The organism is Streptomyces sp. NPDC041784, assembly GCF_055591025.1.
The window spans coordinates 111774-167689 of the sequence record NZ_JBVJAB010000006.1; the positions used below are offsets into that span (position 1 = coordinate 111774).

The 55916-nt window shown below is 71.4% G+C and carries 53 protein-coding genes, 1 tRNA gene and 1 pseudogene (2 of these 55 cut by a window edge); 21 read left to right on the plus strand and 34 right to left on the minus strand.

Features of this window, described 5'->3' with window-relative positions; all coding sequences use genetic code 11:
• On the minus strand, nucleotides 1-44 hold the 5' end (the start) of the coding sequence (gene pdhA, locus ACZ6D7_RS14910) for a pyruvate dehydrogenase (acetyl-transferring) E1 component subunit alpha (protein WP_469489799.1). 1138 nt of this gene lie to the left of the window's left edge; 44 of the gene's 1182 nt are visible here — the first part of the coding sequence; it begins with the start codon at nucleotides 42-44; its stop codon lies beyond the left edge, outside the window.
• Between the two features lie 840 nt (nucleotides 45-884).
• On the opposite strand from pdhA (ACZ6D7_RS14910), the gene ACZ6D7_RS14915 reads away from it, so the two are divergent.
• Nucleotides 885-1028 carry a hypothetical protein gene (locus tag ACZ6D7_RS14915; RefSeq protein WP_469489801.1) on the plus strand — a complete coding sequence of 48 codons (144 nt, stop codon included), beginning with the start codon at nucleotides 885-887 and terminating at the stop codon, nucleotides 1026-1028.
• Between the two features lie 143 nt (nucleotides 1029-1171).
• Here the strand turns inward: ACZ6D7_RS14915 and ACZ6D7_RS14920 are convergent, their stop codons facing one another.
• On the minus strand, nucleotides 1172-2770 hold the full coding sequence (locus tag ACZ6D7_RS14920) for a protein kinase domain-containing protein (protein WP_469489808.1): 1599 nt from the start codon (nucleotides 2768-2770) through the stop codon (nucleotides 1172-1174).
• Between the two features lie 364 nt (nucleotides 2771-3134).
• On the opposite strand from ACZ6D7_RS14920, the gene ACZ6D7_RS14925 reads away from it, so the two are divergent.
• Entirely contained in the window at nucleotides 3135-4775 is a 1641-nt protein-coding gene (locus tag ACZ6D7_RS14925) for a protein kinase domain-containing protein (protein ID WP_469489811.1), read from the plus strand.
• 74 nt (nucleotides 4776-4849) lie between these two features.
• Here ACZ6D7_RS14925 and ACZ6D7_RS14930 read toward each other — a convergent pair whose 3' ends face one another.
• Nucleotides 4850-5395 carry a bacterial proteasome activator family protein gene (locus ACZ6D7_RS14930; protein ID WP_469489813.1) on the minus strand — a complete coding sequence of 182 codons (546 nt, stop codon included), beginning with the start codon at nucleotides 5393-5395 and terminating at the stop codon, nucleotides 4850-4852.
• 562 nt (nucleotides 5396-5957) lie between these two features.
• Between ACZ6D7_RS14930 and ACZ6D7_RS14935 the strand changes: the two genes are divergently transcribed.
• Nucleotides 5958-6278, plus strand: coding sequence for a hypothetical protein (locus ACZ6D7_RS14935; protein ID WP_469489818.1), 321 nt, complete (start codon nucleotides 5958-5960; stop codon nucleotides 6276-6278).
• A gap of 62 nt (nucleotides 6279-6340) precedes the next feature.
• Here the strand turns inward: ACZ6D7_RS14935 and ACZ6D7_RS14940 are convergent, their stop codons facing one another.
• Nucleotides 6341-7321, minus strand: a complete 981-nt coding sequence (locus ACZ6D7_RS14940; RefSeq protein WP_469489821.1) for an NAD(P)H-quinone oxidoreductase — start codon at nucleotides 7319-7321, stop codon at nucleotides 6341-6343.
• A gap of 127 nt (nucleotides 7322-7448) precedes the next feature.
• On the opposite strand from ACZ6D7_RS14940, the gene ACZ6D7_RS14945 reads away from it, so the two are divergent.
• Nucleotides 7449-8507, plus strand: a complete 1059-nt coding sequence (locus ACZ6D7_RS14945; protein WP_469489824.1) for an ATP-binding cassette domain-containing protein — start codon at nucleotides 7449-7451, stop codon at nucleotides 8505-8507.
• Nucleotides 8504-9352 (plus strand): ABC transporter permease, encoded by an 849-nt coding sequence (locus ACZ6D7_RS14950; protein ID WP_469489829.1) that lies wholly within the window; start codon nucleotides 8504-8506, stop codon nucleotides 9350-9352. The genes ACZ6D7_RS14945 and ACZ6D7_RS14950 overlap by 4 nt, the downstream gene beginning before the upstream one ends.
• Nucleotides 9353-9501: 149 nt before the next feature.
• Here the strand turns inward: ACZ6D7_RS14950 and ACZ6D7_RS14955 are convergent.
• A pseudogene (locus ACZ6D7_RS14955) lies at nucleotides 9502-10191 on the minus strand (potassium channel family protein); the annotation flags it as partial.
• Between the two features lie 100 nt (nucleotides 10192-10291).
• Here ACZ6D7_RS14955 and ACZ6D7_RS14960 point away from each other — a divergent pair.
• The gene (locus tag ACZ6D7_RS14960; protein WP_469489834.1) at nucleotides 10292-11434 is read left to right on the plus strand and encodes a potassium channel family protein; all 1143 of its coding nucleotides are present in this window, start codon (nucleotides 10292-10294) and stop codon (nucleotides 11432-11434) included.
• Nucleotides 11435-11450: 16 nt separating this feature from the next.
• On the opposite strand, the gene ACZ6D7_RS14965 is transcribed toward ACZ6D7_RS14960, so the two are convergent.
• From ACZ6D7_RS14965 to pdhA (ACZ6D7_RS14985), 5 genes are all read right to left on the minus strand, one after another.
• Nucleotides 11451-12857, minus strand: a complete 1407-nt coding sequence (locus ACZ6D7_RS14965; RefSeq protein WP_469489837.1) for a molybdopterin molybdotransferase MoeA — start codon at nucleotides 12855-12857, stop codon at nucleotides 11451-11453.
• Complete coding sequence (locus ACZ6D7_RS14970; protein WP_469489842.1) at nucleotides 12854-13810, minus strand: NTP transferase domain-containing protein; 957 nt, start codon at nucleotides 13808-13810, stop codon at nucleotides 12854-12856. Before ACZ6D7_RS14970 ends, ACZ6D7_RS14965 begins: the two co-directional genes overlap by 4 nt.
• A 117-nt stretch (nucleotides 13811-13927) precedes the next feature.
• Nucleotides 13928-15268, minus strand: a complete 1341-nt coding sequence (locus ACZ6D7_RS14975) for a dihydrolipoamide acetyltransferase family protein (protein ID WP_469489845.1) — start codon at nucleotides 15266-15268, stop codon at nucleotides 13928-13930.
• Nucleotides 15268-16272: an alpha-ketoacid dehydrogenase subunit beta gene (locus ACZ6D7_RS14980; protein WP_469489848.1), complete on the minus strand. Its 1005-nt coding sequence runs from the start codon at nucleotides 16270-16272 to the stop codon at nucleotides 15268-15270. The genes ACZ6D7_RS14975 and ACZ6D7_RS14980 overlap by 1 nt, the downstream gene beginning before the upstream one ends.
• Nucleotides 16272-17405, minus strand: a complete 1134-nt coding sequence (gene pdhA, locus ACZ6D7_RS14985) for a pyruvate dehydrogenase (acetyl-transferring) E1 component subunit alpha (RefSeq protein ID WP_469489851.1) — start codon at nucleotides 17403-17405, stop codon at nucleotides 16272-16274. The genes ACZ6D7_RS14980 and pdhA (ACZ6D7_RS14985) overlap by 1 nt, the downstream gene beginning before the upstream one ends.
• Before the next feature lie 189 nt (nucleotides 17406-17594).
• Between pdhA (ACZ6D7_RS14985) and ACZ6D7_RS14990 the strand changes: the two genes are divergently transcribed.
• Entirely contained in the window at nucleotides 17595-18080 is a 486-nt protein-coding gene (locus ACZ6D7_RS14990) for an Lrp/AsnC family transcriptional regulator (RefSeq protein ID WP_469490754.1), read from the plus strand.
• Between the two features lie 69 nt (nucleotides 18081-18149).
• Here ACZ6D7_RS14990 and ACZ6D7_RS14995 read toward each other — a convergent pair whose 3' ends face one another.
• Nucleotides 18150-18740, minus strand: a complete 591-nt coding sequence (locus ACZ6D7_RS14995) for a TetR/AcrR family transcriptional regulator (RefSeq protein WP_469489854.1) — start codon at nucleotides 18738-18740, stop codon at nucleotides 18150-18152.
• Nucleotides 18737-20251 (minus strand): 3-hydroxyacyl-CoA dehydrogenase, encoded by a 1515-nt coding sequence (locus ACZ6D7_RS15000; RefSeq protein ID WP_469489857.1) that lies wholly within the window; start codon nucleotides 20249-20251, stop codon nucleotides 18737-18739. Before ACZ6D7_RS15000 ends, ACZ6D7_RS14995 begins: the two co-directional genes overlap by 4 nt.
• 159 nt (nucleotides 20252-20410) lie before the next feature.
• Between ACZ6D7_RS15000 and paaN the strand changes: the two genes are divergently transcribed.
• Complete coding sequence (gene paaN, locus ACZ6D7_RS15005; RefSeq protein ID WP_469489860.1) at nucleotides 20411-22120, plus strand: phenylacetic acid degradation protein PaaN; 1710 nt, start codon at nucleotides 20411-20413, stop codon at nucleotides 22118-22120.
• Between the two features lie 3 nt (nucleotides 22121-22123).
• Here the strand turns inward: paaN and ACZ6D7_RS15010 are convergent, their stop codons facing one another.
• From ACZ6D7_RS15010 to ACZ6D7_RS15020, 3 genes are read right to left on the minus strand one after another with little or no spacing between them, the layout of a single operon-like run.
• Nucleotides 22124-22909, minus strand: a complete 786-nt coding sequence (locus ACZ6D7_RS15010) for a TrmH family RNA methyltransferase (RefSeq protein WP_469489863.1) — start codon at nucleotides 22907-22909, stop codon at nucleotides 22124-22126.
• Nucleotides 22906-24120: an HTTM domain-containing protein gene (locus ACZ6D7_RS15015; RefSeq protein WP_469489866.1), complete on the minus strand. Its 1215-nt coding sequence runs from the start codon at nucleotides 24118-24120 to the stop codon at nucleotides 22906-22908. The genes ACZ6D7_RS15010 and ACZ6D7_RS15015 overlap by 4 nt, the downstream gene beginning before the upstream one ends.
• Nucleotides 24117-24911, minus strand: a complete 795-nt coding sequence (locus ACZ6D7_RS15020) for a DUF5819 family protein (protein WP_469489870.1) — start codon at nucleotides 24909-24911, stop codon at nucleotides 24117-24119. Before ACZ6D7_RS15020 ends, ACZ6D7_RS15015 begins: the two co-directional genes overlap by 4 nt.
• Before the next feature lie 318 nt (nucleotides 24912-25229).
• Between ACZ6D7_RS15020 and ACZ6D7_RS15025 the strand changes: the two genes are divergently transcribed.
• Nucleotides 25230-26366, plus strand: a complete 1137-nt coding sequence (locus tag ACZ6D7_RS15025; protein ID WP_469489875.1) for an acyl-CoA dehydrogenase family protein — start codon at nucleotides 25230-25232, stop codon at nucleotides 26364-26366.
• A 55-nt stretch (nucleotides 26367-26421) separates the two neighbouring features.
• Here the strand turns inward: ACZ6D7_RS15025 and ACZ6D7_RS15030 are convergent, their stop codons facing one another.
• The 6 genes from ACZ6D7_RS15030 to ACZ6D7_RS15055 all read right to left on the minus strand — a co-directional run bounded on the left by ACZ6D7_RS15030 (nucleotide 26422) and on the right by ACZ6D7_RS15055 (nucleotide 31316).
• Complete coding sequence (locus ACZ6D7_RS15030; protein ID WP_469490758.1) at nucleotides 26422-26751, minus strand: rhodanese-like domain-containing protein; 330 nt, start codon at nucleotides 26749-26751, stop codon at nucleotides 26422-26424.
• A gap of 115 nt (nucleotides 26752-26866) precedes the next feature.
• Nucleotides 26867-27664, minus strand: a complete 798-nt coding sequence (locus ACZ6D7_RS15035) for a J domain-containing protein (protein WP_469489878.1) — start codon at nucleotides 27662-27664, stop codon at nucleotides 26867-26869.
• A gap of 51 nt (nucleotides 27665-27715) precedes the next feature.
• Nucleotides 27716-28159 (minus strand): hypothetical protein, encoded by a 444-nt coding sequence (locus ACZ6D7_RS15040; protein ID WP_469489881.1) that lies wholly within the window; start codon nucleotides 28157-28159, stop codon nucleotides 27716-27718.
• A 121-nt stretch (nucleotides 28160-28280) separates the two neighbouring features.
• Nucleotides 28281-28751: a hypothetical protein gene (locus tag ACZ6D7_RS15045; protein WP_469489885.1), complete on the minus strand. Its 471-nt coding sequence runs from the start codon at nucleotides 28749-28751 to the stop codon at nucleotides 28281-28283.
• A gap of 16 nt (nucleotides 28752-28767) precedes the next feature.
• Nucleotides 28768-30186 carry a DUF2252 domain-containing protein gene (locus tag ACZ6D7_RS15050; RefSeq protein WP_469489888.1) on the minus strand — a complete coding sequence of 473 codons (1419 nt, stop codon included), beginning with the start codon at nucleotides 30184-30186 and terminating at the stop codon, nucleotides 28768-28770.
• Nucleotides 30187-30380: 194 nt separating this feature from the next.
• A complete protein-coding gene (locus ACZ6D7_RS15055; protein WP_469489891.1) occupies nucleotides 30381-31316 on the minus strand; it encodes a ScbA/BarX family gamma-butyrolactone biosynthesis protein in 936 nt (311 codons plus the stop codon).
• Nucleotides 31317-31566: 250 nt separating this feature from the next.
• Between ACZ6D7_RS15055 and ACZ6D7_RS15060 the strand changes: the two genes are divergently transcribed.
• From ACZ6D7_RS15060 to ACZ6D7_RS15080, 5 genes are all read left to right on the plus strand, one after another.
• Complete coding sequence (locus tag ACZ6D7_RS15060; protein ID WP_469489895.1) at nucleotides 31567-32229, plus strand: ScbR family autoregulator-binding transcription factor; 663 nt, start codon at nucleotides 31567-31569, stop codon at nucleotides 32227-32229.
• A 271-nt stretch (nucleotides 32230-32500) separates the two neighbouring features.
• The gene (locus tag ACZ6D7_RS15065) at nucleotides 32501-33196 is read left to right on the plus strand and encodes an HAD family phosphatase (protein ID WP_469489900.1); all 696 of its coding nucleotides are present in this window, start codon (nucleotides 32501-32503) and stop codon (nucleotides 33194-33196) included.
• A gap of 2 nt (nucleotides 33197-33198) precedes the next feature.
• Nucleotides 33199-33987 carry an SDR family NAD(P)-dependent oxidoreductase gene (locus tag ACZ6D7_RS15070; RefSeq protein WP_469489903.1) on the plus strand — a complete coding sequence of 263 codons (789 nt, stop codon included), beginning with the start codon at nucleotides 33199-33201 and terminating at the stop codon, nucleotides 33985-33987.
• A 172-nt stretch (nucleotides 33988-34159) separates the two neighbouring features.
• On the plus strand, nucleotides 34160-34744 hold the full coding sequence (locus tag ACZ6D7_RS15075) for a TetR family transcriptional regulator (RefSeq protein WP_469489905.1): 585 nt from the start codon (nucleotides 34160-34162) through the stop codon (nucleotides 34742-34744).
• A gap of 184 nt (nucleotides 34745-34928) precedes the next feature.
• Nucleotides 34929-36146: an IS701 family transposase gene (locus ACZ6D7_RS15080; protein ID WP_469489909.1), complete on the plus strand. Its 1218-nt coding sequence runs from the start codon at nucleotides 34929-34931 to the stop codon at nucleotides 36144-36146.
• A gap of 30 nt (nucleotides 36147-36176) precedes the next feature.
• Here the strand turns inward: ACZ6D7_RS15080 and ACZ6D7_RS15085 are convergent, their stop codons facing one another.
• The 10 genes from ACZ6D7_RS15085 to ACZ6D7_RS15130 all read right to left on the minus strand — a co-directional run bounded on the left by ACZ6D7_RS15085 (nucleotide 36177) and on the right by ACZ6D7_RS15130 (nucleotide 44447).
• Nucleotides 36177-36893: an HAD family hydrolase gene (locus ACZ6D7_RS15085; RefSeq protein WP_469489911.1), complete on the minus strand. Its 717-nt coding sequence runs from the start codon at nucleotides 36891-36893 to the stop codon at nucleotides 36177-36179.
• A 97-nt stretch (nucleotides 36894-36990) separates the two neighbouring features.
• Nucleotides 36991-37239: an acyl carrier protein gene (locus ACZ6D7_RS15090; protein WP_469489915.1), complete on the minus strand. Its 249-nt coding sequence runs from the start codon at nucleotides 37237-37239 to the stop codon at nucleotides 36991-36993.
• 126 nt (nucleotides 37240-37365) lie between these two features.
• Nucleotides 37366-38397 carry a beta-ketoacyl-ACP synthase III gene (locus ACZ6D7_RS15095; protein ID WP_469489918.1) on the minus strand — a complete coding sequence of 344 codons (1032 nt, stop codon included), beginning with the start codon at nucleotides 38395-38397 and terminating at the stop codon, nucleotides 37366-37368.
• A 33-nt stretch (nucleotides 38398-38430) separates the two neighbouring features.
• Nucleotides 38431-39465, minus strand: coding sequence for an AvrD family protein (locus ACZ6D7_RS15100; protein ID WP_469489920.1), 1035 nt, complete (start codon nucleotides 39463-39465; stop codon nucleotides 38431-38433).
• Between the two features lie 78 nt (nucleotides 39466-39543).
• Nucleotides 39544-39942: a nuclear transport factor 2 family protein gene (locus ACZ6D7_RS15105; RefSeq protein ID WP_469489923.1), complete on the minus strand. Its 399-nt coding sequence runs from the start codon at nucleotides 39940-39942 to the stop codon at nucleotides 39544-39546.
• Nucleotides 39943-39985: 43 nt separating this feature from the next.
• Nucleotides 39986-40399, minus strand: a complete 414-nt coding sequence (locus ACZ6D7_RS15110; RefSeq protein WP_469489926.1) for a nuclear transport factor 2 family protein — start codon at nucleotides 40397-40399, stop codon at nucleotides 39986-39988.
• Between the two features lie 49 nt (nucleotides 40400-40448).
• Nucleotides 40449-41048 carry a flavodoxin family protein gene (locus ACZ6D7_RS15115; RefSeq protein WP_469489929.1) on the minus strand — a complete coding sequence of 200 codons (600 nt, stop codon included), beginning with the start codon at nucleotides 41046-41048 and terminating at the stop codon, nucleotides 40449-40451.
• 80 nt (nucleotides 41049-41128) lie between these two features.
• Nucleotides 41129-42577 carry an FAD-dependent oxidoreductase gene (locus ACZ6D7_RS15120; RefSeq protein WP_469489931.1) on the minus strand — a complete coding sequence of 483 codons (1449 nt, stop codon included), beginning with the start codon at nucleotides 42575-42577 and terminating at the stop codon, nucleotides 41129-41131.
• A 43-nt stretch (nucleotides 42578-42620) separates the two neighbouring features.
• Entirely contained in the window at nucleotides 42621-43553 is a 933-nt protein-coding gene (locus tag ACZ6D7_RS15125) for a DMT family transporter (protein ID WP_469489934.1), read from the minus strand.
• Nucleotides 43554-43733: 180 nt separating this feature from the next.
• Nucleotides 43734-44447, minus strand: a complete 714-nt coding sequence (locus ACZ6D7_RS15130) for an AAA family ATPase (RefSeq protein WP_469489937.1) — start codon at nucleotides 44445-44447, stop codon at nucleotides 43734-43736.
• Between the two features lie 123 nt (nucleotides 44448-44570).
• Here ACZ6D7_RS15130 and ACZ6D7_RS15135 point away from each other — a divergent pair, with 123 nt between their 5' ends.
• Nucleotides 44571-45191, plus strand: a complete 621-nt coding sequence (locus ACZ6D7_RS15135; RefSeq protein ID WP_469489941.1) for a TetR/AcrR family transcriptional regulator — start codon at nucleotides 44571-44573, stop codon at nucleotides 45189-45191.
• A 672-nt stretch (nucleotides 45192-45863) separates the two neighbouring features.
• Here the strand turns inward: ACZ6D7_RS15135 and ACZ6D7_RS15140 are convergent.
• Nucleotides 45864-45947, minus strand: a tRNA-Leu gene (locus ACZ6D7_RS15140).
• Nucleotides 45948-46391: 444 nt separating this feature from the next.
• On the opposite strand from ACZ6D7_RS15140, the gene ACZ6D7_RS15145 reads away from it, so the two are divergent.
• The 6 genes from ACZ6D7_RS15145 (at nucleotide 46392) to pknB (ending at nucleotide 54558) form a co-directional block, all read left to right on the plus strand.
• Nucleotides 46392-47264 carry an FhaA domain-containing protein gene (locus ACZ6D7_RS15145; protein WP_469489945.1) on the plus strand — a complete coding sequence of 291 codons (873 nt, stop codon included), beginning with the start codon at nucleotides 46392-46394 and terminating at the stop codon, nucleotides 47262-47264.
• 10 nt (nucleotides 47265-47274) lie between these two features.
• Complete coding sequence (locus tag ACZ6D7_RS15150) at nucleotides 47275-47793, plus strand: FHA domain-containing protein FhaB/FipA (RefSeq protein WP_469489948.1); 519 nt, start codon at nucleotides 47275-47277, stop codon at nucleotides 47791-47793.
• Between the two features lie 84 nt (nucleotides 47794-47877).
• The gene (locus tag ACZ6D7_RS15155; protein ID WP_469489951.1) at nucleotides 47878-49473 is read left to right on the plus strand and encodes a Stp1/IreP family PP2C-type Ser/Thr phosphatase; all 1596 of its coding nucleotides are present in this window, start codon (nucleotides 47878-47880) and stop codon (nucleotides 49471-49473) included.
• Between the two features lie 27 nt (nucleotides 49474-49500).
• Nucleotides 49501-50940 carry an FtsW/RodA/SpoVE family cell cycle protein gene (locus ACZ6D7_RS15160; RefSeq protein WP_469489954.1) on the plus strand — a complete coding sequence of 480 codons (1440 nt, stop codon included), beginning with the start codon at nucleotides 49501-49503 and terminating at the stop codon, nucleotides 50938-50940.
• Nucleotides 50937-52409: a peptidoglycan D,D-transpeptidase FtsI family protein gene (locus tag ACZ6D7_RS15165; RefSeq protein ID WP_469489959.1), complete on the plus strand. Its 1473-nt coding sequence runs from the start codon at nucleotides 50937-50939 to the stop codon at nucleotides 52407-52409. The genes ACZ6D7_RS15160 and ACZ6D7_RS15165 overlap by 4 nt, the downstream gene beginning before the upstream one ends.
• 169 nt (nucleotides 52410-52578) lie before the next feature.
• The gene (pknB, locus tag ACZ6D7_RS15170) at nucleotides 52579-54558 is read left to right on the plus strand and encodes a Stk1 family PASTA domain-containing Ser/Thr kinase (protein ID WP_469489962.1); all 1980 of its coding nucleotides are present in this window, start codon (nucleotides 52579-52581) and stop codon (nucleotides 54556-54558) included.
• Between the two features lie 110 nt (nucleotides 54559-54668).
• On the opposite strand, the gene ACZ6D7_RS15175 is transcribed toward pknB, so the two are convergent.
• Together ACZ6D7_RS15175 and ACZ6D7_RS15180 are read right to left on the minus strand one after the other, a co-directional pair.
• Complete coding sequence (locus ACZ6D7_RS15175; RefSeq protein ID WP_469489965.1) at nucleotides 54669-55424, minus strand: class E sortase; 756 nt, start codon at nucleotides 55422-55424, stop codon at nucleotides 54669-54671.
• A 52-nt stretch (nucleotides 55425-55476) separates the two neighbouring features.
• Nucleotides 55477-55916, minus strand: partial view of a class E sortase gene (locus ACZ6D7_RS15180; protein WP_469489970.1) — the end only. The gene runs 676 nt beyond the window's last position; the window shows 440 of its 1116 coding nt (coding positions 677-1116); the start codon falls outside the window, past its right edge; its stop codon occupies nucleotides 55477-55479.

The following is a 55916-nucleotide window of genomic DNA, read 5'->3' on the forward strand; positions in this document are numbered from 1 at the left end:
GCGCTGCGTCGCGGCTTGCGCGCGGCAGTGCTCTCCACGGTCACGTGTGCTCCTCCGTCGGTCCGGCTACCCGGGTTCGCCGGGTGCCAGTGCGGCTCACCTGCGCCCCCACCGACGCACAGGGTGGGTGCGGCCCGGTCGGGAGCAGGCGTGACAGGTGCCCCGGCGAGCGCCCTGCAAAAGGCACGTTACCCAGTGCTTCACATTTCTGCGAAACCCCTCCTGACCTGCGTTTTTGCTTGGATTTCCAAGTAAATCGCGAAATCGGGAACTCTGCCTGGTCACAGCCTTGCAGGGGGCCGGAACAACGGCACGGTATATCGGTGACCCGGGACACGGGAAGAGTCCACCTGACCATGACTGACCATGAGCGGCCGAAGCCGGAGTCCTACCGACGGGTAGCCGAGCGGGCAGCCGCACGGGCAGCCGGAGCGGCCCCGCTCCCGCGATCACCGACGATCATCTGTGACATCCGCTGACGTTCTGTGACAACGCCCAGCTCACAGGCTTTTCCGTTGCCCTGGCATCGGGCGGGTGCCGCGCTCCTGCGTACCCACCCACGGCCGCTACTTCCTCAAGCACCACTTCGACCCGGACACCGCCGACCCGGCCTCGATCGCCCGCCGGCACCGCGCCACCGCCTGGATCGACGGCCGCCACCGCAACGGCGCCCAGCTCACCCCCGCCCAGTGCGGACGGCTGGGCGCGCCGCTGGGCCTGGTGCACGCGAGCCTGGAGCGCGTGATGCCGGCCCACGGGGAACGGCCCACCCCGGCGCACGAGCAGGCGCGCACCACCTCCCACGCGCCCACGCCCCCCGCCACCGCCACCGCGCCCCCGAGCCCGCCCACACCTTCGCCCTCATCGACGACCTCCTCGCGCGCGTGCGCCGGCACCGCCCGGCCGACTCCTTCGACGAGCTGGCCCGCCACCGCCTCCTGGAGCGCCGCACGCTGCTGGAGCGCCACGCGGACCGGCGCGGGGACACCCGCGCCTACGACGCGGTGTGCAGGGCGTTCACGGACTGAGCTCGACGCCCCGAAACGGCCACGCGCGCGTGGAGCCCTGTTCCGGGCCCCACGCGCGCGTGGTCGAAAGGTTGCACGTGGTCGAAAGGTTGCACGTGGTCGAAAGGTCGCACGTGGTCGAAGAGGTGGCGTACGCTGGCCGGTCAGCCGCCGAGGCCGGCCCCCAGGCTGGTGGTGCCCTGGTCCGTGCCGCTCGACGTGCCCTCCGACGTGCCCTCGCTGGTGCCGCCGTCGTCCGTCCCCGGGTCGCTCGTCTCCGGGTTCGACGGCTCCTCCGAGGTCCCCGGGTCCGTCTCCTCCTCCGTCGGCTCGGTGGTTTCCGGCTGGGACGGCGAGTACGACGGCGTGTCCGAAGGGGTGTACGGCGGCGAGTAGTTCGAACCGGAGTCCGAGCCGGTGCTGTCGTCCGCGGTGTCGTCGGAGGTGTCGTCCGTGGTCTCTTCGGACGGCGTCTCGCTGGGCTGGTCGTGGGTCGCGGACTGCGAGGCGCTCGGCGACTCGGAGGTGCCGGCGTCGCCGTTGCCCGTGTTCTTGGTGTTCAGCGCGAGCGCGACACCCGCCGCGATGGCGATCACCGCGAGCACGGCCAGGATCCACAGCTTGCCGCGGCCGCTGCCCTTGTTCCCGTGGCCCTCGAAGCCACCGTCGTCACCACCGCCGTAGCCCGTCGGCAGGATGGGCTGCGGGATCTGCGAGGTGCTGGAGCCGTCGTGGTGCGGCAGCGCCGTCGTGCTCGCGAAGCCGCCCGCGGCCGCGCGGCCGTCGTGCACGGTGACCGGGCCGGTGTTCCAGGTGCCGGTGTGGCCGCCCTGGTCGTACAGCATCTGGAGCGCGTACTGGATGAGGCCGCGCATCTCCTCGGCCGTCTGGAACCGGTCGTCCGGCTCCTTGGCGAGGGACCGCATGACCATGCCGTCGAGCTCCGGCGGGCACGCGCCGTCCGAGGTCTGCGACGGCGGCACCGGGATGTCCTGCACATGCTGGTAGACCACCGACAGCGGGGTCTCGCCGGTGAACGGCGGGCGCAGCGCGAGGAGTTCGTAGAGGAGGCAGCCCGTCGCGTACAGGTCCGAGCGGTAGTCGACGGCCTTGCCGAGCGCCTGCTCCGGGGAGAGGTACTGCGGGGTGCCCATGACCATGCCGGTCTGCGTCATCGTCGTGGACGCGCCGTGCAGGGCGCGCGCGATGCCGAAGTCCATCACCTTGACGGCACCGTTGTGCGTGATGATCACGTTCGCCGGCTTGATGTCACGGTGCACGATGCCGTGCTGGTGCGAGTAGGCGAGCGCCTCCAGCACCCCGGAGACGATGATCAGCGCCTGCTCGGGCCCCGGCGCCTCGGCGTTGAGGAGAAGGTCGCGGATGGTGCGGCCCTCGACGATCTCCATGACGATGTACGGCACGCTCTGGCCGCCCACGAAGTCCTCGCCGGAGTCGTACACGGCGACGATCGCGTGGTGGTTGAGCCCGGCCACCGACTGGGCCTCACGCGTGAAGCGGGCCTTGGACACCGGGTCCTCGGCGAGGTCGGCGCGCAGCAGCTTGACCGCGACGGTGCGGCCCAGACGTACGTCCTCGGCCGCGAACACCTCGGCCATGCCGCCCCGGCCGAGTCTGTGGGTCAGCCGGTACCGGCCGTCGCCGACCAGTCCGCCGTTGCCCCAGTTCTCCGGCGCGTCCGACATGCCGCCGCCAGTCGCCTCGGGGTCGGACGGGCCCTGGGCGCGCTGCTGCTGTGCCATCAGTCCTCGCCGTCGTTTCTGCCCGCGGTGCGCGCGGTGTTGTTACGGTCTCCGTCGGCCACGCTACAGCCTCCGCGCAAGCCGCCCGTCCGGGACGAGCCCCTGACGAGCCCCTCCGCCGACCGGAGACGGACCGGCCATCAAACCGGTCCTCCCTGGCGGCGTGCAAATTCCGTGTACCGCTCGTACGGCACCTGTAACGCTTCCGCGACGCTTCTTTCTCGTAGGGTCACGGAACGGGCACCGAGCTTGACGTGTCAGTGCCCTGCGGCAGACTTGGCCGGGAATAGCACTTTCGATCAACGGCAGTCAACGGCAGCAACGACGGTCAACGGCGCCTGAAGGCCTACGGGGGACGCAGAACATGAGCCAGGACGGCGCACAGGGCCGGTACGCGGGGCGGGCGCTCGCCGGCGGCCGCTATCAGCTGCGCGACTTGCTCGGCGAGGGCGGCATGGCCTCGGTGCACCTGGCGTACGACAGCGTGCTCGACCGACAGGTCGCGATCAAGACACTCCACACCGAACTGGGCCGTGAGCAGGCCTTCCGCGAGCGTTTTCGCCGCGAGGCCCAGGCAGTGGCCAAGCTCACGCACACCAACATCGTCTCGGTCTTCGACACCGGTGAGGACGACCTCGGCGGTCTGACGACCCCCTACATCGTCATGGAGTACATCGAGGGCCGCCCGCTCGGCTCGGTGCTCGACGAGGACGTACGGCAGCAGGGCGCGATGCCCGCCGACAAGGCGCTGAAGATCACCGCGGACGTGCTGGCGGCGCTGGAGATCAGCCACGAGATGGGCCTGGTCCACCGCGACATCAAGCCCGGCAACGTGATGATGACCAAGCGCGGTGTGGTCAAGGTCATGGACTTCGGCATCGCCCGCGCGATGCAGTCCGGTGTCACCTCGATGACGCAGACCGGCATGGTCGTCGGCACCCCGCAGTACCTCTCGCCCGAGCAGGCCCTGGGCCGCGCCGTGGACGCCCGCTCCGACCTGTACTCGGTCGGCATCATGCTGTTCCAACTGGTCACCGGGCGGCTGCCGTTCGAGGCTGACTCGCCGCTGGCGATCGCGTACGCGCATGTGCAGGAGGAGCCGGTCGCGCCCTCCTCCATCAACCGGGCGCTGCCGCCCGCCGTGGACGCGCTCGTCGCCCGCGCGCTGAAGAAGAACCCGAACGAGCGCTTCCCGACCGCCGAGTCCATGCGCGACGAGTGTCTGCGGGTGGCGGCCTCCTTCCAGGCGGCCCCGCCGAGCATCGTCCCGGGCGTGCCGACGCAGAGCGGGTCGGGTGTGGGCTCGGCGGTGTTCCCGCCGGTCGGCCAGAGCACCCCGCCGCCGGTGGGCAACGTCCAGACGCCGTACCCGCAGACCCCGGTCCCGAACCCGTACGGCACCCCGGCCCCGGGCGCCTCCTACGGCTATCCGCAGCAGGGCGGCTATCAGACGCCCGCCCCGGCTTACGGCCACCAGCAGGGCCCGCACACGCCTGCGGCGTACAACCCCGGCCCGGGGCCCTCGACCTCGGTGTCCTCGGGCGGCAAGCGCAAGGGCGCCAAGCAGGTCGTCATCGGGTCGACCCTGGTCGCCGTGGTGGCGGTCGGCGCGCTGATCGGCAGCCTCGCGGTCAACGGCAGCGGCTCGGACGACGACAACGGCGGGGGCGGCGGCGCCAGCGCCTCCGCGTCGGCGACGAAGGCGACGGACTACCGCGGCCCGGACCCGTCCAAGACGATCGACCCGACCGAGTGCTCCGAGGCGTCGGAGTCGTACAACGACCCCGACAAGATCCAGATGCCGAACTTCAAGTTCAAGTACATCGCCTCGGTCAAGGAGTGCTTCCAGGCCGCCGGTTGGCAGCTGGACATCAAGTACATGGACGAGAACACCTACGGCGAGGGCGCGGTCATGGACCAGTTCCCGTCCGCCGGCACGGACGTCGACCCCGACGACATGCCGGACATCGAACTGAGCGTGTCGACGGGCAACCCGCCGTCCTGACACCCGCGTCGACATGAGAAGGGCCCGGCGGTCTCCCGCCGGGCCCTTGATGTGGAATGCGTGGGGGGTACGGCCTAGAGGTACGGTCCGCCCGAACGGCCGCCCGTCCGCGGGTCGTCGCCGCCCTCGTGGCCCACACCCGGCGGCAGCGCGCGGCGCATCTGCTCCAACTGGGCGCGCGCGGCCATCTGCTGCGCGAACAACGTGGTCTGGATGCCGTGGAAGAGGCCCTCCAGCCAGCCGACCAACTGGGCCTGCGCGATCCGCAGTTCCGAGTCGCTCGGCGTGGAGTCCTCGTTGAACGGCAGGGAGAGCCGCTCCAGCTCCTCGACCAGCTCCGGCGCCAGGCCGTCCTCCAGCTCCTTCACCGAACTGGCGTGGATCTCCTTCAGCCGGGCCCGGCTCGCCTCGTCCAGGGGAGCCGCGCGCACCTCCTCCAACAGCTGCTTGATCATGCTGCCGATCCGCATGACCTTCGCCGGCTGCTCGACCTGCTCCGTCACCGGAATCTCGCGGGAGTCCTCGTCGGCGTCGACGCCGCCGAGTGCCATGCCGTCCTGGCCCACGACCAGGATCCTCTGGGCGTTCTCCGGCGACCTTTCGTTCCTCGGCATCTCCATGCCGCCATTCTCTCGCACCCCTACACCTCATCACCGTGGTGCCCCCTGTGCAGGGTGATCCACCGTTTCCGTTCGGCGCAGTCCCGGATGCGGCGATATATGCGTGATGTGAGGCTTATGGCGTCTTTTCTTGGCGACGGCACACCGGGAGGGGGTCACGGGCGTGACTCCATGGCGGCGGGGGTTGTGGGCGGTGGGGGTGATCGTCGCGGTGCCGTACGCCGGCGTCGCGTCGTACGGGGGCGTTTCGGCGTACGCGGCTGTATCGACGTGCGCGGCCGTATCGACGTGCGGCACGGTTTCGACGTACGGGTCCGTATCGACGTACGGGTCCGTATCGACGTACGGGTCCGTATCGACGTACGGCAGCGTCTCGCCGTCGGGGCGCCCGGGCTCCCCCTCTCTCTCCGCCTCTCCCTCTCCCTCTCCCTCCTCCTCTTCCTCCTCGCCCTCGCCATCGCCCTCCTCTTCACCTTCCCCCGACCGGGCCGGCAGCCGCGCGGGAGAAGGGCGGGAGCGGCCGGGTCGAGGGGACGAGGAGGACCAGCTGGACGAGGAGGAGATGGAGGAGGAGGCGGCGGCGGAGGCAGAGCCGGAGGAGGACGGGGAGACGGACACGGAGTCGGACACGGGTGCCGACGGCGGGACGGAGGGTGACTCCGACGCCGATGCCGACTCCGACGCCGACCCGGACGCGCCGCCCGAGGCCGCCGTCGTCCCCGTGACCTCCCCGCCCGCCGAGGACGACGTGCGGCAGGCGGGCGCGCAGGGGGAGCGGGCCGAGGGGCCCGTGCTGCGGATCCTGCCGCTGGGCAGCGGCCTGGTCCTCATCGGGCTCGGGCTGGCCCTCGGCCTCGCCGCCCTGCGGCTGCGCCGCGGTTGATCCGCGCGCCACAGCCGCGACGGCCGATCCCGCCGATCCGGTCGCTATGCCCCGTCCGGTCGCTACGGCGCGACCAGCAGCACCTTGCCCACGTGCGTGCTCTCCTCCACGACCCGGTGCGCGGCCGCCGCGTCGGGCAGCGGGATCTCCCGGTCGACGACGGGACGGACGCGGCCGGCGGCGATCAGCGGCCAGACGTGCTCGCGTACGGCCGCGACGATCGCCGCCTTCTCGGCCGGCGGCCGGGCCCGCAGCGAGGTCGCGGTGATCGCGGCGCGCTTGCCGAGCAGGGCGGCGATGTTCAGCTCGCCCTGCACGCCGCCCTGCATGCCGATGATCGCGAGCCGGCCGTTGACGGCGAGGGTACGGACGTTGCGGTCCAGGTACTTCGCGCCCATGTTGTCGAGGATGACGTCGGCACCCGCGCCGCCGGTGGCCGTCTTCAGCTCGGCCACGAAGTCCTGCTCGCGGTAGTCGACCAGGATGTCCGCGCCCAGCTCGGCGCAGCGGTCCAGCTTCTCCTTGGTGCCCGCGGTGACCGCGACCCTCGCGCCGACGGCCTTGGCCAGCTGGATCGCCATGGTGCCGATGCCGCTGGAACCGCCGTGCACGAGCAGCGTCTCGCCGGGCCGGAGGTGGGAGATCATGAAGACGTTCGACCAGACCGTGCAGGTCACCTCGGGGAGCGCGGCGGCCCGGACGAGGTCGACGCCCTCGGGCACGGGCAGCAGCTGGCCCGCCGGGACGGCGACCTTCTCGGCGTAGCCACCGCCCGAGAGCAGCGCGCACACCTCGTCGCCGACGCTCCAGCCGGACACCCCGGGGCCGAGCGCGGCGATCCGGCCGGAGCACTCCAGACCGGGGTAGGGGGACGCGCCCGGCGGCGGGTCGTAGAAGCCCTGCCGCTGAAGGATGTCGGCGCGGTTCACGGCACCGGCCACCACCTCGAGGAGCACTTCGCCCTCGCCGGGTACGGGATCGGGGACCTCGTCCCACACCAGCGCCTCGGGACCACCAGGTTCGGGAATCGTGATCGCATGCATGAGGGGGACGCTACCGCTCTCCCTCGACGGGGGGTCTCCGGGAAAACGACGTGCGATCACCGATGAGTTCGGGTGACGGTAAAGGTCTTCCCATGCGTAGCCCATGAACGCGGAAGGACATCCCACCATGAGCCAGCACACCGCCGGCCTGGCCATCGAGACAGCGGGCCTGGTCAAGACGTTCGGCGAGACCAGGGCGGTGGACGGCGTGGACCTCGCCGTGCCCGCCGGCACGGTCTACGGCGTCCTGGGCCCGAACGGCGCCGGAAAGACGACCACCGTGAAGATGCTCGCCACCCTGCTGCGGCCGGACGGCGGCGAGGCCCATGTCTTCGGCCACGACATCGTGCGCGAGGCCGACGAGGTACGCAGCCGGGTCAGCCTCACCGGGCAGTACGCCTCCGTCGACGAGGACCTCACCGGCACCGAGAACCTGATCCTCCTGGGACGGCTCCTGGGACACGGCAAGAAGGCGGCGCGGGAGCGGTCCGCACAGCTGCTGGCGGCGTTCGGGCTGACCGACGCGGCGGGGAAGCAGGTCAAGCAGTACTCGGGCGGCATGCGGCGCCGGATCGACATCGCCGCGTCCATCCTGAGCACGCCCGATCTGCTCTTCCTCGACGAGCCGACCACCGGTCTCGACCCGCGCAGCCGCAACCAGGTGTGGGACATCGTGCGGGCCGTGGTCGCGCAGGGCACGACCGTGCTGCTGACCACGCAGTACCTGGACGAGGCCGACCAACTGGCCTCCCGGATCGCCGTGATCGACCACGGCAAGGTGATCGCCGAGGGCACGAAGGGCGAGCTGAAGGCGTCCGTCGGCGCCGGATCCGTCCATCTGCGGCTGCGTCACGGGGAGCAGCGGCCGGCGGCCGAACAGGTGCTGCGGCTTGCCCTGGACGCGGACGTCCAGCCGGACCCGGACCCGGTGGCGCTGACCGCGCGGCTGAGCGCGTCGGCCCAGGACACGGCGGCCGAGCAGGCCGCCCGGGCCCTCGGCGAACTGGCCCGGTCCGGGATCCTCGTCGACAACTTCTCGCTCGGCCAGCCCAGCCTGGACGAGGTGTTCCTGGCCCTCACCGGCCATGACACGGGCTCCGCCCCGAACACCGGCCCGGACGGCAGCCCGGACGGCGGAAAGACGGGCGCGGATTCCGACTCGACGAAGGACGGGGTGGCGGCATGAGCACCGCGACGACCACGGAAGCCCAGGACCTCGCCCCCGTCAGCGCCGAGTCGCTGGCCGCGCTGCTGGTGGCGGCCGAGCGGCCCGCCCGCCCGAGCGCGCTGTCCACGTCCCTGACCTTCGGCTGGCGGGCGATCCTCAAGATCAAGCACGTGCCGGAGCAGCTCTTCGACGTCACCGCGTTCCCGATCATGATGGTGCTGATGTACACGTACCTGTTCGGGGGCGCCCTGGCCGGCTCCCCGAAGGAGTACATCCAGTTCCTGCTGCCGGGCATCCTCGTGATGTCGGTCGTGATGATCACGATGTACACGGGCGTCTCGGTGAACACCGACATCGAGAAGGGCGTCTTCGACCGGTTCCGCTCGCTGCCGATCTGGCGGCCGTCGACGATGGTCGGCTATCTGCTCGGCGACATGCTGCGCTACTCGATCGCGTCCGTCGTGATGCTCGCCGTCGGACTCGTCCTCGGCTACCGGCCGGACGGCGGGGTCGTCGGCGTGGTCGCCGGGATCGCCCTGTTGATCGTCTTCTCGTTCGCGTTCTCGTGGATATGGACGATGTTCGGGTTGATGCTGCGCAGCGAGAAGTCGGTGATGGGCGTCAGCATGATGGTGATCTTCCCGCTCACCTTCCTCTCCAACGTGTTCGTCGACCCCAGCACCATGCCGGGCTGGCTCCAGGCGTTCGTCAACAACAGCCCGATCACGCATCTGTCGTCGGCGGTACGGGGGCTGATGGCGGGCGACTGGCCGGGCACCGAGATCGCCTGGACGCTGGGGTGGGCGGGCCTGCTCCTGCTGGTCTTCGGGCCGCTGACGATGCGGCTCTACAACCGCAAGTAGTCCCGAGCCGGAACCGCACGTGGTCCCGAGCCGGAACCGCACGTGGTCCCGAGCCGGAACCGCACGTGGTCCCGAGCCGGAACCGCACGTGGTCCCGGGCCGGAACCGCCCGGAGTCCCGGGCCGGCCGGGCCGGGGCTCCGGGCGGTGTCAGGCCGGGGGAAGCGGCGGCACTCCGCGGATGCCCGGCCGGCGCCGCCCGGTGCCCTCCCCGACCCGCATGATCGTCACCAGCCGGTCCGTCAGCTCCAGGACACCGATGGCGGGATCGTCGTAGGCGAGGATCCGGTGGCCGCGTACGACGCTCACCACCAGGTCCTCCGTCTCGCGCGGGCCGCGCCCGGCCTCGGCCTTGGTGACGGGCCGTTCGACGAGGTCGAGGCCGTCGCCCTGCTGGATCAGGTCCTCCATGACCAGCCCGGCCGCGGGGCTGAGCACGGACACCCCGAGCAGCCGGCCGGCCGCGCCCGCGCTGGTGATGACCTCGTCGGCGCCGGACTGCTTCAGCAGCGGCGCGTTCTCCTCCTCCCGCACCGCCGCCACGATCTTCGCGGACGGGTTGAGCTGGCGGGCCGTCAGCGCCACGAGGACGGCCGTGTCGTCGCGCTGGGTCGCGATGACGATCCGTCCCGCCCGCTGCACCTCGGCCTTGCGCAGCACGTCACTGCGCGTGGCGTCACCGACCACCCCCTCGTACCCCTCGGCCGTCGCCGCCTCGACCGCCTTCGCGCTGGGGTCGATCACGACGACCTGTTCCTTGCGCAGCCCCGACGCACAGGCGGTCCGGATCGCGGACCGCCCTTTCGTGCCGAAGCCGACGACGACGGTGTGGTCACGCAAGGGGACCTCCGGGGTACTGGGCGACACTACTGATCGGGCACGCGGACGCGCCGGGAACCATGGTGCCCACCGAGCGGAACGACACCCCAGGGGGCACGCGATGCAGGACCACGAACGACACCCTGCCACCCAATCCAGGCTCTCCCTCTTCCGGTCCCTCTGGTACCGCTCGCGCACCGAGGCCCGGGACGACGCCGAGGCGGGCCGGTCCATCACGATGCCCATGCGCACCACCACGCCCCCGCTCCAGCAGGTACTGCGCCGGCTCGCCCTCGCCCTGCTGGTGCTGGCCGTCACCACACTGATCGTCTACGCCGACCACGGCGGCTACAACGACAACTCCGACGAAACCGTCGACCTCCTCGACTCGGCCTACTACGCCACCGTCACGCTCTCCACCACCGGCTACGGCGACATCACCCCGGTCAGTGACACGGCCCGGCTGGTCAACATCCTCGTCATCACACCGCTGCGCGTGGTGTTCCTGATCATCCTGGTCGGTACCACCCTGGAGGTGCTCACCGAGCGCACCCGCCAGCAGGTCCGCGTGCACCGCTGGCGCATGCGCACCCGCGACCACATCGTGGTCGTCGGCTACGGCACGAAGGGCCGCCACGCGGTCGAGACCCTCGTCGGACAGGGCATCGCCAAGGACCGGATCGTGGTCGTGGACACCCAGCGCAAGGTCGCGGACCTCGCGGGCGACGACGGGCTGGTGGCCGTGATCGGGGACGCCACCCGTTCGGAGACCCTCCTGAAGGCCGAGGTCGCGCTGGCCTCCCGGGTGATCGTCGCCCCGCAGCGCGACGACACGGCCGCCCTGGTCACCCTCACCACCCGACAGCTGAACCGGCGCGCGACCATCGTCGTCGCCGCACGGGAGGACGAGAACGTGCCGCTGCTCAAGCAGTCCGGCGCGGACACCGTGATCACCAGCTCCAGCTCGGCCGGCCGGCTGCTCGGGGTCTCCATGGTCAGCCCGACCGTGGCACGCACCCTGGAGGACCTGATGACCCTCGGCAGCGGCCTGGACATCGTCGAACGCCCCGTCACCAAGGCGGAGACCGGGAAGACCCCGCGCGCCTGCGCGGATCTGGTGGTGGCGGTGGTCCGGGGCAAGGAGCTCCTCGACTACGCCGACCCCCGGCTCACCGAGCTCCGGCCGGGGGACCGTGTGATCACGGTCAGCCGGGCGAAGCTGCCGAACACACATGACCGGGCGACGGCCGCCGAGCACATGTGAGGGGGCACCCCATGTTTCACGTGAAACAGGCGTCGACCCCGGCCGTCGCCCACGGCAGGTCGAGGAGTTCCGCCTCCTGACCCGCCCGCGCGCCACCGGGCGGTACGACCGCCAGGGCGTCGGCCGCGGCGATGCCCCGGAGCATGGCGGGGCCGTTGTAGTGCAGCGGCACGGCATGGTCGCCCCGCAGGGTGACGGGGACGAGCCGGGTGTCGTGCGGATGACCGTGCACGGCTTCCCGCAACGGCACCGCGTACGGCTCCGGGGCCGGGCGGGCGGCCAGGGTCCGCAGCAGGGGCTCGGCGAGCGTGAGCAGCCCGGAGACGGCCGCGAGGGGGTTGCCGGGCAGTCCGACGAGGTGCTGGTCGTCCTTGGTGCGCGCCAGCAGCATGGGGTGACCGGGGCGCACCTTGACGCCGTCGACGAGCAGCTCGGCGCCGATCCGGCGCAGGGTGGGGTGGACGTGGTCGACGGGGCCGGAGGCGGTGCCCCCGGTGGTGACGATCAGGTCGGCGCCGGACGCCGTGACGGCCCGGTGCAGGGCCTCCGCGTCGTCGCCGAGCCGGCGCACGGCCATGACCTCGGCGCCCAGCGCCCGTAGCCAGGGCGGCAGCATCGGGCCGAGTGCGTCCCGGATCAGCCCGTCGTACGGACGGCCCTCGGTGAGCAGTTCGTCGCCGAGGACGAACACCTCGACCCGGGGGCGGGGTACGGCGGCCAGCGTGTCGTATCCGGCGGCCGCGGCGAGACCGAGGACGGCCGGGGTCACCACCGCCCCGGCGGGCAGCAGTAGGTCTCCGCTCCGGCACTCCTGGCCCCGGGGGCGGATGTCCTGGCCGTGGCTCATGTCCCGGGTGGGGTGCAGCCGGTCCTTGTCGTCGGTGCGGCCGTGCTCGCTGCGCAGGACGGCGGTGGTGTCCGCCGGGATCCGGGCGCCGGTGGCGATCCGGACGGCCTCCCCGTCGGTGAGGGGCGCGGGCGCCGCGCTGCCGGCCAGCACACCCTCGTCCCGCACCCGCCAGGGGCCGGGACCGGCGACCGCCCAGCCGTCCATGGCGGAGGTGTCGAAGGAGGGCAGGTCGGTGAGGGCGGTCAGCGGGGCGGCGAGCACGAGGCCCAGGGCGTCGCCGAGGGTCACGGAGACATGGGCGCGGCGGGCGGCGTGCGCGCGGGCGGCGCGGGCGGCGGCGGTCCGGGCCTCGGGCCAGGGGGTGGCCCGGTGCCGGTCCTTGGGCGGGGCGGTGGGGTGTCCGGGGGCCGGGGTGCGGGTGTCTCGCCCCTCGGCCGCCGCGGGCTCCGGGCCGGGCGCAGAGACGCGGTCGCCCGCCGGGCGGGTGGGGCCGTTGCCGTCCTTCACGAGGGCGAGCACCTCCTCGACGTCGAGGTCCTCGTCGAGGCCCTCCCGGATCCCGCGGCCGCTCATCCGGCGTCCGCTCCCGAGCCGCCGGCTCCGGCCGTGGTGTCCTTCTCGGCCTTCTCGGCCTTCTCGGCCTTCTCCGCCTCCTCGGCCTCCGCCGCCCAGCGCAGCGCCAGCGCGGTGGCCTTGCGGGCGGCCTCGGCGACGGCCTCGGGGCCGCCCCGGGCCTGTGCGGCCGCGTAGCCGACCAGGAAGGTGGTCAGCGGGGCGGCGGGCCGGGCCACGCCGTGGGCGGCGTCCCGGGCGAGGTCCAGGAGGACGCCGGTGTCGACGTCCAGGTCGATGCCCAGCTCGTCCTTGACTGCGGAGATCCATTCATCCAACACGTGGTCATGCTCCCTGATCCGTGCCCTGGCGGTGGCGATGTCGTCCCAGGTGTCGCAGTCGAAGGACGCGACGGGGTCGGGGACGCGGGTGAGGTCGAGCCCGGCGGTCAGCCGGCGCAGCGGCAGCCCCGTGAGTCCGCCGTCGGCGGCGGAGCCGCCGGTGGGCTCCGTGGCGGTGAGCACCGCCAGCTCGCGGCGCAGGGCGGCCGTGCGGTACGCGGCGACGAGCGGCTGGTCACGGCCGTCGGCGTCGGTGAGCAGCGCGCCCTCGGCCCCGCCGGAGCGCAGGGCGTCCAGCAGGCGCCGTACGGTCCCCGCCGCGAGGAAGGGGAGGTCGGCGGAGAGGACGAGGACGTCGTCGGCCGCGGTGCGGCCGAGCCCCGCGGCGAGGGCGGCGACGGGGCCCGCGCCGGGCGGGTCCTCGCGTGCCCAGCGCACGGGGCGGGCGGTGGGCCGGGGGTCGGCGACCACGACGGTGGTGTGCGCGTCGGCGCAGGCGGCGAGCACCCTGTCGAGCAGGGCCCGCCCGCCGACCCGGACACCCGGTTTGTCGGCACCGCCGAGCCGCCGGGCGCCGCCACCGGCGAGCACGACCGCGTCGTACGGGGCGCGAGGGTGTGCGAACGAGGTCACCCCCTGAGTATGCGGGCCTCCTCGATCACAGGGAACGCGGCGGTACCCGCGCGATCCGAGCGGGCGCGGGCGGCCGGAGCCGCCCTCACCGTGCGCGGGCGGCGGGGGGCGCCGCCGTCACAGGGTGCGCAGCAGCACCGCCGGCTGTTCCACGCAGTCCGCCACGTACCGCAGGAAGCCGCCCGCCGTGCCGCCGTCGCACACCCGGTGGTCGAAGGTGAGCGAGAGCTGGACGACCTGGCGCACGGCCAGTTCGCCCTCGTGCACCCACGGCCTGGGGACGATCCGGCCGACGCCGAGCATGGCCGCCTCGGGGTGGTTGATGATCGGCGTGGAGCCGTCGACGCCGAACACCCCGTAGTTGTTCAGGGTGAAGGTCCCGCCGGTCAGCTCCCCGGGCGTGAGGCGTCCGGCCCGGCCCGCCTCGGTGAGCCGGGCGAACTCGGCGGTGAGGCCCTCGGCGTCCCGGGCGTGCGCGTCACGGACGACGGGCACGACGAGCCCGCGGTCGGTCTGCGCGGCGAACCCGAGGTGCACCTGGTCGAGCTGGACGATCTCCCGGGCCGCCAGGTCGACCGTGGAGTTCAGCTCCGGGAACCGGGCCAGGGCGGCGGTGCAGATCCGGGCCAGCAGCGCGAGCAGGGAGATCTTCGGGCCCCCGGACGCGTTCATGGCGGCGCGGGCCCGCATCAGCTCGGTCGCGTCGGCGTCCACCCAGCAGGTCGCGTCCGGGATCTCCCGGCGGCTGCGGGAGAGCTTGTCCGCGACGGCACCCCGGACGCCCTTGAGGGGGATCCGGCGGCCCTCGGTGAGTGCGGAGGAGGGGGAGGAAGAGGCGGAGGAGAGGGAGGAGAGGGACGGCGTGGGAGCCGGCGGGGCGGGCGTCTCGGCGACCCGGCCCTGAGCGGCGGCCGCCCGCAGCGCGTTCTCGACGTCCGCCCGCAGGATCAGCCCCTCGGGGCCGGAGCCCTGAAGGTCCCTCAGGTCCAGGCCGTTCTCGCGGGCGAGCCGGCGCACCAGGGGCGAGATCACGGGGACCGGCCCGTCCGGTACCGGAGGGCTGTCGGCCCGCGCCGCCGGAGCGGTGGGCGCGGCGGGAACCGCCGTCACCGGCTGGGCCGGCCTGACCCGCCGCCTGCGCGCGGGCGCCTCCGACGTGCCGTATCCGACCAGTACGTTGCCCGAGCCCTCGGCCTCCGTGCCGGAGGCCGGCGCGCCGACCGCGACCGTGATCAGCGGGGCGCCGACGGGCAGTTCGGTGCCCTCCTCGCCGAAGCGGGCGGTGACGACACCGCCGTAGGGGCAGGGCACCTCGACCATCGCCTTGGCCGTCTCGACCTCGACGACCGGCTGGTCGATGGCGACGACATCGCCGACCTGGACCAGCCAGCGCACGATCTCCGCCTCGGTGAGTCCCTCGCCGAGGTCGGGGAGCTTGAACTCCAGTACCTGTGCCATCAGTTCCCCGCCTCCCACTGAAGCCGGGCCACGGCGTCCAGGATGCGGTCGACGCCGGGCAGGTGGTGGCGCTCCAGCATCGGCGGCGGGTAGGGGATGTCGAACCCGGCGACGCGCAGCACCGGTGCCTCCAGGTGGTGGAAGCAGCGCTCCGTGACGCGGGCGACGATCTCCCCGCCCGGGCCGCCGAAGGAGCCCGACTCGTGGACGACGACCGCGCGGCCGGTCCGCCGTACCGAGGCGGCGACCGTCTCGTCGTCGAACGGCACGAGGGAGCGCAGGTCGACGACCTCGAGGTCCCAGCCCTCGGCGCGGGCCGCCTCGGCGGCTTCGAGGCAGACCGGGACCGACGGCCCGTACGTGATCAGGGTGGCGCTGCGGCCCGGGCGGCGCACCACCGCGCGGCCGATCGGGTCGACGGTCTGCGGGTCCTCGGGGTTCCAGGTGTCCTTGGACCAGTACAGGCGCTTGGGTTCGAGGAAGACGACCGGGTCGTCGGAGGCGATGGCGGCGCGCAGCAGGCCGTAGGCGTCGGGGACCGTGGCCGGGGTGACGACGTGCAGGCCCGGGGTGGCGATGTAGTACGCCTCGGAGGAGTCGCTGTGGTGCTCGACGCCGCCGATGCCGCCGCCGTAGGGGACGCGGATCGTGATCGGCAGGGGCATACGGCCGCGGGTGCGGTTGCGCATCCGGGCGACATGGCTGATGAGCTGCTCGAACGCCGGGTAGGCGAAGGCGTCGAACTGCATCTCCACGACCGGGCGCAGGCCGTACATGGCCATGCCCACGGCGGTGCCGAGGATGCCCGCCTCGGCGAGCGGGGTGTCGGTGCAGCGGTCCTCGCCGAACTCCTTGGCGAGTCCGTCGGTGACCCGGAAGACGCCGCCGAGGGTGCCCACGTCCTCGCCCAGGACGTGCACGGACGGGTCGGCGGCCATCGCGTCGCGCAGCGCGCGCGTGAGGGCCTGCGCCATGGTCGCGGGCTTGAGGGCGACGGTCGTCATCAGTGGCCGCCTTCCTGTTCGGCGTCGAGCTCGGCGCGCAGCAGGGCACGCTGTTCGCGCAGGTGGGGGGTGTCCTCGGCGTAGACGTGGGCGAACAGGTCCGCCGGGTCGAGGGCCGGGTCCTGGTTCATGCGGGCGCGCAGGTCGGCGGCCATTGTCTCGGCGGCGTCCCGCGCGCTCTGCCGGGCGTCGTCGTCGAGCAGCCCGCGCGCGGTGAGTTCGCGCTCCAGCAGCAGGATCGGGTCGTGCTCGCGCCAGGTCTCCACCTCGGCGTCGCCGCGGTAGCGGGTCGCGTCGTCGGCGTTGGTGTGCGCCTCGATGCGGTAGGTGACGGCCTCGACGAGGGTGGGCCCGCCGCCCTCACGCGCGCGCCGCACGGCGTCCGCGAGCACCTCGTGGACGGCGGCCGCGTCGTTGCCGTCGACCAGCCGGCCCGGCATCCCGTAGCCGACGGCCTTGTGGGCGAGGGAGGGGGCGGCGGTCTGCTTGGCGAGCGGCACGGAGATCGCGAAGCCGTTGTTCTGGACGAAGAAGACGACCGGGGCCTGCCAGACGGCGGCGAAGTTCAGCGCCTCGTGGAAGTCGCCCTCGCTGGTGCCGCCGTCGCCGACCATGGCGAGCGCGACCACGTCGTCGCCCTTGAGGCGGGCGGCGTGGGCGAGGCCCACGGCGTGCGGGAGCTGGGTGGCGAGCGGGGTGCAGAGGGGGGCCACGCGGTGCTCGTACGGGTCGTAGCCGGTGTGCCAGTCGCCGCGCAGCAGGGTCAGGGCCTCGACGGGGTCCACTCCGCGCGCGACGACGGCGAGCGTGTCGCGGTAGCTCGGGAACAGCCAGTCGCGGTCCTCCAGGACCAGCGCGGCGGCGACCTCGCAGGCCTCCTGGCCGGTGCTGGAGGGGTAGACGGCGAGCCGGCCCTGCTTGGTGAGGGCGGTGGCCTGCGTGTTGTAGCGGCGGCCGAGCACCAGCTGGGCGTACAGGCGCCGCAGCAGCTCCGGGTCGGCCTGGGCGGCCGCCTCGGTGCCGAGGACGCGGTGGGGCTCCGCGTCGGGCAGCAGTGGCACGGGGTCCGTGCGGGGCTGCCAGGCGGGCGGCGGGGTCGGCCGGTATGCGCCCCGCTGCTCCATGACCGTCATGACGGCACCTCCTCGTGGAAGCGGCTACGGAAGGCGTGCCGTTGTGACCCGCCTCACCTACCGATTGTTCGGTCGTCGGCACATTTTGGCTACAGGCGCCCTCAGGCTGTGGACAAACGGTTCTCCACAGCCTGAGATGGACGCAGTACGTCCATGGCGGAGAGGCGGGGGGACATGGCACCTGAACAAATGGCCGAGGACCCCGAGGACGCGCCCGGGCTGCCGCCGCCGCGTCCGCTCGACGCCATCGATCAGGACATCCTCCAGATGCTCCAGACCGACGGGCGGGCCTCGATACGGTCGGTCGCCGAGCGGGTGCACGTCTCGCGCGCCAACGCCTACGCGCGCATCAACCGGCTCATCGAGGACGGCGTGATCCGCGGCTTCGGCGCCCGGGTGAACCACGAGCGGGCCGGTCAGGGGACGAGCGCGTACATCACGCTGAAGATCGTGCAGAACTCCTGGCGGACGGTGCGCGAGCAGCTGCGCCGGCTGCCCGGTGCCTCCCACATCGCCCTGGTGGGCGGGGACTACGACGTGCTGCTGCTGGTGCACACGCCGGACAACCGGGCGCTGCGCGAGGTGGTCCTCACCCGGCTCCAGGCGATCCCCGAGGTGCTCAGCACCCGCACCCTGCTGGTGTTCGAGGAGGAGGACCTGGAACCGCAGGGGTGAGGCCGGGCCCCGGGGCGCCTGTCCGGGCCCCGCGCACGGAGGCAGAATCCGCCGGACAGGCCCAGGACATCAGTGCTCGGTGCGCAGGCCCCCGAAGACCAGCCGCGTCACCGCGTCGGCCACGTCGTTCTCGGCCATTCCGTGGCCGCCCGGCCGGTACCACTCGACGATCGAGTTGATCATGCCGAAGACCAGGCGGGTGGCGAGCCGCACCTCCACGTCGCCGCGCACGTCCCCGTCGGCGGCGGCCGCCCTCAGCAGGTCGGCGACCCGGTGGTCGAAGTCGCGGCGCCGCTCCAGGGCCCACCGCTCGGTGTCGGTGTTGCCGCGCACGCGCAGCAGCAGCGTCACATAGGGCAGTTCGCGGATGAGCACCTCGACCATGCGGCGCACCACGTACTCCAGGCGCTGCGAGGCGCGTCCCACGCGCGCGTGCTCCTCGTCGAGGATCCCGAAGAGGCCGTCCAGGGCGCGGCTGACGGCCCGGCGCAGCAGCTCCTCCTTGCCGGTGACGTGGTGGTAGATCGACGACTTGGAGATGCCGGCCGCCCTGGAGAGGTGCTCCATGGAAGTGCCGTCGTAGCCGCGCTCGTTGAACACCTGGACGGCGACGGAGAGCAGCGTCTCCGGGGTGTACGTGTCGCGCTTGGCGGTGGTCACGCGGCACCCTCCCGCTTCTCGGTGGCGTAGGAGTGCCGGTAGAGCGCGAGGGACGGCGCGTAGCGGCCGGACGGGTCGCGCTCGTGCAGGTCGTCGAGGAGCGAGCAGGCCCAGCTGCGGCCGAGTCTGCGGCTCCATTCGAAGGGGCCGAGGGGGTAGTTCACGCCGAGGCGCATCGCGGTGTCGATGTCCTCCTCGGTGGCCACGCCCTTGGCGACGGCGTCGTACGCGAGGTCGACGATCCGGGCGACCGTGCGGGCGACGATCATGCCGGGGACGTCACCGATGACGCTGACGTCCTTGCCGAGCGCCTGGAACAGGCCGATCGCCTCGGACAGGGTCTGCGGGGAGGTGTCCTGGGAGGCGGACAGGGCGATCCGGGTGGCCTTGCGGTAGTCGAGGGCGAGGTCGAAGTAGACGACGTCCCGGAACTCGACGGAGGTCTGGCCGTCGGCGAGCGCCAGCTGGCCGCCGCCGGGCAGCACCAGCCGGGTGCCGTGGTCCTCCTCGTCCTCGCGGACCTGGATGCCCGCCTCGCGGACCAGCGCGAGCACCTCGGACGCGGGTCCCAGGTCGCCCTCGGCGACGACGTAGGCGGGCGGCTGCCGCTGCTCGGCGGTGTGCGGCTCGGCGGGCTCGGCGTCCTCGCGGTAGTCGTACCAGCCCTGGCCGGTCTTGCGGCCGAGGCGGCCGGACTCGACCAGGCGGCGCTGGGCGAGCGAGGGCGTGAAACGCACGTCCTGGAAGAAGGACCGCCACACGGAGTGCGTGACCGACTCGTTGACGTCCTGCCCGATCAGGTCGGTCAGCTCGAAGGCGCCCATCCGGAAGCCGCCGGACTCGCGCAGCACCGCGTCGATGGTGGCCGGGTCGGCGCCCTGTGCCTCGTAGACGGCGAACGCCTCGGCGTAGAAGGGCCGCGCGATGCGGTTGACGATGAAGCCGGGGGTGTCGGCGCAGGCGACGGGGGTCTTGCCCCAGGCGCGGGCGGTCTCGTACGCGCGCGTGGCCGAGGTGACGTCGGTGGCGTACCCGGAGACGACCTCGACCAGCGGCAGCAGCGGTGCGGGGTTGAAGAAGTGCAGTCCGACGAAGCGGCCCGGGTTGCGCAGGGCGCCGCCGACGGCCGTCACCGACAGGGAGGAGGTGTTGGTGGCGAGCAGGCAGTCCTCGTCGACGACGTCCTCCAGGGCCCGGAACAGGTCCTGTTTGGCGTCCAGTTCCTCCAGGACGGCCTCGACGACCAGGGAGCAGTCCGCGAGGTCGGCGAGGGTCTCGGCGGGGAGCAGCCGGGTGCGGGCCGCGTCCCGGTCGGCGGCGGAGAGACGGTTCTTCTCGACGAGCCGGTCGAGACGGGAGCCGATCGCGTCGGCGGCCTCCCGGGCGCGGCCCGGTACGGCGTCGTACAGCCGTACGAGATGGCCCGCGACCAGCGCGACCTGGGCGATGCCCTGGCCCATGGTGCCGGTGCCGACGACGGCCACGGGGCTGGTGAGGTCGAGTGCTGTCATGTGCGCGATCCTCCCGCACGGGGTTTTCCACAGATGCGGCAGGCCCCCTTGTCCCGACCGATCGTTCGGTTACTCTAACCCTGACTGGTGGTTCCTGCCCAGGTCTCCGCCAGGTCATGGGCTCGAAGCAGAGTTCTCACGACGAGGAGTTGGTCCCGCATGGCCGCCGCCGAACTGACCACGCACGATCTGATCGCCCAGCACCGGCCCACCCTCGACCAGGCCCTGGAAGCGATCCGCACACGCGCGTACTGGTCCCCCCACCCCGAACACCCGAAGGCGTACGGGGAGAACGGCAGCCTGGACGCGGCGGCCGGCAAGGCCGCCTTCGACGCCGTTCTGAACACCCGCCTCGACCTCGGCCAGCCCGGCACGGACGACTGGGTCGGCGGCGAGGTCTCGCCGTACGGCGTGCCCCTCGGCGTGACGTACCCGCACGCGGACATCGACACGCTGCTGCCCGCCATGACGGCCGGACAGCGGGCCTGGCGGGACGCGGGCGCGGAGATCCGCGCGGTGGTCTGCCTGGAGATCCTCAAGCGGATCAGCGACCGCACGCACGAGTTCGCGCACGCGGTCATGCACACCTCCGGCCAGGCGTTCATGATGGCGTTCCAGGCCGGCGGCCCGCACGCGCAGGACCGCGGCCTGGAGGCGGTGGCGTACGCGTACGTGGAGCAGGTCCGCACCCCCGACACGGCGGAGTGGACCAAGCCCCAGGGCAAGCGCGACCCGCTCGCCCTCACCAAGAGCTTCACGGCCGTTCCGCGCGGGATCTCCCTGCTCGTCGGCTGCAACACCTTCCCGACGTGGAACGGCTACCCGGGCCTGTTCGCCTCCCTGGCCACCGGCAACGCGGTCCTGGTCAAGCCCCACCCGCGCGCGGTGCTGCCGCTCGCGCTGACCGTGCAGGTCGCGCGCGAGGTGCTGGCCGCGGCCGGCTTCGACCCGAACCTGGTGGCGCTGGCCGCCGAGCGCCCCGACGAGGGCATCGCCAAGACCCTGGCGACCCGCCCCGAGATCCGGATCGTCGACTACACCGGTTCGACCGCCTTCGGCGACTGGCTGGAGGCCAACGCCCGCCAGGCGCAGGTCTACACCGAGAAGGCCGGCGTCAACACGGTGATCGTCGAGTCCACCCCGGACTACAAGGGGATGCTCGCCAACCTGGCGTTCTCGCTGTCCCTCTACAGCGGCCAGATGTGCACCACCCCGCAGAACCTGCTGATCCCCCGCGACGGCATCCGCACCGACGACGGCCCGAAGAGCTACGACGAGGTGGTCGCCGACCTCGCCCGCGCGGTGGACGGCCTGCTCGGTGACGACGCGCGTGCGAACGCCCTGCTCGGCGCGATCGTCAACCCGGACGTCAAGGCCCGGCTGGAGGCCGCGGCGGGCCTCGGCGAGGTCGCCCTCGCCTCCCGCGAGGTGGCCAACCCCGAGTTCCCGGAGGCGGTCGTGCGCACACCGGTGATCGTGAAGCTCGACGGGGCCCGCAAGTACTGGGAGGGGGACGGCGACGAGGCCGCCTACATGAGCGAGTGCTTCGGCCCGGTCTCCTTCGCCGTCGCCGTCGACTCGCCGGCCGACGCCCTCGCCCTGCTGCGGCGCACGGTCCGCGAGAAGGGCGCGATGACGGTCGGCGCGTACACGACCGACGAGGAGGTCGAGCGGGCCATCGAGGAGGTCTGCCTGGAGGAGGCCGCCCAGCTGTCCCTCAACCTCACCGGCGGGGTGTACGTCAACCAGACGGCCGCCTTCTCCGACTTCCACGGCTCCGGCGGCAACCCGGCGGCCAACGCGGCCCTCACCGACGGCGCGTTCGTCGCCAACCGCTTCCGGGTGGTCGAGGTGCGCCGCGAGGCGTAGCCACTACGCGGGTGCGCCCCCGGTCGCGCTCCAGTGGTACAGCGTCATGGCCACACTGGTCGCGAGGTTGTAGCTGGAGACCTGGGGGCGCATCGGCAGGGACAGCAGCTGGTCGGCCCGCGCGCGCAGGTCCGCGGAGAGCCCGCTGCGTTCCGAGCCGAAGGCGAGCAGGGCGTCGTCCGGGAGCTTCACGCCCCGGATGTCGTCGCCCTCCGGGTCGAGGGCGAACACCGGCCCGGGCGGCAGCTCGTCGACGGCCAGCCGCTCCACGGCGGTCGCGAAGTGCAGCCCCGCCCCGGCGCGCACGACGGTCGGGTGCCAGGGGTCGAGGGTGCCGGTGGTGACCACCCCGGTCGCCCCGAAACCGGCCGCCAGCCGGATCACCGCGCCCGCGTTGCCGAGGTTGCGCGGGTTGTCCAGGACCACGACCGGCGCGGTGCGCGGGACGCGGGCCAGCCGCTCCAGGTGCGCCGCGCGGGCGGGACGTACCGCGAGGGCGGCGACCGCGGTGGGGTGCGGGCGCGGCACCAGGGACACGTAGACCGCCTCCGGGACCTCCGTGAGCAGTGCGTCCAGCCGGGGGCGTACGTCGGGGGCCAGCTCGTCGGCGAGGGCGAGGGCCGCCCGCCGGTCGGCGGTGACCGCCACCGGGATCTCGGCGCCGAAGCGCACGGCGTGCTTGAGGGCGTGGAAGCCGTCGAGCAGCACGGCGGCACCCACCAGACGGCGCCACCGGCCGAGCGGATCGGGATCGGCGGCCGGCCCGGTGGGCGCGGGGTCGGTCGTCATGCCTCGAAGCCTACGTGGGTGGGGTGGGGGTTCTCCGGGGCGCGCGGCTCCGGTACGGCGGCGGCCCGGCCCTCCTTCGCGAACAGCAGCACACGCGCGCGTGCCGCCCATCCGCCCAGCCGCTTCAGGAACGACGTCGGCAGGAACACCGCGTCCGTCGCGATCATCGCGAGGGAGAAGAACGGCAGCCCGAGGATCAGGGCGATCGCCGCGTGCTCCAGCATCATCACCGCCAGCAGGACGTTCTTCACCCGCCGGTTGAACAGCGTGAACGGGAAGGCGACCTGCACGATCACGGTCCCGTAGGTCACGAGCATCACCATCGTGCCGCTGCTGGTCAGCAGGTCACCGAGGGCCGGCCAGGGCGAGAAGTAGTCCAGTTGCAGGGGGTAGTAGACGGCGGTGCCGTCCTGCCAGCGCGAGCCCTGGACCTTGTACCAGCCGGCCGTCGCGTAGATGAGGCAGGCCTCGGCCATGATCACGACCAGGGCGCCGTTGTGCAGGATGTTGCCGATCACGTCCAGCAGGATCCGCGGCTCCGCCGAGCGCGCGCGGCGCCCGACGACCCACCACAGGCCGAGCACGGCCCACACCGCCCACAGCAGCGCGGGCACGGTCCAGGCGCTGTGGAAGCCGCCCGTCGCGGTCAGCGCGGCCAGCGCGGCCCCCAGGACGCCCCACAGGGCGGGCCCCACGCGGTCGGTGACCCGCTCCCCACGCGCGCGTGCCTCCACCGCGCGGCGCTCCCGCCGGGCGTCCAGCGACCACACCCGCCCGCAGCGCGTGAACACGAGGTAGATCGCCATCAGGTGCATGACGTTGTCGCCGCCGTCGCCCATGAAGACGCTGCGGTTCTGGAGCGACAGCATGCCGACCATGAACAGCACCGACATGGTGCGGGTGCGCCAGCCCACCAGCAGCGCCGCGCTCGACAGCAGCGCGAGCGCGTACACGGCCTCGAACCAGACCCGGCCGTCCGACCACAGCAGCAGCGAGAACGCCCCGTTCGTGTCGATCAGCTGCCGGGCCAGCTCCCAGCCCCACGGGCTGTCGGGGCCGTACAGCTCGCTGCGGTGGGTGACCTCGCGCAGCAGGAACAGCAGCCAGGTCGCGCTGAAGCCGATGCGGATCATGGCGCTCTGGTAGGGGCCGAGCGCCGACTCGGTGACACGGGCGATGGCGGCCGACACCGCCAGGGTGAACCGGTTCACTTCACGTCTCCCTCGGCCTCGCCGGGCAGCACCGGCCACCAGGGCAGCACGCGGTGCACGGGCTGCGTCGACACCTTCTCGGTGCTCCAGTCCGGCGGCTCCACGCTGGTGGTGCTGGAGCGGACCTGGACCCGCTCGACGACACCGTCCGCGCCGGTCGCGCCGCCGCGCTCCAGCCGCAGCACCACGATCCGGCGCAGATAGGTCTCGGAGAGCGTGCCGCGCAGACCGACCGGCCGGTTGTCGGAGCCATGACTGGCGGTGAAGAAGTCCCAGGCGCGGCGCAGCTCGTTCTGCTGGGTGTGGCTCGGCACCAGGTTGCCGTCGATGTCCCGGCCGTCCTGCGCGGACAGGTCGTACCAGCCGGTGGTGCGCGAGCTGCCGTCCGGGGTGCGGATCTGGGCGCGGACCTGGACGGCGATGTTCTGCTGGAGCGGGTTGGGAGCGAACAGCTTCCAGTTCTGTTCGAACTCCGGGTAGATCCAGTCGTCGATCGCCTTGCCGTGTGTCTTGGTGACCGTGTTCGACGGCGCGACGTGCAGGAACACCATCCCCAGGTGGACACAGACGGCGATCGCGACGACGGCGAGGGCCAGGGCGGCGCCGACCTGGTAGCGGGGGGAGAGCGCGGCCACGCCGGTGCGGGGTTCGGGGGAGACGGGGAGCACGAGGGGGAAGGCGGGCCGGCGGTCCGCCTCGGGCGCGTCCGGCGCCTGCGCGTCCCGTGCCTGCGCGTCCCGTGCCGCCTCCGGCCCCCGTGGGGCGTCCGAGCCCGAGTCGTACGCGTCCATTCCGCCCCGTTCCCCGATTCCGGTCGTCTTCCGCTGCGTCGCGCGTTCGTTCCGGCCGCGTCGCGCAATCGCGAACGGTACCCACCCTCACCCGTTCGGCGCAGCCTCCCCCGTGGTGCCCGTCCGTACCGGGGCCGTGAGGTTGTCCACAGCGGTTGACACCATACGACGGCCGTCCCGCCGGGGAGCCGTCAGGACCGAACGATCGGTCGGGAGTGGCGCGGGCGGGAGCGGGCGGAGCCGGACCGTTCCCTTCTTCTAGAACCTGTTCTATCTTGACGACCCGTCAGATCAGCTGACCCGTCGGAAGGACAGGCCGTGGACTTCACCTTCAGCGAGGAGCAGCAGGCGGCGGCCGAGGCGGCGCGCGGGGTGCTCGCCGGGGTCGCGCCCGACGGCGTGCCCAGCCCCGCGCTCACCCAGGGCCGCCCCGTCGCCGACGACCTCGACCGGACGCTGTGGGCCAGGCTCGCCGACGCGGACCTGCTGAGCCTGCTCCTCGACGAGGAGTACGGCGGGGCCGGCCTGGACGCCGTCGCGCTCTGCCTGGTGCTGCGCGAGGCGGGCAGGGTACTGGCGCGGGTCCCGCTGCTGGAGAGCAGCGCCGCCGCTGCCGCCGTACAGGCCCACGGCGGACCGGAGCTGAGGTCCGCGCTGCTCGCACGCGCCGGGCGGGGCGAGGTCGTGCTGACCGTCGCCGCCCACGGCCGCACCGGGCACGACGCGGCCGAACTCGCCGTGACCGCCCGGCGGGACGGCGACGACTGGGTGCTGGACGGGGTGCAGACGGCGGTGCCGTGGGCGTACGAGGCCGACTTCCTCGTCGTACCGGCACGCACCGGCGACGACCGGAGCGTCCTCGCCGTGGTGGCCCGCGGACACGCGGGGACCACGACGGCCGAGCAGATCTGCACCACCGGCGAGCGGCTGGGCGAGCTGCGGCTGGAGTCGGCGCGGATCGCCGCCCGGGACGTGATCACCGCCGACGGCGCCTGGGAGTGGCTGCGGGCGCTGCTCACCACGGGCACGTGCGCGCTGGCGCTGGGCCTGGGCGAGCGCGTACTGGACATGACCAGCGAGTACACCGGGAAGCGGGAGCAGTTCGGGCACCCGATCGCCAGTTTCCAGGCGGTCGCCGTCCAGGCCGCCGACCGCTATGTCGACCTGCGGGCCATGGAGGTCACCCTGTGGCAGGCCGCCTGGCGGATCGCCTCCGGGGCGCCGGGCGCGCTGCCCGTCTCCGGAGACGTCGCCGTGGCCAAGATCTGGGCCTCCGAGGGCGTACGGCGGGTCGTGCAGACCGCACAGCATCTGCACGGCGGCTTCGGCGCCGACGTCGACTATCCGCTGCACCGGTACCACGCCTGGGCCAAGCACCTGGAGCTGTCGCTCGGGCCGGCCGCGGCGCACGAGGAGGCACTGGGCGACCTGCTGGCCGCTCATCCGCTCGGCTGACCCCAAAGCTACGGGTCCACGGGCCTCGGGCCTCGGCGGCTTCTTGATGACAGGGCTACAGGACGGCGCCGGGCTGTCCGTCGTTCCGCACGACCGGACGGCCCACCGCCTGCCAGACCTGCATACCGCCGTCGACGTTCACCGCGTCGATGCCCTGCTGGACCAGATACATCGTGACCTGGGCCGAGCGCCCGCCGGAACGGCAGATGACGTGGACCCGCCCGTCCTGCGGGGCGGCCTCCGTCAGCTCGCCGTAGCGGGCGACGAACTCGCTGATGGGGATGTGCAGGGCCCCCTCGGCGTGGCCCGCCTGCCACTCGTCGTCCTCGCGCACGTCCAGCAGGAAGTCGTCGTCCTTGAGGTCGCCGACCTCGACCGTGGGCACACCAGCTCCGAAACTCATACCCCCGACGCTACCCGACCGGGCCGGACGGACAGCGGAGACCGGGACACCGGTGCCACTGCGGTGCCGGGTACCGGGGTACCGCGGTACCGGCCGATCACCCGACGAGCTGGGCCAGCTCCCCTTCCTTCTCGGCGACCTCGGCCAGAAGCTTCTCGGCGATCTCGTTCAGCAGGTGGTCCGGGTCGTCCGGGGCCATCCGCAGCATGGAGCCGATGGCGCTCTGCTCCAGATCGCGGGCGATCATCGTGAGCAGTTCCTTGCGCTCGGCGAGCCACTCGAGGCGGGCGTACAGCTCCTCGCTGGGCGTCGGGCGCCGCTCGGCGGGAGCCGGGCCGGCCGCCCACTCCTGCGCCAGCTCCCGCAGCAGGGCTTCGTCGCCGCGGGCGTAGGCGGCGTTGACGCGGGTGATGAACTCCTCGCGGCGCGTCCGCTCGTCGTCCTCCTGCGCCAGGTCGGGGTGGGCCTTGCGGGCCAGCTCGCGGTAGAGCTTGCGGACCTCCTCGCTGGGCCGCACCCGCTCCGGGGGCCGGACCGACTGGTCCGTGAGCATCGCCGCGGCCTCGGGAAACAGGCCGTTCCCGTCCATCCAGCCGTGGAACAGCTCCTCGACCCCGGGCATCGGCATCACCCGGCCCCGCGCCTCCTCCGCCTTGCGCAGATCCTCCGGGTCACCGGTGCGGGCGGCCCGGGCCTCGGCTATCTGCGCGTCCAGCTCATCGAGCCGGGCATACATCGGACCGAGTTTCTGATGGTGGAGCCGCGAGAAGTTCTCGACCTCGACGCGGAAGGTCTCCACCGCGATCTCGAACTCGATCAACGCCTGCTCGGCGGCCCGCACGGCCTGCTCCAGCCGCTCCTCGGGCCGCGACTGCTCAGCTTCGGGGGTCGTCACCCGACCAGCGTAGGCCACGGCCCGGCGGGCCGGCTCCGCCGATCACCCACGTCAGCCGTCCAGGGTGGTTCCGTCGGGCCTGCGCCCGAAGGCGGCCTCGAGTACGGCGGGGAGGTCCGCCTCGGGCACCACGGCGCGCACCTCCACCAGGACGCGGGAGAACTCGTCGTCGTCGATGACCCCCAGATACTCCTGGCGCAACGGGTGAATGACCTCGACCAGCTCGGGCCGCAGCCGCATCCAGGCGCGGGACGTACGGATCTCCTCGTCGACCTGGTCCATGAACCAGCGCATGACCGCGTACGGGACGTCCACGTGCGGCGCGTGAGGGTTGAAGGACACCGTCGGCTCCCGCGCCGGGTCCTCGTCGGGGACGATCGCGGTCATGAGGTTCCGTTGGCCGCCGACGAGGTCCAGTTCCAGGTACCAGGCGTCATCGGGCACGGAGTACATCGTGGTGATGGCGTAGTCACCGTCGGGGTGCGGGAAGGGCATGCCCGCATGCTGTCACCCGGCGCTCCGCCGGCCGAAGGCATTTTCTCGGCCGCCGGCCTCGCTCATCCCCGCACCCTGCCGACAGTCAGCGCTCGTCCCCGCGCCGCCGGACGGTCCACGCTCATCCCCGCGCCTGCGGACAGTCCGCCGGTACCCACTCCGCCTCCAGGTCCTGGCAGACCACGACGAGGGTGCCCGGACGGCAGGCTATTTCGTGGGTGCAGCCCCGGGGGTGCGGCAGGATCTCGTCGAGGACGACGTCACCGAGGTCGTCGAGGGCGCAGACGTCGAGGACATCGGCCTGGAAACGGGCGACGCCGCGGTACCGGACGATCAGGTCCGCGTCGTGCTTCCAGCAGCTGTGGCCGAAGCGGATCTCGATGTCGTCGCCCCCGGCGCGGCGGACCTCGCCCGGTCTGAGGTCCTTCACACACCGCTTGCCGGAGAACGCGTAGTGGCCGGGATCGGTGGCGAAGGCGCGGGCCCCCGGTGGCAGCCGCTCCGCCAGCGCGGGCAGCCGTTCCAGGTAGGGCCCGGGGTCCAGGACCCCGGTCACATCCCCCACCACCGCGTCGAGATCGACGTACCTCACTGGGTGTCCACCTCCCTCACACCCCCGTGTCCGCCGCGATCCGCCCCGCCCGTACCGCCTTCACCAGGTCCGCGTGGTCCGCCTCCGTGCGGTCGGCGTAGGCCACCGCGAACGTGGCGATCGCCTCGTCGAGTTCGTCGTTCTTGCCGCAGTAACCGGAGATCAGACGCGGGTCGGCACTGTGGGAGTGGGCCCGGGCCAGGAGCGCACCGGTCATCCGGCCGTAGTCGTCGACCTGGTCGGGGGCGAGCGCGGCCGGGTCTACGCTGCCCTTGCGGTTGCGGAACTGGCGTACCTGGAAGGGGAGTCCGGCGACCGTCGTCCAGCCCAGCAGGATGTCGCTGACCACCTGCATCCGCTTCTGGCCCAGCACCACCCGGCGCCCCTCGTGGCCGGCCTCCGGCGCCTCGAAGCCGGCCGTCGCCAGATGCGGGACCAGGGCCGACGCGCGGGCCTCCTTCACCTGGAGCACCAGCGATTCGCCCCGGTGGTCCAGCAGCAGCACGACGTAGGAGCGCGTCCCCACGCTGCCTGTGCCGACGATACGGAAGGCGACGTCGTGCACCGCGTGGCGGGCCAGCAGGGGGTGGCGGTCCTCGGAGAGCGTGGCCAGGTACTCCTCCAGGGACCCGGCCACGGCCGCCGCCTCCTCGTCGGACACCCGGCGCAGCACCGGCGGCGCGTCGACGAAGCGACGGCCACCGCCCTCGGTCAGCTCCGTCGACTTCGCCGCGAACCGCCCGCTCGTGTTGGCCCGCGCCTTCTCCGAGACCCGCTGCAAAGTGCCCACCAGGTCATGGGCGTCGGTGTGGGAGACCAGTTCCTCGTCGGCGATCGCGTTCCACGCGTCGAGGACCGGGAGCTTGGCCAGCAGCCGCATCGTGCGCCGGTAGGAACCGGCCGCGCCGAGAGCCGCCTTGCGACACGTGTCCTCGTCGGCGCCGGCCACCCGGCCCGCGAGCACCAGCGACGCGGCGAGCCGCTTGAGGTCCCACTCCCAGGGCCCTTCGACGGTCTCGTCGAAGTCGTTCAGATCGATGACCAGGCCGCCACGGGCATCGCCGTACAGGCCGAAGTTGGCCGCGTGCGCGTCACCACAGATCTGGGCGCGGACCCGGGTCATGGGGGTGCGGGCCAGGTCGTACGCCATCAGGCCCGCCGCGCCGCGCAGGAACGCGAACGGCGTGGCCGCCATCCGGCCCACCCTTATCGGCGCCAGCTCAGGGAGCCGGCCACGGCTGGACTCCTCGACCGCCGCCACCGCGTCCGGACGGGCGGAGTCCAGGTCGAGTTCGGCGTGCGACGACCTCGGCACGCCCTCGCGCAGGGCCTTGCCCTCCTCCTTGGGTGACCCCGCCAGGGGCCACTCCGCGAACCCGCTCACCTTGGGAAGCCTGCGCGCCCCACGCGTCTCTTCCACGCCGAACCCGGTCACGGCGACCGCCTCCCCCGCACATGTACGTCGATCAAGTCGAGCAGACCGTACCCCCCGACGACCGAAACACGTCAGTCCCTGTGGACATCTCCCGATCTGTGGACAACTCCACCCCCCTATCGGCTCACGGCGCGACCCGCCACGCACGGGACGAGGGCCGTTTCACGTGAAACAAGCCCCGCCAGGGCAGGCCCTCAAGCCCCCGGTATCTCCATCAAAGTGATGACACTGGAGAACACGCACAGATCGTTCTGCACCAGCGACACCACCGCCCGCGTCGTACTGCGGTCGGGTGAGTCCAGCAGGCCCGCGTGGATCCAGCAGGGCACGTCGAGTTCGCAGTAGCGGGTGAAGAGGGTGTCCATGCCGACAGCCACGACGGGCCGGGGGTGGGCCACGGCCTGTGCGGCCTGGCGAGCGGCCTCCAGCAGGAGCATGCCCGGCACATGGTCCACCGGGTGGTCGAAGAGGACCGGGTGCCCCAGGTCGACCCGCAGCCGGCTGCGCCCCGGCACGTCGGAGGCGGCGAGGACGACATCGGCGGAGTTCTCACGCCCCACGCGCGCGGGCTCCACCGGCGGGGCCGGGGGGAGCGCGCGGGAGGTGGCCCGGGCCAGGTCGGCGTAGGACCCACGGACGCGCTCGTAGAGGGCCGGAGCCTGGTTGGCGAAACGGGTGCGGGCGGTGCCGACGCGTATGCCGTCCCGCAGGATGTCGACCTGGAGGTTCATCGAGGCCAGCCGGCCGGCCCGGCGTACGACGTCCTGGCAGGCGACGTGCAGCTCGATCTCGGTGTCGCCCTCGCCGACCGCCAGCGCGGCGGGCGTGAGGGCATAGTTCAGACTGCTCCATGACTGGCGGTGGCCGAACGGCGCGCCATAGCCGGCGTGGCTGAGCAGGGGCACCGTCTGCCGGACCGTTTCAGCAAGCAGGAGAGGGTCGTGCAGGCCATGACGGGAGGTGTAGAAACCGTGGCTCCGCGGCCAGTCGGCCCTGATCCGGTAGGTGTCGGCCCCCATGGCCCGCGCCTCCGCGAGGAGGACCTCCGACACATCCACCTTGTGCACGTATTCGCCCGTGACCGGAATACCGGCCGTGACGTCCGGCGTGAGCTGAGCGGTACTGGACACGCGAACCTTCCCCCCTAGGTGACCAACCCCGGCCGCACACGGAGGCCGAGGACACACCAAACATAAAGAGCGCTCGGTTCTGCATGACCATGGTCCGGCAAAGAGATAGCCAATACACTGCCAAGGCGGCGCCGTCGGGATTCCACCGGGCGCGCGCATGACCTCACATTTCTCAAGGACATCCGGGAAGACTCTGGACACAACACCCATACCCGGAGAATATAGCGATCGTTCTGTTTTTGGAGGCGCAATGAGACAGCTGAAGCAGCAACGGGCCGTGGAAACCCGCGAGGCGATCCTGCATGCCGCGGCGGCCGTCTTCGACGAACTGGGCTACGCCGGGGCGAGCATCAACCGCATCCTGGAGCGCTCCGGCACCACCGCCGGCGCCCTCTACTTCCACTTCGGCTCCAAGGAGAGCCTGGCCCGCGCCGTCATGCAGGCCCAGTCCGACACGATCGTCCCGCTGCTGACCTCCGAAGGGCTCCAGCGGCTGGTCGACATCACCATGATCTGGTCGCACCAGCTCCAGACCAGCACCCTGCTGCGGGCCGGCGTACGCCTGACCACGGAACAGAGCGCGTTCGGCATGGAGGACGCCGCGAAGCCGTACGAGGAGTGGGCGACCATCATGGAGGAGTGCCTGGTCGCGGCCGAGGAACGGGGCGAGCTCCAGGCCGGGGTGGACCCGAAGGAACTGGCCGAACTCGTCGTCGAGACCTGTACCGGCATGCAGCTCTTCGCCTCCGCCGCCACCGGCCGCGCGGACCTTCCGCAACGCGCCGTACGCATGTGGAAGCTGCTGCTCCCCGGCATCGCCGTCCCCGCGATCGCGATCAGGATCGCGATCGATCCCGAGCGCGGGCGAGCGGCCGTCTATGGCACCCTTCCGGAAGCAAGTTCGACTGCTTGACCGGCCCCCGCGCGTCGGCCGCGCACTCCGGCGGCCCGGCGACCAGCGGAACCGGCGGAGCCGACGACTGCCGGAACCGGCGGAGCCGACGACTGCCGGAAGCGGAGGAGTCGACGACTCCTGCAAAAACCGGCGGCGTCGACGACGGCCGCCGACGACTGCCGCCTACGCCTGCCCAGGGCAACGACGCACGGGCAACGCCGAGCGCACCGACGGGTGCGCACGGCCGTTCGGGAGGCCCGTACGTCAAGCACCGCTCTCGGGAGGGAACATGGGGGAATTCACCAAGCTGCGGCTCGCCGCGCTCAACATCGACGGGGTGCTGCTGAACGACACGTTCAGCCCGGTCATCCACCGCTTCGTCGTCAGCAGGGGCGGCGAGTACACCGCCGAAACGGAACGCGCCGTCTTCTCGCAGCCCCAGCACATCGCGGGACAGCGCATGGCCGAGGCGGTCGGCGGCGGTCTCACCGGCGAGGAGGCCCTGGCCGCCTACTTCGAGGAACGCGACCGCCATGTCGCGCACCACCCCGTCGTGGTGACCGACGGCGCGGTCGAACTGCTGCGGCTCCTGCGCCGGCTCGGCCTCCACACGGTCTGCTACGGCGGACTGCCGAAGGACCACTTCGACCGCTTCCTCGGGGCCCACGCCGATCTCTTCGACGGCCCCGGATATGTCTGCACCAACGACATCCGGCCCGGCCTCCACGAGATCACCACGGAGGTCTTCGGCCTGAAGCACGACGAGGCCGTCTTCGTCGACGACGTGGCCCGCGTCGCCGAGGCCGCGCGCGCCCTGGGCACCCCGTTCATCGGCCTGCCCAGCTCCTTCGAACACGGGTTCCAGCGCCAGCTGATGCGGGAGGCCGGGGTGCGCCACCTCGTGGAGCGCCTCGACCAGATCGACGAGGAGTTGCTGCGGCGCGTCGACGCGCTTGCCGCGGCCGGCACGACGTGGGAGGAGTGACCGTGCCGAACGGCAGAGTCGGAGAAGCGACCGTGCTGAACGGCAGAGTCGCGATGATCACCGGCGCCTCCAGCGGCATCGGGGCCGCCGCCGCCCGGCACTTCGCCGCCGAGGGAGCAGCGGTCGTCCTCATGGCCCGGCGCGCCGAGCCGCTCGAAGCGCTCGCCGAGGAGATCCGCGCCGCGGGCGGCCGGGCCCTGGCCGTACCCGGCGACGTGGCCGAGGCGAAGGACGTGGCCCGCGCGGTCGACGGCGCGGTCGAGACCTTCGGCCACCTCGACGCGGCCTTCAACAACGCCGGTTACGCCACCGCGGGCCGACCGCTCCACGAGATCGACGACGAGACGTACGAGCGGACGCTGGACGTCAACGTGCGTGGCGTGTGGAACTGCCTGCGCCACCAGATACCCGTGATGCTCGCCTCCGGTCGCGGCGGAGCCGTGGTCAACACCTCCAGCGTCGCGGGCACCGCGGCCACGGGGGCCTCAGCGGCGTACGTGGCCGCCAAGCACGCGGTCATCGGCCTGACCAAGGCGGCCGCCGCGGACTACGGCGCTCAGGGCATCCGCGTCAACGCCCTGGTCGTGGGCGCCACCCGCACCGAGATGATGACCCGGGTCCTCCAACAGGCCCCGGAGCTGGAGGAGACCTTCGCCGCCGCCTCGATCCAGCGGCGGATGGCCGACCCGGTGGAGGTGGCGAGGGCCGCCGCCTGGCTGTGCAGCGACCGGGCGTCGTTCATCACCGGAGCGGCCGTGCCGGTGGACGGCGGGGCGACCGCCACGCACTGATCACGACCGTCACCCACCGATCAACCGCCGCGAGGGGGCGACGGGACGACCGGTTCGCTCCGCGCGTCCCGCCCGGTCAACCCCCTCGCGGCGAAAAAATAAAGAACGATCGCTTTGAATCCTGCCGCGCGCTCGTATACCTTCCAGACGGACCCAGGGAAGGAGTGCGACGGTGCAGGTCAGGGCGGCGCGTACCCGCGAGGCCATCATCCGTGGGGCCGCCGAGTGCATGGACGCCCAGGGCTATCGGGGAGCCAGCCTCGCCGCCATCTGCCGGTCGAGCGACGTCTCCGTCGGGGCCCTGGTCTTCCACTTCCGTGACAAGACCGGGCTGGCCGAGGCGGTCGTCGAGGCCGGCTCCGCGACCGCGCGCGCCGTCGCCGACGCGGTGTCCCGGGAGCACGACTCCCCCCTGCACGCCGTGGGAACACTGCTGCGCGCCCTCACTGTGCTGCTGCGGGACGACGTCGTCGTACGGGCGAGCGCCCTGCTGGCCCGGGAACGGCCGGACATCGCCGCGCACTGGCACGACGCGTGGACCCCGAGGCTCACGGCGCTCGTCGAGCAGGCCGACACCCGCGGCGAACTCGACCCCGAGGTGGAACCCGGCCTGGTCACGGTCCTGGCGGACTACCTGATGACGGCCGCCGAGGCCTACCCGCGCACCCGTCGCCCGGAGCACCGCCCCGACCCGGACCTCGAGGTCACCCGTCTGTGGGCGCTGATCCAGCGGGGCATCACGCGCCGGGGCGCGTAACCCTCCGTCGCCCACGGGGTCTTGGCCTCCGCATCCCGTATCCCGTACCCGGCCCCGGATGCGATCCCTGATCTGACGCCTGATCCGATCCCGGATCCGATCCCGGATGCCAAAACAAAACGAGTGCTCTATATTTTTCAGGGAGCCGGTCCCGACTGGGACAGGCATCAAAGGGGGAACTGTCATGCACACCGTGGTCCACCCGACGCCCGCAGGCGTACGGCACACCGCCGCCCGCCGTGACCCGGGACGCGTCCCGGGCGCGCAGCAGCGCCGTGACGAGGTGCGCAGGAACCGTGAGGAGCTGCTGGAGACGCTCTTCTCCTCGCTCAGCAGACGGGATCAACGGGTGCGCGGCGAGCACTATCTGCGCGGTCTGCTCCTGGCCGACGGCCGTAAGTCCGTCCGCAACATCGCCCTCTCGCTCGGCCTGCCGGACGAGGAACAGCGGTTGCACCACTTCATCAGCGGTTCGACCTGGGACTGGGCCCCGATGCGGGCCGCGCACGCCGCCTTCCTCGACCGGCTGCGCCCGCCGCAGGCCTGGGTCCTGCACGCCGTGACCATTCCCAAGGTCGGCGAGCACACCGTCGGGGTGGATCGTTTCTTCGATGCCCGTGCGGGCCGGGTCGTCAGCGGCCAGCGGGCCTTCGCCGCGTGGTACGCCTCCCCCGCCTTCAGCGCACCGGTCGACTGGCGGCTGTTCATGCCCCGGCACTGGATGGACGACGACGAGCTGCGCGGCCGCGCCGAGATCCCGTCCGCCCTCACCTACGAGCCCATCGAGCAGTGCGGCCCCGCCGCCGTCCTGGAGGCGGCCCGCGACTGGCGGCTCCCGCCCCGGCCGGTGCTCATGGATCTGCGCGGAGACACCGACTGGCGGTCCGCCCGGCGTTTCGTCGCCGCGGGACTGCCCGTGCTGGCCCGGACGTCGGCGGCCGACCGGTTCGTCGTGGACGACCCCGCGCCGGCCGGGCTCCATGGGGTTCCCGCACCGGCCGCGAGCATCCTCGAATCGGTGCGGTCGGCCCGTCGCGAGGTCGAGTGGACGGAACCGGGAAGCCCCGGCCCGGCCCACACCTCGTGGGTGGCAGCCGTACCGGTCCGGCTGCCCGACGACCGGCTGGGCGCCCACCGGCCGCTGCTGCTCCTCGGCGAATGGCATCCCGGCCAGGAGACCCCGGCGCAGATCTGGGTGTCCGACCTGGCGAAGGCGACCCCGGCGGAGCTGCTGCGGCTGACGAAACTGACCCGCCGGGTGGCCCTCGACCAGAGCCTCGGGGCCGGCCGGACGGGGACGCGGGACTTCGTCGGACGCTCCTTCTGCGGCTGGCACCGGCACATGACCCTGGCCTCGGCGGCCCACACCATGCGCCTGCTGGGCAGCGCGACCACCGCCTGAACCGCACCCTCCCCTCAAAAAATCCGACCACTACCTCCGAGCTGACTCCGCGCACTCGCCCAGCGGGAGCTCCGGCGCCTCGGGAGCCCCGGGCAGGACGGTCCACCGGTGCCGTCGCGCGTGTTCGTCGAGCCGCGCGTCCCCCGCCACCACGACGGGCGTGCCCACCGCCTCGAGGATCGGCAGGTCGGACAGATGGTCGCCGTACGCGAAGCAGTCGGCGAGGCTCGCCCCGTGGACGGAGGCGGCCAGCCGGGCCGCGTCGGCCTTGGCCCTGCCGATCATCGGCTCTCTCGACAGCCGCCCGGTGTACCGCCCGTCGGTGATCTCGGGCAGCGTGGCCCAGATGTCGGTGACCCCGAGGTGCTCGGCGAGCGGCCAGAGCACGGCGGGGAAGGAACCCGAGACCAGGACGACGGTCTCACCGCGGGCGACATGGCCGCGCAGGGCGTCGACCGCGCTCCGGTTGAGCAGAGCGCCCCAAACCAGCTCCGCCTCGAACCAGGCCCGGGCCAGCCGGGTCACGGTCGCCGCGTCGGCGTCGCGGAAGTTGGTGAAGTAGGCCCGGTTCGTCGCCTCACGGGGCACGCCCACGGCGGTCATGGCCTTCAGTTCCTGGCGCCGCTGCTCGAACACATGGGGGCCGTGGCCCTGCGCGGCAAGGTAGTAGCGCAGGAAGCGGAAGATCGTGGTGGCCGTGGTGAGGGTTCCGTCGACGTCGAAGAAGGCGAGGCGGCGGGGGCTCATGGTCTCTCCTGTCTCTCGTGGCTCTCCTGGGGAGGAAGGTGCCGCCCCGGCCCGGCACCGTGGACGACGGCATCGGACCGTGGCGGCGGAGGGCCACTCAGCCCTGGACGCCCTTGGACTTGAGGAGTTCCACGGTGCCGGCGACGGTGCCGGCCTCCTGGAGTTCGTGGTCCTCGATGTCGACGTCGAAGCGGCGCGAGAGGGCCACCGCGAACTCGACGAGGACCAGGGAGTCGAACTCCATGCCCTCGAAGTCGGAGTCGACGTCGATGTTCTCCGGAACCTCGTAGTCGGTGCGCAGGATGTCGAGCAGGACGTCGGCCAGGGGCAGCGTGGACGTGGTCATGAGGGATCGTCGCCTTTCTGGGCGCGGGAGTTGGTGGTGTGCGCGGTGTACGTGCTGTGCGTGGCGTGGGTGCCGTGCGTGCCGTACGTGCCGTACGTGGTGTCGCTGATGAGGGATGACGGCCGGTCAGGCGGGGACGATGTCCGGCCAGGTGAGCGCGACGGCTCCCCAGGTCAGGCCGCCGCCGAAGGCGGTCAGCAGGACCCGGGCGCCGGGCTTGAGCGAGCCGTCGGCGGCCGCGTCGGCGAGGGCCAGCGGAATGGAGGCCGCGGAGGTGTTGCCGACCTTGTCGAGGTTGATGACCGCGCGCTCCTCGGGGATGCCGAGCCCGCGGGCCACGGCGTTGAGGATCCGTACGTTGGCCTGGTGGCCCACCAGCCAGTCGACCTGGTCGGCACTCCAGCCCAGCCGGTCGAGCACGGTCTGCGAGGACTCCGTCATCCGGTTGACGGCCTGGGTGAAGACCTTCTTGCCCTGCATCGTGAAGTAGTGCTCGTCGGCCGCCGGGGCCGGCGTGGTGGCGCGCTGGCGTGAACCGCCCGCCGGGATCGTGATCAGGTTCCGGCCCGCGCCGTCGGACCCGAGGTCCATGTCGAGCAGCAGCCCGTTGCGGTCCCCGGCCCCTTCGCCACCGGGCACCGCGGAGAGCACGACCGCTCCGGCGCCGTCGCCGAAGATGACGTTCGTGGTGCGGTCGGTGGGGTTGAGGATGGTCGAGTAGGTCTCGGCCCCGATGACCAGGGCTCTTCGCGCCAGGCCCGCGTGGATGTGCGCCGAGGCGGCCGCGAGCGCGTAGAGGAACCCGGAGCACACCGCGGCGATGTCGTAGGCGGGGACATGGCCGAGGCCCAGTCGGGAGGCCACGTCGGGGGCGGTCGCGGGGCAGGGGTTGTCGGGTGTGGTGGTGGCCAGAATGACCAGGTCGACCGCGCCGGCCCCAGCCTCAAGACCGGCCGACTTGAGGGCGCGGTGCCCGGCCTCGACGGCCAGGTCGCCGGTGGCGACACCGGGGCCGGCCCAGTGCCGGCTCTTGATGCCGGTCCGGGTGGTGATCCACTCGTCGGTGGTGTCGAGGCGTTCGCAGAGGGTCTCGTTGGTGATGCGCTGCGGCGGCAGATAGCTGCCCAGGCCGACCAGCGCGACGGCTGTGTTGTCCACGGTGATCGCTTCCTGAAGGGTCGGCGGCTGCGCTCAGGGCAGCAGATGGGCGACGTTGCAGCTCATCCGCAGGTCCCCGAGGGACGCGGTGATCCGCGCGGTGCGCCAGGTGCCCTCGGCGGTGGGCAGAGCGGTGCTCCGCCCCAGCGCGACCCGGAAGCGGTCGCCGGAACCGGACCCGTAGGAACGGGACCCCTCGGACGGGGAGGTGACCTCGATCGTCGTCCGCCGCATCCACAACGTGTTGGACTCGGCGCGGCTCAGGTTGTCCAGCTCGTACAGCAGCACCTGCCCGAGCTGGAGCGCGCAGACGAACAGGTCGATCGCCGTGGGTCCCTGACCCTTCGGCACGTCCTGGCCGTCGACGAGGGTGAGCCGGGCGTCGGCCGTGCCCTCGGAGACGTCCGCGACCACGTCCTCCAGATACTGGGCGCGCTCGTGGTGGGAGACCCCGAACGGCGCGGCGTTCCAGGGGCCTTCGAGTTCCCCGGAGTCGGCGTAGCGGCCCTCCGCGCGGTGCTCTTCGCCCGTGGGGTGCTCGGCCTCGACCTGTACACTCATCGCGCCGACCGTGCAGTCCATGGTGGTGATGGACTGACCGGGGGCATCAGGAGAGACGACGGTCGAGCGGAGCCGGGCGGACACCCGGAACCGTTCGAGACCCTCTTCGTCGGGAGCGTTGCCGGCCTTGATGCGCAGACCGCGGACACGGAACTGCGCGTCGGCACCGAGACGTCGCGTGTGCGCGACGTACATCCCGGTGAGCCGGGCGGCGAGAATCATCCCGTCGAGGGTCGACAGGTGCGGCCGCTGAAGGGTCTCGCCCTTGCGCGACCAGGTGTCGGGCAGGTGAATCCCGGCGGTGGCATGCACCTGACCCGTCGCCCGGGTCGCACCCATCACACCCGTCGTGGACGTCGTGGACTCAGATACGACGGTGATGCTGATATCGGCCAGCGAGTAGCTCACCCGCTTGAAGCCCTCCCCGAAGAACCGCGCGTGGCGATCCCCGAGGACGTCGTCGACGCTGTCGAGCAGAAGTCCTTGTATGAGGCCGTCGGCCTGCATGTGAAAATCCTCCCCCTTCGGATTCGATGACCGCCGTCCGCGCCGGCCCGGACAAGCCGGCGCGGACGGCGGGAATGCTCAGTGACCGGCGAGCTGCGCCTGCACGGAGAAGACACCGTGGTGGAAGTACAGACGGGCCTCGGCGATCAGGCCCTCCTCGTTGAGGCGGAAGACCGAGATGCCGGACCAGTTGACGGGGTTGCCGTCGGTGGTCACCACGGCACCGCGCCAGGACACCGCGGTCTCGCCGCCGGTGGTGTACGCCTCGATCGGGGTGATGCCGATGAACGGGTCGAACAGCGGGATCACCTTGCGCAGCTTGGCGAGGATCGCCTCACGGCCGCGGATCGGCTCGGTGCCGACCGGGTCGTAGAACAGCGCGTCCTCGGCGAAGCCCGCGCCCCACAGCTCGGCGTCGGCGGCCAGCGAACCGGCGTAGAACTGGTGGACGGCCTTGGGCATGGCGGGGAACGACATGTGCTTCTCTCTCTCGCTTACGGGGAAAACGGGTACGGCCGGATCAGGCGGTGAACGCCTCGTGGATCGCGTAGCTGTCCTCGTACATGTGGTAGCGGGCGATCCGGCCGTCGACGACGGTGAAGTGCAGCGCGTAGCGGTTGTGGAACTTCTTCCGGGTGGCGGTCACCTCGAAGACGCAGTTCGCGATGACGACGGCGTCCTCGCCCTGCGTGACCCGCGTGGTGATCTCGAACGACTCGGGGCCGCTGAGCAGCTGCGGGAAGAGCCCGAAGAACGCGGCGATCTCGTCCTTGGTGGAACGGGAGCCGGCCCAGGGCACGTTCGGGGCGCCGGAGACGTGGAAGTCGACGGTGTCGGCGAACTGGCCGAGGAGGGCCTCGGAGTCCCCCGCGCCGAACGCGGCGAAGAAGGCGTCGACGGTCTCGTCGGTGGTGCGGGCGGCGGCTGTGGTCAAGGCGGTTCCCACTCTCTTGCTTCGATGGGGGGAGGTGGACGCGGGGGAGTCAGGCGGTGAGGCCGAGGGTGGCGCGGCCGGCCAGGACGACGGCGGTGTGCCGGGCGACGCGCTCACCGAGGTGCTCCGCGGTGGCGATGTCCGCCTTCGAGACACCCTCCGGCGGCAGGTCCGCCGGGGTGGAGGCGGCCGCACCGTTGAAGTAGCCCAGCCGGTTCAGGTCGTTCTCCGACTCGCTGCTGGTGTGCCAGCCCGGGTGCAGACCGAGGTTCACCCAGTTCATCTGGTGCTGGGCGGCCAGCGTCGCGAAGTACGCCAGCGTCGAGTGCTTGTCACCCGCCTTGCAGGCCGCGTTGGTGAACCCGGCGCCGAGCTTGTCCTTCCACGCCGCCGACGCCCACCGCTTGCTCGTCGACTCCGCGAACACATGGAACTTGCCCGCGGCAGACCCCATGTAGGTCGGCGAACCGAACACGATCGCGTCCGCGTCGTCCAGCAACTGCCACTGCTCGTCGGTGATCGAGTCGACGTGGACCAGCTCGACGTCGGCACCGGCCTCGACGGCGCCGTTCCTCACGGCCTCGGCCAGCCGGTCGGTGTGCCCGAACCCGGAGTAGTAGGCGATGGCGATACGGGGCTTCTTGGACATGACGAGATGCCTCCAGGGGGGAGCGAAAAGGGACTTGCTCAAGAGGGATGGATCAGGAGGGGTGGATCAGGAGAGGTGAATCAGGAGAGGGGCGCGGAAGCCCGATCCCCCAGCACCCGCGCCACCCGCCGGTCCGGGCGGACGAGGATGCCGCGGGCGCCCTCCGGCACGGTGACCCGGTCACCGGCGGGCGGTGCGATCCGGCGTACGTCCCGCACCGGGGGGAGCGAGGAACCGGTCTCGACGGCCTCGGGTTCCGTGCCGTCGAACCACAGCAGCGTCGCCCCGTCGATACGGTCGCTGGGCTCGAGGAACGGAAGGAGCTTCCCGTCGGACCTGATCCGGGAGGGAACGCGCGCCCCGACACCCAACTCGTAGCGGGCGCCGCGCCAGTTCTCCTCGCCCGGGTAGAGCTGGCTCCAGCACAGGGCCAGTTCGTTCAGCTCGTTCTGAAGGGCCGGCCGGGTCGTGTCGTCGGCCGTCCGGATCCGCTCGATCAGCGGGGCGAGGAATGTCGTACGCCCCACCTTGGCCGCGAATTCACGACGTTCCGCATCATATCCCAGAAGAAGATCCGGATCGTCGTTCTTCAAGGCCGCGAGAATACGCCAGGAAAGCGCGACGGCGTCTCCGATACCGAGGTTGAGGCCCTGGCCGCCGGCCGGGGTGTTCAGATGCGCGGCGTCCCCGGCGAGGGCGATACGGCCGGTCACCAGACGGTCGGCGACCCGCAGATCCACGGAGTAGTGGCTGGTGCGGATCGCCTCCGCGAGCCTCAGCCGGCTGCCGAAGCCCAGCGTCTCGATCGCCTCGGCGATCGTGCTCCACGGCACCTCCGCGCCACGTTCCAGGGCCAGCCCGGACACCGCGGGTCCGGCCACGAGCACCTGGTCACCGGGGATCGGCATCATCGTGACCATGCCGTGCTCGCCGACGTGCACGCCGACCTCCGTGCGGCCGACCAGCTCCTGGGGAACGCCCTCGACCAGCAGATAGCTGGTGGTCAGACTGCGGCCGGTCATCGCGACGCCCAGGGACTCCCGTACGGCGCTGCGCGGGCCGTCGGCGCCGACCAGATAGGAGCAGCGGACGGGGTCGCGGCCCTCGAAACGGACGGATGTCCCGGAATCCGTCACCTCGTGGGACAGATATCCGACGCCTCGCTCGATATGGGCACCGTATTCCAGCGCGTATTTCTCCAGAAGCCCTTCCAGAATGGGCTGCGGAAGATTCCGGTAGCCGTCCAGACGGGTGTCCATTCCGGTCATCTCGGCGGTGAATTTCCCGGCCCCGGCCACCCGGAAGGTGAACCGTTCGAGCGGAATGCTGCGGGCCAGCACATCGTCCAGCAGGCCGAGCGCGTCGAGCAGTTCCAGGGTCGGCGCGTGCAGCACGACCGCCTTGGGCCGGTCACCGCGGTGCACCCGGCGTTCGGCGACCAGGACCGATGCTCCGGCCCGCGCGAGCAGACCGGCCGTCACCAGCCCGGTCGGACCACCGCCGACCACGACGACGTCGTAGTTCTCCATGCCTTCTCCCGTTCTCCGTGTCCGTAAGCGGCCGTGCCGCGCGCTAGGAGGACGACCCGACGGTCTCGGGGTCGTCGCTGGCGGCCGCGGCGACCGCCGGCTTCTCCGGCTTGGTGAAGAAGCGGCCCAGCAGATTGGGGTTCGCGACCAGGATGATCGCGGTGCAGACCAGCACTCCGCCGAGCAGCTGCGGCAGGGTGAGCCGCTCGCCGACCGCCACCCAGCCGAGGATGGCCGCGGTGACCGGGTTCATCAGGGGCAGCGGCGCGGACTGCGACACCGGCAGCCGCTGGACGCCGGAGAGGAAGAGGGCGAAGCCGAGCGCGCCGACCACGAACGCGGCCCAGGCGAGACCGAACAGCTCCTCGCCGCTGAAGCTCGGCGGCGCGCCCTCGAAGAGGAAGGCCAGCGGCAGCAGGAAGACGGCCGCGCCGAGCAGGGTCCAGCCGGCCGTGGTGAGGCTGTGCACGCCCTCCGGACGGCCCCACTTGCGGGCCAGGACGCTGCCGACGCCCATGCTGGTGGCGCTGCCGATGCCGGCCAGGATGCCGATCGCGTCGAGCGAGGCCGAGCTGCGCAGCACGAGCAGCGCGACGCCGATCACCCCGACCACACAGGCGATGTAGTGGTGCGGCCGGATCTTCTCCTTGAGGACCACCGACGCCACGGCGATGGCCACCAGGCTCGACGTCGAGTTCAGGGTGGCCGCCACACCGCCGGGCAGCCGCTGCGCGGAGATCAGCAGGAACACGGTGAACAGGCCCATGTTGAGCATGCCGAGCACGAGCGACTTCCACCACCACGAGCCACGGGGCAGGGCGGGGCGGATCGCCAGCAGCAGCAGGCCGGCGGGCAGCACCCGCAGGAAGCCGTCCCAGTAGGGCGTCGGCGGCAGGTAGTGGGCGGCGACGTAGAAGAGGGTGCCGCCGATGGCCGGTCCGAGTGCGGTGCGGACGAGAAGTGCTGAGTTCTTCATCTGGGGGGCTCCAGGGGAGGGGCGTGGCCGCCCTCGTGGCGGAGGGAGTCGAGTGGGGGGTCAGGCGGTGCGGCCGAGGGCGGCGCGGCCGGGAACACGTGGACCTTGCCCGCCGCCGACCCCGTGCGGGCCGGCGAACCGAACACGACGACGACGAAGTACGGCCCGTGAAAGGGCGGTTCAGGCGGCTCGGGCGGCGACCCGCTCGGTCTCGAGGCGGAAGTCCTGGGCCGCGTAGTCCGCGCGGGCCAGCTCGATCGCCTCGTCCATGCTCATGACGGGCGTGAGGTCGAACAGCTCGCAGATCCGCTCCAGGCGCTCCGGCATCGTGCCCCGGACGATGTGGTACGGGATCTCCAGCTCGTCGAGCGTCTCCAGCAGCTTCTTGTCGATCGTGGCCCGGAAGCCCTCGTTCATCGGCCGGTGGCCGTCCGCGGCGATCGGCAGCTCGTGCTCCAGGTGCACGTACGCGTCGTAGGTGCTCTTCACATGGGCCTTCAGCGCGATGGCGTACTGGTCGACCACCTTGGCGAAGAACTCCATCTCCGCCTCCTGCACGGCGGCGAGCCCGCCCGCGTTCTCCGCGGTGGCGTTGGGGTTCATCCCGTGGATGACGCGCCCGGCGCCGTAGAGCCACTCCTGGAGCGAGGAGCCGTCGGAGATGAAGTGCTCGCCGAGCAGCGCCTCCTGCACCGCGCGTCCCGTGTGCCGGCGCAGCATCAGCTGGAGGAACTCGGCCGGCGTGACCTGCGACAGGGCCTTGCCGGGCACCGCCTCGGGGAGGATCTCGCGGATCGTGCGGGCCAGGGTGCGCGGGACGCCGGTGTAGCGGGACAGCGTCATGACCGTGGACGTCTTGCCGGCCGAGTACGTACCTGAAATAGCGATCTTCACGCCCTGAGGGCCTTTCTGGGGTGGGGACAGGCGGCGAACCATCCAACCTGTTGGTTGGTGAAACCCTTGCATATGCATCGATCGCGAGTCAACCAACCGGTTGTATGGCAATAGAGTGTTCACATGGCAGGAAGCACCGAGGAGACCAAGCGCCGACTCCTGGACGCCGCGCGAGTGGAGTTCAGCAGCTACGGCATCGCCGGAGCCCGGGTGAACCGCATCGCGGAGCGCGCAGGCGTCAACAAGGAGCGCATCTACGGGCACTTCCAGAGCAAGGAGGGGCTGTTCAAGGCGGTCATCGCCGAGGCGATGGCCGAACTGGTCCGGGAGGTACGCCCGGGCGAGGGGTCAGTCGGCGACTACGTGGGCCGCATCTTCGACTACCACCGCAACGACCCGACCCTGCTGCGACTGCTCATGTTCGAAGGACTGCAGGAGGGATTCGTCGGTACCTACGACGTCTCCGAGCGGGCTTCCTGGTACGCGGGCGCGGCCGAGTCACTGGCCTCGGCGACCGGCCGCCCTCAGGACGACGGCGGACGCCTGCTGCTGACACTGATCGGACTGGGGGCCTGGCCCATGGCCATGCCGCAGCTCAGCCGGCTCTGCCAGGAGGCCACCGGCGAGGCCGAGGACATGGCGTCGCTGAGGGACTTCGTCGTCACCTTCGCGGAACGCGGCGCCGCGACCGGAACGACGACCGAAGCCGCGCCCCCAACCGGCACCACACCACCACAGACCTGAACCGGAGCCACCCCCGCCGCATCCGACCGACCGCCGGCCCCGGAGACGGCCTCCGTCTCCGGCCCGGCCTCGACGAGGACCGCGGACATACTCCCCCTACTCCCCCAGGGCCCCTCTCGTCACCCTGCGATACTTCGAGCTTCTACGAACTTGGGAACGCGATCGACCGTAATGAGCCCTCCGTCGGCCGCGCAAGCGTTCACCGCCCTACCTGACGGACTCGCGTTCGGATCCCCTCCGCCGGGCCCCACCGCGCCGGCGCCCGCCGCGGAACCCCGCCGGAACACCCTCTGACCTGCCGGTCAACCGACCAGCGACCGAACGTCGGGCGTTCCTCCACAAGCCCGCCGCACACCGGCACGGTCTCTTCCCGCCGGTGACACCACCATGTTTCGGCCATTTACGGTCGCCCAGCCGCACGGCCCCGACCGTCGCGCACCCACCGCGCGCACACCGCGCACCCACCCGGTCCGCTACACAACGTGACCGCCGGAGCACTGGATCGACCACCCGCGCGACCGCCCGCTCGACCACCACCCGGGCCTCGTCGCACCCGCGCGACCTTGAGACCTTCCTCACAGCAATGGTCGAGACAACCATCACGTCCGGATATCACTTCCGGACATACGAGAAGAGGCGGCCCGATCTGAGATCGAGCCGCCTCTTCGACGGTGCGCGAGGGGGGAGTTGAACCCCCACGCCCTTGCGGGCACTGGAACCTGAATCCAGCGCGTCTGCCTATTCCGCCACCCGCGCATTGGGTGTGTCTTCGGGCTTCTGGGCTGTGCGGCCTGTCGCCTTCCGACATGCAGAACATTAGCACGCTGGGCAGGGTGCGTTCACATCCCTTGTTCGGGGGCACCTGTGACCGGGGAATCCATCGCCGGCCCGGTTCGTCTCGGCCACGACCGGTTCACGTATCAACCTCGTACCTATGGCGACCGTCTCCCCTGGAGCAGGACGAGGTCCACAGTCGGGTGCGGGACACTGGTCCTCGGCCACCTCTACGATCCTGGGCAGAAAACAGGTACGGAAGCAGGTGCGGAAGCGGGTGCGGACGACTGCGTCGACACCCGTGGACGGGGCCGACAGGGGGAACCAGCCGATTCACCGGCGCGTGGATACGATCAGTAAGCAGTACCAGGTAAGCAGCGCAGGCAGCAGGACACGGGACGCAAGTCACGACGGAGGAGGTGCCCCATGGGAGTCCTGAAGAAGTTCGAGCAGCGTCTCGAGGGTCTGGTCAACGGCACCTTCGCCAAGGTCTTCAAGTCCGAGGTCCAGCCCGTGGAGATCGCGGGAGCACTCCAACGGGAGTGCGACAACAACGCGACCATCTGGAACCGGGACCGGACCGTCGTACCCAACGACTTCATCGTGGAGCTGAGCACGCCGGACTACGAGCGGCTCAGCCCCTACTCCGGCCAGCTCGGCGACGAACTGGCCGGCATGGTGCGCGACTACGCCAAGCAGCAGCGCTACACCTTCATGGGGCCGATCAAGGTCAACCTGGAGAAGGCGGACGACCTCGACACCGGTCTGTACCGGGTGCGCAGCCGTACGCTCGCCGGCTCCAGCGACCAGCAGGCGCCCGGCGCGCCCGCGGGCAGCGCCCAGCGCCCCGGCGGGTACGGCCATCCGCCCGCCGGCGCCCCTGCCGCACCCCCCATGCCCTCCGCGCCCCCGCCCGGCGGCGGCCGCCCCGGCGGTTACGGCTATCCGCCCGCCGGCGGTGCCCCGCGCACCGGCGCGGCAGGCGGCGGGCTGGCCGGAGCACCGCAGGCCGGGTCCCGCACCCGCCACTGGATCGAGATCAACGGCACCCGCCACCAGATCTCCCGCGCCACACTCGTGCTGGGCCGTTCCACCGAGGCCGACGTACGGATCGACGACCCCGGCGTCTCCCGCCGGCACTGTGAGATCCGGACCGGTTCGCCCTCGACTGTCCAGGATCTCGGCTCCACCAACGGCATCGTGGTGGACGGGCAGCACACCACCCGCGCTACGCTCCGCGACGGCTCGCGGATCGTCGTGGGCAGCACCACCGTTATCTATAGGCAAGCCGAAGGGTGAAGCGGGGGCAATGTCAGAGCTGACCCTCACGGTCATGCGGCTGGGTTTCCTGGCCGTACTGTGGCTGTTCGTCATCGTGGCCGTGCAGGTCATCCGCAGCGACCTCTTCGGTACGCGTGTCACCCAGCGCGGTGCCCGCCGGGAGAGCGCCCGACCTCAGCAGGACCGGCGCCAGCAGGCGCCCCCCCAGCAGCGCCAGCAGCAGCCCGCCTCCGGCGGCCGCCGGGGCCGCAACGCCCCGTCCAAGCTCGTCGTGTCCGAGGGCACCCTCACCGGCACGACCGTCGCGCTCCAGGGCCAGACCATCACCCTGGGCCGCGCGCACGACAGCACGATCGTGCTGGACGACGACTACGCCTCCAGCCGCCATGCCAGGATCTATCCGGACCGCGACGGCCAGTGGATCGTCGAGGACCTGGGCTCCACCAACGGCACGTACCTCGACCGATCGCGGCTGACGACTCCCACACCGATCCCGCTGGGCGCGCCGATCCGCATCGGCAAGACCGTCATCGAGCTGCGGAAGTAGTACGACAATGAGCGAGCGGAGCGAGCACGCCACGGCGGCCGGCACCCCGAGCCCCGGCGCGCTCCCGACCGGAGGGTGGGCAGTGTGGCTCGACACGACCGGCTGTACCCGGGGCCGACGGGCGAGGTGCGCATGAGTCTGTCACTGCGCTTCGCCGCCGGATCGCACAAGGGCATGATCCGCGAGGGCAACGAGGACTCCGGGTACGCCGGTCCGCGCCTGCTCGCCATCGCCGACGGCATGGGCGGCGCCGCCGCCGGTGAGGTCGCCTCCTCCGAGGCCATCTCCACCATCGTCGCCCTCGACGACGACGTCCCCGGCTCCGACGTCCTCACCTCGCTCGGCACCGCCGTCCAGCGCGCCAACGACCAACTGCGCTCCCTGGTCGAGGAGGACCCCCAGCTGGAGGGCATGGGGACCACCCTCACCGCCCTGCTGTGGACGGGCCAGCGCCTCGGGCTCGTGCACGTCGGCGACTCCCGCGCCTATCTGCTCCGCGACGGCGTCCTCACCCAGATCACCCAGGACCACACCTGGGTGCAGCGTCTGGTCGACGAGGGCCGGATCACCGAGGAAGAGGCCACCACCCACCCCCAACGGTCCCTGCTGATGCGGGCGTTGGGCAGCGGCGAGCACGTCGAGCCCGATCTGTCGATCCGCGAGGTCCGGGCCGGCGACCGCTATCTGATCTGCTCCGACGGCCTCTCCGGCGTCGTGTCCCACCAGACCCTGGAGGACACCCTCGCCAGCTACCAGGGCCCGCAGGAGACCGTCCAGAACCTCATCGAGCTGGCGCTGCGCGGCGGCGGGCCCGACAACATCACCGTGATCGTCGCGGACGTCCTCGACCTGGACACCGGAGACACCCTCGCCGGGCAGCTCTCCGACACCCCGGTCGTGGTCGGCGCCGTCGCCGAGAACCAGCACCAGCTGCACGACAACGGCATCATGCAGACCCCGGCGGGCCGCGCCGCGGGTCTCGGCCGGCGGCGCCACGGACAGGGCGGGGGCGGCGAGTTCGGCCCGCCCGGCTCCGGCGACGTCACCGGCTTCATCCCCACCGACGGCTTCGGCGACTACACGGACGACGACTTCGTCAAGCCGCGCAAGGGCCGCAAGTGGCTGAAGAGATCCCTCTACGGCGCCCTCACCCTCGCCGTCCTCGGCGGCGGCCTGTACGGCGGCTGGCGCTGGACGCAGACCCAGTACTACGTCGGCACCAACGGCGAGCACCTCGCGCTGTACCGGGGCATCAGCCAGGACCTGGCCTGGGTCTCGCTCTCGAAGGTCGAGAAGGACCACCCCGAGATCGAACTCAAGTACCTGCCGCAGTACCAGCAGAAGCAGGTCGAGGCCACGATCCCCGAGGGCAGCCTGAGCAGCGCCCGGAAGAAGATCGAGGAACTGTCCGTGCAGGCCTCCGCGTGCCGGAAGCAGGCACAGTCCGACACGGCCGAGAACACGGCCGGCTCCTCGACCTCCGGGTCGGGCCAGGCCGGCGGCACCACGGGAACCACCCCCGCATCGCTCACGTCCAAGGCATCACCGAGCCCGACCCCGAACCCGAGCAAGCCGTCGGGTTCGTCGTCCCCGTCCCCGTCCGCGACCGCCACTCCCAACCCCGGCCCCACTCTCTCGGAGGAAGAGCAGAAGGTCGTCTCGCGGTGCGGTGAGCAGTAGGCAAGCCGTGAGAGGCCCTGTCACACCATGAGCAGTACTACCAACACGCCGACGCATCACACGTCCACGATCGGCTCGATCGGTACCCCGAGCCGGCGCAACACCGAGCTTGCGCTCCTGGTGTTCGCCGTCGTGATCCCGGTCTTCGCCTACGCCAACGTGGGCCTCGCGATCAACGAGGAGGTGCCGTCCGGCCTCCTGAGCTACGGCCTGGGCCTCGGCCTGCTGGCCGGCGTCGCCCACCTCGTCGTCCGCAAGTTCGCGCCGTACGCCGACCCGCTGCTGCTGCCGCTGGCCACGCTGCTGAACGGACTCGGGCTCGTCGCCATCTGGCGGCTGGACCAGTCCAAGCTGCTCCAGTCCATCGAGCAGGCCGGCACCGCGGCACCGCGCCAGCTGCTGTACACGTCCATGGGCATCGCGCTCTTCATCGTGGTGCTGATCTTCCTCAAGGATCACCGCGCCCTGCAGCGCTACACCTACATCTCCATGGTCGGCGCGCTCTTCCTGCTGCTGCTCCCGCTGGTGCCGGGCCTCGGCCAGAACATCTACGGCGCCAAGATCTGGATCTCCGTCGCCGGTTTCTCCATCCAGCCCGGTGAGTTCGCCAAGATCGTCCTGGCGATCTTCTTCGCCGGCTATCTGATGGTGAAGCGCGACGCGCTCGCGCTGGCCAGCCGCCGCTTCCTCGGCCTCTACCTGCCGCGCGGCCGCGACCTGGGCCCGATCCTGGTCGTCTGGTTCATCTCGATCCTCATCCTGGTCTTCGAGACGGACCTCGGCACCTCACTGCTGTTCTTCGGAATGTTCGTCATCATGCTGTACGTCGCCACCGAGCGGACCAGCTGGATCGTCTTCGGTCTGCTGATGTCCGGGGCGGGCGCGGTCGGCGTGGCCAGCTTCGAACCGCACGTCCAGCAGCGTGTCCAGGCCTGGCTCGACCCGATGAAGGAGTACACGCTCTCCCGCGCGGGCGAGGTCGGTCACTCCGAGCAGGCCATGCAGGCCCTGTGGGCGTTCGGCTCCGGCGGCACCCTGGGCACCGGCTGGGGCCAGGGCCACTCCGAGCTGATCCGGTTCGCCGCCAACTCCGACTTCATCCTCGCCACCTTCGGCGAGGAGCTGGGCCTGGCCGGCATCATGGCGCTCCTGCTGCTGTACGGCCTGATCGTGGAGCGCGGCGTGCGCACCGCCCTCGCCGCCCGCGACCCGTTCGGCAAGCTGCTCGCCATCGGCCTCTCCGGCGCCTTCGCCCTCCAGGTGTTCGTCGTCGCCGGCGGTGTGATGGGTCTCATCCCGCTCACCGGTATGACGATGCCGTTCCTGGCGTACGGCGGTTCGTCCGTCATCGCCAACTGGGCCCTGATCGGGATCCTGATCAGAATCAGCGACACCGCGCGCCGCCCGGCACCGGCCCCCGCCTCCAACCCCGACGCCGAGATGACCCAGGTGGTCCGCCCGTCATGAACAAGCCCCTGCGCCGGATCGCGATCTTCTGCGGACTCCTGATCCTCACCCTGCTCATCCGCGACAACTGGCTCCAGTACGCCAAGGCCAACGACCTGGCCACCGACGACGAGAACCGCCGCGTCAACATCTCGCGCTACGCGACGCCGCGCGGCGACATCATCGTCGAGGGCAAGGCCATCACCGGCTCCGTCGAGTCCACCAGCGGCGACTACAAGTACAAGCGCACCTGGACGAACGGCGCCATGTGGGCGCCGGTCACCGGCTACTCCTCGCAGGCGTTCGGCGCCAACCAGCTGGAGAAGCTGGAGGACGGCATCCTCACCGGCAACGACGACCGGCTCTTCTTCCGCAACACGCTCGACATGATCACGGGCAAGGAGAAAGAGGGCGGCAGCGTCGTCACCACCCTGAACGCGGCCGCGCAGAAGGCCGCGTACGAGGGCCTGGGCAACAAGAAGGGCGCCGTCGCCGCGATCGAGCCGTCCACCGGCAAGATCCTCGCGCTGGTCTCCACGCCGTCGTACGACCCGTCGAAGTTCGCCGGCACCTCCGGCTCGGACGAGAAGGCGTGGAAGGCGGTGCAGAAGGAGAACAACGACGACGACCCGATGCTGAACCGCGCGCTGCGCGAGACCTACCCGCCGGGCTCCACCTTCAAGGTGGTCACGGCCGCCGCCGCGCTGGAGAACGGCGAGGTGTCGGACATCGACGACACCACCAAGACGCCGGACCCGTACCAGCTGCCGGGGACCGCCACGGACCTCACCAACGAGCACGGTGAGTGCAAGAACGCGTCCCTGCGGTACGCGCTGATGGTCTCCTGCAACACCGTCTTCGCGAAGATGGCCGACAACGTCGGCAACGAGAAGATGATCGAGCAGGCGGAGAAGTTCGGCTTCAACAACAAGGAGCTGGACACCCCGGTCCGCGCGGCCGAGTCCATCTACCCCGAGGACAACGCCCCGCAGAACGCCATGGACGGCATCGGCCAGGCGTCCAACCGTGCCACCCCGCTCCAGATGGCGATGGTCGCCTCGGCAGTCGCCAACGACGGCAAGCTGATGAAGCCGTACATGGTCGACGAGCTCAAGGCCGCGAACCTGGACACCATCGAGACGACGGAGCCGCAGGAGCTGTCCCAGGCCATCTCCTCGGAAACCGCGCAGAAGCTCCAGAAGATGATGGAGACGGTCGTCAACGACCCGCAGGGCACCGGTAACAACGCCAAGATCTCCGGCGCCACGGTCGGCGGCAAGACCGGTACCGCCCAGCACGGCCTGAACAACAGCGAGAAGCCGTACGCCTGGTTCATCTCGTACGCCAAGCTGTCCGACGGCAGCGCACCGGTGGCCGTCGCGGTGGTCGTGGAGGACGGTTCCGCCAACCGCGACGACATCAGCGGCGGCGGGCTCGCGGCCCCGATCGCGAAGGACGTGATGAAGGCAGTCATCGACAGTAAGAAGTGACCCCCATCACGTCGCCTTCACATCGGTGCACGTTGCGATACCGGTCCTGCATCAGGTGGCGGGCTTGGCCAGGTCACACAGCGCCGTCCGGGTACGGTATGCCCGGACGGCAGCCTTCGACCGCACAAGTGTGCCGGTCGGGACCGACGGAGAGGGCTGGTAGGTAGCTATGGAAGAGCCGCGTCGCCTCGGCGGCCGGTACGAGCTGGGCCATGTGCTCGGCCGTGGTGGCATGGCCGAGGTCTATCTCGCGCATGACACCCGCCTCGGCCGCACCGTGGCGGTGAAGACGCTGCGCGTGGACCTCGCGCGCGACCCTTCCTTCCAGGCCCGGTTCCGCCGGGAGGCCCAGTCGGCCGCCTCGCTCAACCACCCCGCGATCGTCGCGGTCTACGACACGGGCGAGGACTACATCGACGGGGTCTCGATCCCGTACATCGTCATGGAGTACGTCGACGGCTCCACGCTCCGCGAGCTGCTCCACTCCGGCCGCAAACTGCTGCCGGAGCGGACGCTGGAGATGACCATCGGCATCCTCCAGGCGCTGGAGTACTCCCACAGAGCCGGCATCGTGCACCGTGACATCAAGCCGGCGAACGTCATGCTGACGCGCAACGGCCAGGTCAAGGTCATGGACTTCGGCATCGCCCGCGCGATGGGCGACTCCGGGATGACCATGACCCAGACCGCCGCGGTGATCGGCACCGCCCAGTACCTCTCCCCGGAGCAGGCGAAGGGCGAGCAGGTCGACGCGCGGTCGGACCTCTACTCGACGGGCTGTCTGCTCTACGAGCTGCTGACGGTGCGCCCGCCGTTCGTCGGCGACTCCCCGGTGGCCGTGGCCTATCAGCACGTCCGGGAGGAGCCTCAGCCGCCGAGCGTGTTCGACCCCGAGATCACGCCGGAGATGGACGCGATCGTCCTGAAGGCACTGGTCAAGGACCCGAACTACCGCTACCAGTCGGCCGACGAGATGCGTATCGACATCGAGGCCTGCCTCGACGGCCAGCCGGTCGCGGCGACGGCGTCGATGGGCTCGGTGGGTTACGCCGGCTACGGCGACGACCAGGCCACCACGGCCCTGCGCGCGGCGGACGCCGGTGCCACGTCGATGCTGCCGCCCATGAACCCGGACGACGGCGGCTACGGCTACGACGACCGCCCGGACCGGCGCCGCCAGAAGAAGTCGAACACCTCGACGATCCTGCTGGTGGTGGCCGCGGCCCTGGTGCTGGTCGGCGCGATCCTGATCGGCAAGTGGGCGTTCGACAACAAGGCGGAGGACCAGCCGTTCGCCGCCCCGGCCCTCGTCGGCCAGACCCTGGCCGAGGCCAAGACCAGGGCCGGCAACGTGGACCTGACGGTCACGTCCACCGAGAAACCCTGCGAGGACCAGCCCAAGGGCAACGTCTGCTCGCAGGACCCGAAGGCCGGCGACAAGGTCAACAAGGGCGACACCATCAACCTGGTCGTCTCGACCGGGGCCCCGAAGGTGGCCGTCCCCAGTGTGCTCGGCAAGGGCCAGGACGAGGCCAAGCAGATCCTCGAGGACGACAAGTACCAGTTCAAGGTCGAGACGAAGGAAGAGGTCTCCACCGAGGAGGCGGGCACCGTCATCGACCAGGACCCGGACCTCGGCGAAGAGGTGGAGAAGGGCACCACCGTCACCCTCACCATCGCCAAGGCCGAGGAGAAGGCGACCGTCCCCGACGTCTCCGGCAAGTCCTGTGACCAGGCCAAGGCGCAGATGCAGCAGAACAACCTGACCGGCAACTGCGTCGAGGTCGACACCCAGGACCCGAACCAGGTCGGCAAGGTCATCTCGACCAGTCCGTCCATCGGTTCGCAGGCCGACAAGGGCTCCCAGGTCACGATCCAGATCGGCAGGAGCACCCAGACCCAGGTGCCGTCCAACCTCCAGGGCCTGAGCCTGAAGGACGCCAAGCAGGCGCTCCAGAACGCGGGCCTGACGGTCGGCAACATCGCCGGCTCCCAGGACGACGACGCCCAGGTCGTCAGCTCCGACCCGAGCCCCGGCTCCACGGTCAACAGGGGCCAGACGGTGAACCTGGTCGCCATCAAGAACGGCAACAACAACGGCGGCAACGACGGCGGCGTCAGCTTCTTCGGCGGAGCCGACGGCGGCTGACCGGCCGCGGCCCGCGAGCCGCAGCACACAACGGGAGGGGCCCCGCCGGATGCGTCCGGCGGGGCCCCTCCCGTGTGATCGGTGCGATCGGTGCGATCGGTGCGATCAGGTCAGTCCAGTTCCTTCGGCGGTGTGCGGTCCGCGTCCACCTTCTCCACCCGCTCCAGTTCGCCCCACACCACGTACCGGTAGCGGCTCGTGTAGACCGGGGTGCAGGTGGTCAGGGTGATGTACCGGCCCGCCTTCTTCTTGCCGGACTCCTCGGGGACCGCGCCCAGGACCTCGACGTTGTACTTCGAGGTCTCGGGCAGGACGGCGTACACCTTGTAGACGTACCAGTCGTCCTTCGTCTCGAAGACGATCGGGTCGCCCTTCTCCAGCTTGTCGATGTTGTGGAACTTCGCGCCGTGGCCGTCGCGGTGTGCGGCGAGGGTGAAGTTGCCCTCCTTGCCGCTGGTGGGGAGCGTGGCCTTGACGGGGTCGATGTAGTAGCCGGCGACACCGTCGTTGAGGACGTCGCCGGAGGTGCCCTTCTCGACCAGCACGTCCCCGTTGTTCATCGCGGGGACGTGCAGGAAGCCGATGCCGTCCTTGGTGTCCAGCGCCCCCGGGCCGCCGTCCTCCCTGGCCCAGTTGTCGCGCACCTTGTCGCCCTGCCGGTCGGCGTGGCGGTCTGCGACGACGTTGGTCCACCACAGGGAGTAGACGACGAACAGACCGAGCACCAGCCCGGCGGTGATGAGGAGTTCGCCGAAGACGCTGACCGCCAGGGCGATCTTCCCGCCCCTGCGGCGCGGCGGCGCCGGTGACGGTGCGGGCGCGTCGGTGTGCTCCGCGTTCTCGGTGTCGTCGGTGGTCGCTGCCACGTTCCTCTGCCCTTACTCGAAGCCCTTGTCCAGGGCCCAATTCCCAAGGCTCTTACTGGACGAGCGCGTCCGGCTTGCCCTTGCTGCGCGGCCGTTCCTCGACCATCTTGCCCCAGACGATCATCCGGTACTTGCTGGTGAACTCCGGCGTACAGGTGGTGAGAGTGATGTAGCGGCCCGGCCCGGTGAATCCGGCGTCCGCCGGGACGGGGTCGAGGACGCCGGTGTTGCTGGGCGAGGTCACCGGCAGGATCGAGGCCATCTTGTAGACGAAGTACTCGTCCTGCGTCTCGACGACGATCGCGTCGCCCGCCTGGAGCTTGTTGATGTACCGGAACGGTTCGCCGTGGGTGTTGCGGTGCCCCGCGAGCCCGAAGTTGCCCGTCTTGTCCTCGGGCATGGCCGTCTTCAGCGGGTCCTCGCCGTAGTGCCCGACCATGCCCTTGTCGAGCACCTTCTTGTTGCTGACGCCCTCCGCGATGGGCACCACCA

Bases quoted from the DNA above. Each gene is read 5' to 3' on its own strand.
- ACZ6D7_RS15145 (WP_469489945.1), top strand. From the start codon at position 46,392: ATGGGAGTCCTGAAGAAGTTCGAGCAGCGTCTCGAGGGTCTGGTCAAC.
- ACZ6D7_RS15000 (WP_469489857.1), bottom strand. From the start codon at position 20,251: ATGACAGCACTCGACCTCACCAGCCCCGTGGCCGTCGTCGGCACCGGC.
- ACZ6D7_RS15080 (WP_469489909.1), top strand. From the start codon at position 34,929: ATGCACACCGTGGTCCACCCGACGCCCGCAGGCGTACGGCACACCGCC.
- ACZ6D7_RS15060 (WP_469489895.1), top strand. From the start codon at position 31,567: ATGAGACAGCTGAAGCAGCAACGGGCCGTGGAAACCCGCGAGGCGATC.
- ACZ6D7_RS14965 (WP_469489837.1), bottom strand. From the start codon at position 12,857: ATGAGCGGCCGCGGGATCCGGGAGGGCCTCGACGAGGACCTCGACGTC.
- ACZ6D7_RS15115 (WP_469489929.1), bottom strand. From the start codon at position 41,048: ATGTCCAAGAAGCCCCGTATCGCCATCGCCTACTACTCCGGGTTCGGG.
- ACZ6D7_RS15085 (WP_469489911.1), bottom strand. From the start codon at position 36,893: ATGAGCCCCCGCCGCCTCGCCTTCTTCGACGTCGACGGAACCCTCACC.
- pknB (WP_469489962.1), top strand. From the start codon at position 52,579: ATGGAAGAGCCGCGTCGCCTCGGCGGCCGGTACGAGCTGGGCCATGTG.
- paaN (WP_469489860.1), top strand. From the start codon at position 20,411: ATGGCCGCCGCCGAACTGACCACGCACGATCTGATCGCCCAGCACCGG.
- ACZ6D7_RS15160 (WP_469489954.1), top strand. From the start codon at position 49,501: ATGAGCAGTACTACCAACACGCCGACGCATCACACGTCCACGATCGGC.
- ACZ6D7_RS15135 (WP_469489941.1), top strand. From the start codon at position 44,571: ATGGCAGGAAGCACCGAGGAGACCAAGCGCCGACTCCTGGACGCCGCG.
- ACZ6D7_RS14945 (WP_469489824.1), top strand. From the start codon at position 7,449: ATGAGCCAGCACACCGCCGGCCTGGCCATCGAGACAGCGGGCCTGGTC.
- pdhA (WP_469489851.1), bottom strand. From the start codon at position 17,405: ATGACGGTCATGGAGCAGCGGGGCGCATACCGGCCGACCCCGCCGCCC.
- ACZ6D7_RS15100 (WP_469489920.1), bottom strand. From the start codon at position 39,465: ATGCAGGCCGACGGCCTCATACAAGGACTTCTGCTCGACAGCGTCGAC.
- ACZ6D7_RS15065 (WP_469489900.1), top strand. From the start codon at position 32,501: ATGGGGGAATTCACCAAGCTGCGGCTCGCCGCGCTCAACATCGACGGG.
- ACZ6D7_RS14950 (WP_469489829.1), top strand. From the start codon at position 8,504: ATGAGCACCGCGACGACCACGGAAGCCCAGGACCTCGCCCCCGTCAGC.
- ACZ6D7_RS14925 (WP_469489811.1), top strand. From the start codon at position 3,135: ATGAGCCAGGACGGCGCACAGGGCCGGTACGCGGGGCGGGCGCTCGCC.
- ACZ6D7_RS14990 (WP_469490754.1), top strand. From the start codon at position 17,595: ATGGCCGAGGACCCCGAGGACGCGCCCGGGCTGCCGCCGCCGCGTCCG.
- ACZ6D7_RS14960 (WP_469489834.1), top strand. From the start codon at position 10,292: ATGCAGGACCACGAACGACACCCTGCCACCCAATCCAGGCTCTCCCTC.
- ACZ6D7_RS15020 (WP_469489870.1), bottom strand. From the start codon at position 24,911: ATGGACGCGTACGACTCGGGCTCGGACGCCCCACGGGGGCCGGAGGCG.
- ACZ6D7_RS14930 (WP_469489813.1), bottom strand. From the start codon at position 5,395: ATGGAGATGCCGAGGAACGAAAGGTCGCCGGAGAACGCCCAGAGGATC.
- ACZ6D7_RS15040 (WP_469489881.1), bottom strand. From the start codon at position 28,159: ATGCCCTTCCCGCACCCCGACGGTGACTACGCCATCACCACGATGTAC.
- ACZ6D7_RS14975 (WP_469489845.1), bottom strand. From the start codon at position 15,268: ATGGCACAGGTACTGGAGTTCAAGCTCCCCGACCTCGGCGAGGGACTC.
- ACZ6D7_RS14920 (WP_469489808.1), bottom strand. From the start codon at position 2,770: ATGGCACAGCAGCAGCGCGCCCAGGGCCCGTCCGACCCCGAGGCGACT.
- ACZ6D7_RS15125 (WP_469489934.1), bottom strand. From the start codon at position 43,553: ATGAAGAACTCAGCACTTCTCGTCCGCACCGCACTCGGACCGGCCATC.
- ACZ6D7_RS15090 (WP_469489915.1), bottom strand. From the start codon at position 37,239: ATGACCACGTCCACGCTGCCCCTGGCCGACGTCCTGCTCGACATCCTG.
- ACZ6D7_RS15105 (WP_469489923.1), bottom strand. From the start codon at position 39,942: ATGTCGTTCCCCGCCATGCCCAAGGCCGTCCACCAGTTCTACGCCGGT.
- ACZ6D7_RS15150 (WP_469489948.1), top strand. From the start codon at position 47,275: ATGTCAGAGCTGACCCTCACGGTCATGCGGCTGGGTTTCCTGGCCGTA.
- ACZ6D7_RS14940 (WP_469489821.1), bottom strand. From the start codon at position 7,321: ATGCATGCGATCACGATTCCCGAACCTGGTGGTCCCGAGGCGCTGGTG.
- ACZ6D7_RS14980 (WP_469489848.1), bottom strand. From the start codon at position 16,272: ATGACGACCGTCGCCCTCAAGCCCGCGACCATGGCGCAGGCCCTCACG.
- ACZ6D7_RS15010 (WP_469489863.1), bottom strand. From the start codon at position 22,909: ATGACGACCGACCCCGCGCCCACCGGGCCGGCCGCCGATCCCGATCCG.
- ACZ6D7_RS14935 (WP_469489818.1), top strand. From the start codon at position 5,958: ATGGAGGAGGAGGCGGCGGCGGAGGCAGAGCCGGAGGAGGACGGGGAG.
- ACZ6D7_RS15120 (WP_469489931.1), bottom strand. From the start codon at position 42,577: ATGGAGAACTACGACGTCGTCGTGGTCGGCGGTGGTCCGACCGGGCTG.
- ACZ6D7_RS15165 (WP_469489959.1), top strand. From the start codon at position 50,937: ATGAACAAGCCCCTGCGCCGGATCGCGATCTTCTGCGGACTCCTGATC.